Genomic DNA, 57,671 nt, shown 5'->3' on the forward strand with positions numbered 1-57,671 from the left:
ACCTTCGGGCGCCTGAACGCCGAAGCAGCTCGCCCACCTCGTGCCGAACGCTCCGCTATCTCGTTACTTCGCAAGCCCGGCAGAAGCGCGCATCCTTGCACACACAGCCGGCGCTCACATCCATGCGAGCGCCCTACGGGGCTCTTTGGCTGCGTAACGCTGCTTCGCTAAAGGCACGGGAGGTGGCATGGACCGCTCCGCACATCAGCCTCATGGGATCGGTCGGTGGCATTAGAGAATTGATTGGCCCCACGACGCAACGCGTGCAGCTGCCGCATCGAGTTCTTCCTCATCGGGTGCAAGCAGTGGGGAATAAGTCTTGAAATTATCTGCCCAAAACCTTACATCCGCTAATAGCCGAGGAAGGAAGGAAGAGCGGAAGTCGCAGAGCTGATTGGTAAGATTCGGTCAACGGTCAGACGGAAAAAAGGAGGTGATGGCTATGATGGTACGTCGTAACCTCTCTCCGGTGACCAGAGCGGATCTGCACAATCGGGCGGCGAATCGGGACATGACGGCACGTGACCCCTTTACGGCGCTGCAGTCCGAGATGATGCGCTTCTTTGATGATCTGCGCCGTGGAGCGGGGGATCCTTCTGCTGAGATCGGTCCTCGTGTTATGGCACCTAGCGTTGAAGTGCAGGAGGATGACAATAACCTCTACGTCGTAGCGGAGCTGCCCGGTATGACGGAAAACGACGTCGAACTGACTTTCAGCGACGGCGTACTCCGTATTGCGGGCGAGAAGCGTGCCGAGCATGAGGATAAGGACGAGGGTCGTCAGGTCCATATAACGGAGCGATCCTATGGGCGCTTCGAGCGGCAGATTCCGCTGAATCGCGCCATAGATGAGGATAATGTCAACGCCTCTTTCAAGGATGGCATCCTTACGGTGACCATGCCGAAGGCAGAGGAAGAGCAGCAGGCTCGCCGTATCGAAGTTCAGCGGGCCGCTTAAGGCCCGGCCCGGCTTGGTTGTCAGCTGAAGAGCTAGCGAGCAGAGTTATGCCGGGCTAGGGGATCTCCTCCCTCTGCCCTGTCTAATCGCTGGCTGCGGGCGGCTGCCGCCCGCTTTTTATATGTGAGGACGCGCAAAAGCGCGCCGGTGCGCTTTGCCGTTATGGGTAAAGCCGTCTCCGCCAGTAGCCTGGTTTTCTTGAATGGTGGGCAAAAGCGACGACTATTATAGCTTGGTCTCTTTCGGTGGTTACGAGTGAGAACGGGAATCTATGAAGGATGAGCTTCTCGCACCGGATTTTAATGCAAGATGATTCACACCATAACAACCGGTTCTTCCCGATATTGCCAGCGTTGAGGTTCTTAACCCTAATATTGAACCGAATGAGTTAACCGGCAAGTACATAATCCTCGATGTCCTGGCCCGCGATGGGCAAGGGCACTGCTACAATGTCGAGATACAAGTGCGCCGTTATGGAGCTTGGCACAAGCGCGGGCTCTTCTACCTAGCCCTTACACTCGTCTTGCAGCTTGGCGCTGGTGAGGACTACCAGCAACTGCGAGCCGCAGTAGGGCTGCAGCTGCTCGATTTTGACCTGTTTACGGCAAATCAGGCCGAGCTTGAGCAGGCGATGAAGCTATGGCGCACCCATATTCGGGTTAACATGTGGCCCCAAAATTCCGGCCTTGTGGTTAGCACATGATTAGACTTATCCCTGGATCGATTATATTTGGGCTTTGGCACAGACTAGCCAGTTCACCGATGCGGGGCAAATTCTGGCCAGAGTACAACATGACCCGATGAGATGGGTTGAAGGATACGCAGTGTGGAAGGCCACAGGGGCCTCCGACCAGGCGGATTTCGATTGAATCCGCGGGTACTGGCAGCAGTGTGGCGTGGATCCAGTTACCCTTAGGAGACGACTTGGGCTATTGCAATGCCAAGACGATTTCATCGGATGCGAGGGCTCGGGCTAACTACCCAATGCTCAAACCGACGAAGTTCTTGATCAAGTAATCATGAAGGGCTAGCGCTGCGACTGGGATTCTGCTATCTCCCATGGCCTATCCATGAGCGAGGGCTGGGAAGTTAGCCAACGCCAGGAGCTGTATAAGGCCCTTGGCTGTGCTGTATTCCGGTTGATGAGCTCAGGTAGTGAAGGGGTGCAGCTAACGTGCACGCAAGCGGTCAGTAAGTTGATACGGGCCATTGGTAGGCTACTTGAAGACGACGACGGAACGCTGGATCTTGAACTGCTGCATGTCAGTTCAGTATTTCCCAGGCGGAGCGCGAATGCCGAGGAGATGCTTAGTTTCTACGAAATCTTGCTTTGTCGGCGTTGGCGAGCGCTTGCGTCATCATCTGGAGCCTCTTATCGAGGCTTATCAGCATAGGCGTGGCCTTTAGCGGGGGTCTCATTAAGGCCGCCGTACGAACTAGGCTAGCTAACAGGCTGACAGATAGCGAGTAATAGATAGGCAGATACGAGTACTCAAACGTACCCTATAAATTGCTGTCTAACTGGTGACAGCGAAATTTGATCCAACTTAAATAGCATACATATTATCGCAATCGTCACTGGTGTAAATCACTGGGGAGTGGCCATAACCAAAGTACAACCACTGTCGAGCGCCCACCGTGCTACTCACAGCCGCTGCAGCGACGATTGCAAAAGCGCTCTAATCAAGCATGTGGTGTCTAACTAGTTCGTCAATGGCCTTCTAATATGAGGACAGCACATCATTTCAAGGTGTAGGGATTACAGAAAAGGGTATGCTGGCAATCCGCAACCTATATAAAGATCTTCTTGAGGCATCCGGGGAATCCTGCACTCACACTCAGCTAGCGCACAAAACCCATTACTTCAAAGTGCAAAGTGCCTCCAAAACTTCCCCGGTAGGCCACTTTAGGGCGGCCTACCGGGGTCACTTAAAGCCCCTAACTAAGTTTAGAAGCTAAAACCGAAGCCAAGGTTGGCATAAACGCCGTGTAGGTCGTCAGGATCATCAGGATCACCGAAATCATCCCAATCGCCGTGGGCGCTGCGATATGCAACCTTGGCAAACATCTCTGCATTCTCTGCTGCCTGGAGAGAGAACCTGCCGAAGATGTCGGCCACGGAAGCGGCATCTTCGTCCTCTTTACCCAACATTATGCCCACACTGGTGGCAAAATCCCCGCCACCTAAGAACATGTACTCTGCCAGCAGGCCCCTTATCATATTTTCAGATCCACCTTCGCCGGTGATTATCTCATGGTAGGCTCCCAAGCGAAACTGCTCATTGAGCTGAACGCCGAAATCGATGGTATTGGCGGATATATCACCGTCATCGGCATCAGAATCAAAGGCCGAATAGACAAAAGTGTGCCCATAGTTAAAGAAAAAAGTATCGTGGTCGGCACTTGCGGTTCCCGCAAACAGCGCAGCAGTTGCACAGACCGTCCCGGCTAGAACGCGTTGTTGGATCTTATTCATAATTTCCTCCGCTCTTCTTAAAGTCGCCATTTGCCATATAGGTTGACTGCAAAAGGCCCTACAAATGATTAAGCCTCAGTTTGACAATTCTTGCCAAGCGCAAAGAGACTAAAAGTGAATCCCGAATCCTATGCTGAAAAGTATGCCGTGCAGATCGGAAGCATCAGTACCGTCATCAAATTCTTGGGCAAAATCACTATCCGGTACTGTTCGGTATGCGAGCTTTGCGTTTATATTAGCCGACTCAGTAGCCATCAAGGCAACCCGCCCGTAGACGTCGGCTATCATACTTGTCTCATCGCCGGTACTCCCACTGCCAACCATAATCCCCAGATTGGTCATCAAATCACCGGTAGCCAAGGCCTCGTACTCAACACTTATACCCTGTATATCGGCGGTTGTATCGCCACCGGTCAACTGTTCGTGGTAAAGGCCAGCGCGCATGTCGTTAGTGATATATGTGCCAAACTCAAAGGTATTAGCCCTTAGGTCCTCATCAATCTCACTGTCAAATTCAGTGTAGACCGGGGTATGTCCATAGTTAAAAAAGAAGCTGTGGGCGCTTGCGCTGCCCGCTACCAGCAGACCGCTGGCGCACAGTGCGCTACCGAGATACCTAACCATCTTTTTTTTCATAATTCCTCCACATGAAACAAGACACTGTCAGCGCAACCAAAATAATCCTTCAGATCAGCCTAGATGAGTCTCCCGCGGGGAACAAAAAAGCTGCTCTGCTTGTCTTTCTGTAGTTAATGATATTCCCTAAATTACCCCCTGTACAGGGAGACAAATTGACGCATAACGGAACAACCGCGTAGCCGCCCTGAATAGAAAGGTCTATTCGCTCAGCCTACCCCCGGCGTTGCCACGCTCCGTAGTCAAACGCATCGACAAATCAACCGCGTGCAGGTGCTTAGTAATCGCCCCTACCGAGATGCGATCGACGCCGGTGTTGGCGAGGCGGCGAACCTGCTCGAGATCGACGCCGCCGGAGACCTCCAGTTGGACTCGCCCCGCGGCTTGCTCAACCGTTGCCGGCAGGTCGGCAAAATCGAAATTATCCAGCATGACCACATCGGCGCCAGCGGCAATGGCCGCCTCGAGCTGCTCCAAATTCTCGATCTCCACCGTAACCGGCGCGCCAGCGGCGCGGATGCGGGCCAGTTCGACCGCTGGCGTTAACCCGCCGCAGGCGATTATATGATTCTCCTTAATCAAATAGGCATCGAAAAGACCAAAGCGATGATTTACCACCCCGCCACAGCGGGTAGCGTACTTTTGCGCATAGCGCAGACCGGGGATAGTCTTGCGGGTATCGAGGATCTGCGTCGGTGTACCCGCTACGGCATCGGCGAAGAGCCGCGCAGTAGTCGCGGTACCGGAGAGGAACTGGAGGAAATTTAAGGCGGTGCGCTCACCGGTTAGCAGCGCGCGGGTCGGTCCATGAAGCCGACAGACCACCCCGCCGGGCTCAATCCACTCACCCTCGGCGACCTCCCAGCGCGTGCCGATACTCTTATCCAGCCGCCGAAAGACCTCCTCGACCCAGGGGCGGCCGCAGATAACCGCCGCCTCGCGGGCGATAATACTGCCCTGCGCCATCCTGCTCTCTGGCACCAAATCGGCAGTCAGATCCCCCTTGCCCACATCCTCCTCCAACGCCCTGTCGACATCGGCCTCGATAACGGCTCGCGACGGCTGGGGAACTGACTTCAACTCCGTGTCATTCATAAGAGAGTTAACTCCTCGCCTGATTGATATTCCTAGAAGTGCTGCCCGAACGGCAAACAAATTCTCATATTTATAGTATGCTCCACTAGCCAGCGACAGACCAAAAATTGCTAGACTAGGGCGTAAAGCAGTCCAACGGGAGCACTTGCAGTGCCAATGCCTGGAAAACAGCTTAAATACACCACCATTCTGGCAGCCTCAATACTGGCGGCCACCGTGATTCTGCCGCAGGGCGCCCTTGCGCAGCCGGATCCGGCCGAACTGGAGGCCGAAGAGCCCGAACCGGAGACCGACGCGCTGGAGGTCGAAGAGGGCAAGATCATGCATGTGCGCGATCAGATCTTCGTTCCCTTTCGCAGCGGCCCGACCAACCAGTACCGCATAATCCGCTTCCTGCCTACCGGCTCACAGCTGGAGACCAAGCGCCCCGATGATGAGGTGATCGAGCAATTCGGCGAGGAGGCTTTGGAGGAGTGGATCTACGGCACCCACGGCAACGATGAGGGCTGGGTCCAGGCCCAGTACATGGTCGAGGAGACGCCGGCGCGGATGCGTATCGGCGATGTTGAGGCCGATTTAGAGAGCGCTCACGATGAGATTGCAGCACTGGAAGATGAACTCGCCGATAAAGAGCAAGCCAAGGAGGAGCTGAACGAAGAGCTCGCCGAGGCCCGGCAGCAGATCGCCGATCTTGAGTCCGACCTAGAGGCCGCCAGTGATGGCTATCGCCTGGTCCAGGAGAACGACAAACTCAAAGAGCGGATAAACGTGCTGATTGAGCGGACAGAGAACCTAGAAGAGCGCAATCAGGAGCTGGCTGACCGTGCTAACCGCGACTGGTTCCTGGCCGGCTCAGGGGTCTTGGTCGGCGGTTTATTACTCGGGCTGATTCTTCCCCACTTAAGGCCGCGGCGTAAGGGCTGGGGTAGTTCGCTGTAACCTATGGGCCAAGAACTGCCCGATCTTAAGCAGCTTTTAGCTGAGCTTATTGCCACGCCGTCGGTGAGCAGCGTCGACCCGCAGCACGATCAGGGCAACCTGGCGGTGATCGAGCTGCTCGCCGGCTGGCTGGAGGAGCTTGGTTTCGACTGCCAAGTAACCAACCTCCCCGGACAGCCGCATAAGGCGAACCTAATTGCCGCCCTTGAGCCAGCCGCCGTTGATAGCGCCAGAGCCGACAATGCTAGCGATACTGGCCGCGGCGGCTTGGCCCTGTGCGGCCACACCGATACCGTACCCTGTAACCCCGAGCTCTGGCAGAGCGATCCGTTTACTCTGAGCGAGCGCGATGGCCGCCTTTACGGGCTGGGCACCACCGACATGAAAGGCTTTCTGGCGCTAGCCGTGGAGGCCGTCAAGGGGCTAGCGGCCGAGCAGCTCACCGCTCCGCTGGTGCTACTAGCCAGCGCCGATGAGGAGAGCGGCATGGCCGGGGCGCGGGCGCTGGAGCAGAGCTGGCCGACCCATATCCGCCCCCGCCAGGCGCTGATCGGTGAGCCGACCGCCAACCTGCCGGTGCACATGCACAAGGGCATGATGATGGAGGCGCTCCATATCGCCGGCCGTTCCGGCCACTCGAGCAACCCCGAACTCGGGCGCAATGCCCTGGAGCCGATGACCCGGGTGCTGCAGGAGCTGCTCGACTGGCGCGAAGAACTGCGCGCCCGTTATCGCGATGAGCGCTTCGCCGTCCCCTACCCGACCCTCAACCTCGGCCACATCCACGGCGGTGATAATCCCAACCGCATCTGTGGCTCTGCCGAGCTGCACATAGATTTGCGCCCGCTACCCGGCATGGCACCCGAGCAGCTTAGGGCCGAACTGCGCGACAGACTGCAGGGCGCGCTCGGCGACGCCGCCACGGACTTAACCATCCGCTCGCTCTCGGTCGGGCAACCACCGCTCGAGACACCGCGCTCAGCGCCGATCATCGAGCTCGCCGAACGGCTTACTGGCCATCCGGCTAAGGCGGTGGCCTTCGCCACCGAAGCGCCCTATCTGGCCGAACTGGGTATGGATGTCCTAGTCCTCGGCCCGGGCGATATCGAGTGCGCCCACCAACCCGATGAGTCGCTCGCCGTCGAGCGCTTGCAGCCGAGTATTGAGCTACTGCGCGGCTTTATCCGCCACTTCTGCATGGAGGAGGCACCGAACCATGCGGCTGGCTGATCTCAACCCCGAACACTTTGTTGACTGGTTGCGCCACGCCGCCCCCTACGTCAACGCCCATCGCGGGCGCACCTTCGTCATCAACTTCCCCGGCAGCACCCTACACGGCCCGGAGATCGAGGGCCTGATCCACGACCTGGCGGTTCTCGTCAGCCTCGGCGTGCGCCTGGTGCTAGTCCCGGGCGCCCGTCCGCAGGTCGAACGGCGGCTGCACCAGCGCGGCATCGACTCGCACTACGCCGGCGGCTCGGCGGCCAACGGCGGGCTGCGGGTCACCGACGCCGCAGCGCTGGAGTGCGTCAAGGACGCGGTCGCGGAGGTGCGCACCGAGCTTGAGGCCCGTCTGTCCATCGGCATCGCCCCCTCGCCGCTGGCCGGGCTGAACATGCGGGTCGTCTCCGGCAACACCATCACCGCCCGCCCGGTGGGAGTGCGCGATGGCATCGACCACCTCTACACCGGTGAGGTGCGCCGAGTCGATGTAGAGGCACTGCGTCAGCGCCTGGCCAATGACGACATCGCCCTGATCTCGCCGCTCGGCTACTCGCCAACCGGCGAGATATTCAACCTCTCCGCCGAGTCGGTGGCACTCGCAGCCGCCGAGCAGCTCGGCGCCGATAAGCTCATCCACCTCTCCACCCACGCCCCGGTAAAGGACGCCTCCGGTAACACCATCCGCGAGCTTACCCCCGCCGAGGCCCGGCAACGGCTGCACGATAACGCCGGCGAGCAGCCGCCCACCGCCCGGCGGCTGCTGCACAGTGCCGCGCAAGCCTGCGATGCCGGGGTAAAGCGGGTCCACCTGCTCGATCGCCGCCAAAATGGCGCGCTGCTCCTTGAACTCTTCACCCGCGATGGCGTCGGCACCCTCCTCGCCCCGCAACCGTTTGAGAGCCTGCGCACCGCGCAGCTTGACGATATCCCCGGCATCCTTAACCTGATCAGGCCGCTGGAGCAAAGCGGCGCCCTCGTCCACCGCACCCAAGAGCTGCTCGAGGAGCAGATCAGCGATTTCACGGTGGCCGAACGCGACGGGGCAATAATCGCCACCGGTGCCCTGATCCCTTGGCCTGCCGAGACTGCTGGCGAGATCGCCTGCCTAGCAGTCGACCCCGATTACCAGGGCGCCGGTCGCGCCGCGACGCTGCTCGCTGAGCTAGAGCGCCGCGCCCGGCAGCAGCGACTGGAACGACTCTTTGTCCTGACCACCCGGGCCGAGCACTGGTTTCGCGAGCGCGGTTTCAACCCCGCCGGCGCCGCCGCGCTGCCGGCGCAACGCCGCGAGCTATACGACACCACCCGCGGCTCAAAGGTCTTGATAAAGAACACGCTGGAAGAGTAACGGAGCAAAATAGAGTAATGCACAACTACCTGGAGCTGATGCGCGATATAATCGATAACGGCTCGGTCAAAGACGATCGGACCGGCACCGGCACCCTGAGCGTCTTCGGCCGGCAGATGCGCTTTGACCTGAGCGCCGGCTTTCCGCTACTGACCACCAAAAAGCTCCACCTGCGCGCCATCATCCATGAGCTGCTCTGGTTTCTTAGTGGTGACACCAACATCACCTATCTGAACCAAAACCGGGTCACGATCTGGGACAACTGGGCCACTGAAGACGGCGATCTCGGCCCGCTATACGGTGCGCAGTGGCGTAGCTGGCCGACCAAAGATGGCCGGACTATTGATCAGATAACCCAGCTCATCGAGGCGCTGCGCACCAACCCGAGTTCACGCCGGCATATCGTCAGCGCCTGGAATGTCGAATACTTACCGGATGAGTCGATCAGCGCCCAGGATAACGTCCGGCAGGGGCGCATGGCCCTCGCCCCGTGCCACACCCTGTTCCAGTTCTACGTCGCGGACAACCGCCTCTCCTGTCTGCTCATGGCCCGCAGCCAGGATTTTTTCCTCGGCACCCCTTTTAACATCGCCAGCTACGCCCTGCTCACCCACATGATCGCCCAACAGTGCGACCTGGAAGTCGGCGATTTCGTCTGGACCGGCGGCGATGTCCACCTCTACAGCAACCACTTAGAGCAGGCCCGAACGCAGCTCGCCCGCCAACCTCGCCCCCTGCCGCAGCTGCAGATACAACGCCGGCCGAAGTCGATCTTCGACTACCGCTACGAGGATTTCGCGATCACCGGCTACGACCCCCACCCCGCTATCAAGGCGCCCATCGCGGTCTAAGGGGGCGGTTTGGCAGTTTCACCAGCAGCAGCGCACCCGATAAACAGCGAGATCGTCCTAGTTGCCATCATGGGCCGCAACCGGGTCATCGGCGATGGCCACACTCAACCCTGGCATTTCAAGTGCGACCTGCGCCGCTTCAAAGAGATGACCCGCGGCCACCCGCTGATCCTCGGCCGGAAGACCTTCGCGGCCATCGGCTCTCGCCCACTGCCCGAGCGGACCCATATCGTCATGACCCGCGACCCCGGGTTAAGCGCACCTGCTGAACCGTCTACTATGTCGGGCGTCTACCCGGCCGCAACGCTCGAACAGGCCCTGGAGCTTGCCGCAGCCGCGCCCGGCGGCGAGACCATCTTTGTCATCGGCGGCGGCTCTATCTATGAACTGTTTCTGCCCCTTGCCCAGCGTATAGAGCTAACCGTGGTCGACGACGCGCCGCAAGGCAGTGTCATGTTCCCCGCTATCGACTCAAACTGGCAAGAAGAGACCCGCGACAGTGCAGAAGAGGACGGCTATCAACTCACCTTCCTCAGCCTGCGGCGCCAAGCCCCATAGGTTATCGCTTGCCCAACCGCCCTCCCTACTGTAAAAGGGCTCGGGTTATGGTGGGTGAAGGAAATCAACCCCAAAAAGAAGACTTATTTTACTTTTCTCAACCATGACGTAAGATTGCCGATAAAGGGAGTGCAATGCTTGACGGCGGTTTCGCCCAAAAGGCCGAGCCCAGAGCATACATGTTAACCATAAATATTATAATTGATATTGCTCTGCCCAGGAGGAGCTAATGAAAAAAAATACTCATATCAATAAGCTAGCCGCACTGCTAAGTGCAACAGCCCTCGCCGCACCGGTAGCTGTCCTCGCCGATAGCCACGATGAAAACGAAAGGGTAGAAGTCTACGGCTTCGTTAACCTATCGGTGGATTGGGAAGGTTACGACGGAACAGATGATTCAGAAGACGGCGACCTGGCCATGAATACCGGTTCCTCCCACTTCGGCTTCCGCGGCCAGGAGGAGCTAGATGGCGGACTGAAGGCCATCTATCAGGCCGAGCTAGAGTGGACCTATACTGGGGATACAAGGGGTACTCCAGGAGAACGGGACGATGAAGAATATACCTACTATGATGATGCTAATGATGAACAAACAGGATATATCTCTATAGGAGACAGCTTCATAACCCAAGTCCGCGACAGCTTTGTCGGCCTGGAAGGCGACTTCGGCCGCCTGACCCTCGGTCGGCAATCTTTATCCAACCAGTTTGTTTGGGATGGGCCAGGTGCAGATTGGATAGCGCAAGTGGGTACGCCAGGTGAAGCCCTAGGTTTCGGCACCTCTGGCCGCGCAAATAATGTCATCCGCTACACGAACGACTTCGGCGCCATTGGCACCGTATTAAGCTTGGTACCGGGGCATGGTGAAGACCCCGATGATCACGCTTACAATGCCCGCGCCACATTCAATGATGGGCCTCTATCAAGCGCATTTACACTGTGGCAAGTAACCGATAACGAGGGCGATGATTTCACCCTCATATCTCTAGCAGGCCGCTATGATTTAGACTTCATGGTCCTATCAGCCCAGTTCTCCGGGCAAAGCCATGATGCTGACGATAGCGACCATACGGGAGCCTCGTTTGGCTTTATGATGCCTATGGGTAATACAGGCCGCATTAAGGGCATAGTAAGTCAGTTTATGTCAGATGATGATGACGATGACTTCACCACTGTGGCAGCAGGATACGACCATATCTTTAGTGATCGCACCGAACTGCGCCTAGCGGTGGCCGCCACCATAAATGATGAAGAGAGAAGTAGTACGCCGCATACCCACGGCATGTACGGTCCATCATCCGGGGTAGACCCTGCGGCTGATGAGACACACACCACAGTCAGCGCCAACCTACGCCACTCCTTCTAAGCTGCTGGACAGGTTGAGCTAGCTTTAAGCTGTCTGCTCCATATAACCAACCACAAGCAGACAGCACTCGCCTCGGGCCCGCTAGGTCATCTAGCGGGTCCTTTTTTTATCGGGGCATTCGGCAATCGAAAGCCGCCAAAACTCCTGCTCCCACAAAAGTTGTAAATATACTAAATCTGAGATATTATTTAGACATTAATCATTTTTGTCTTATATCAATACAAGAGCAGCCAACCTATGCGCAAAAGACTCACAGCAATCGCCACCATTACCGCCTTGTGTTCACCACTTGCTCTACTCGCAGCCGACAAAGATAAAGAAGAAGAAGGCGTCGAATTCTACGGCCATGTCGGCTACGAACTGCAGTTCCTCGACGATGATATCAGTGAGGCCGACGGACTCGACTGGGGGGCATACCTCTCCCGCATCGGCCTGCGCAACAGCCACGCAATAAATGACCAACTTAAAGCCACCTACCAGGTAGAAAGCTTTATCCTCCACGGCCCGAGTGGCGACAATATAGGCTTTCGTAATACCTATGGCGGCCTGAAGAGCGAGAGCTTCGGCGAGGTCCGGGTCGGGCGCCACGACACCCCGTACAAACGAGCCAACCTGCCCTTCTTCGCCGGCGCCAACATGCTCTTCGATAACGCGCAAGGCTCCGGGACAGGACTGGGCCAGTGGAACACCGCGCTGGGCAAAGATACACCGCAGAATGGCGATTTTGAAACGATTGATCGCAACCGCGGCTTCATCGCCCAGCGCTTCCAGCGCTGGCACGGCACCCTGCACTACATCAGCCCGCAAGTCCACGGCCTAACCCTGGAGGCGGCAATGCGCCCGGTGCAGGAAAACGGCGGGGAAGACAACTGGGTCGATTACTCGGCCTCGCTCACCTACCGCCTCGGCGAGAGCTGGATGTTCAATACCGCCTATGAGAGCGAAGGCGCCATTGACGATGGCGGCAACGGCGGCAGTGGTGTATATCAAACATGGCTAGCCGGGGCACTCTTCACCGCTACCGACTGGCTAACAGTCGGCGCCCAGATCGAAAACCTGGACATCGACGTCAACAGCGATATTAATGGCGATCTGATGCGCCTAATGGTGCCGATCAAGCTGAGCTTCGGCGACTACTACGTCAACACCTTCCTTAAGTACGACGACTTTGATTATGAACACAAACCAGATGAAAATGTAACAGAAGACGACGACTGGTTCGACATCGGCATGCAGGCCGGCTACTACCTGGATCCGGAGCATAACACCCAGGTCTACGCCGCTGCCGGCAGCGCCGAGGACATAGAGGCCGTTAACTACGCCGTCGGTTTCCGCTACCAGTGGTAAGCCCCAAGGCTAGCGCGGACTGTCTATGACGTTATTGCGTTATGACTCGCCATGGACGGCGAGCGTAGCGCCTTCAGGACGCCTAATAAATCTCCCGGAGCCTATTGATCGCCCCCTGTGTTGAGGCCTTGGAGCCGTGGATGGCGCCATGAAACATCCAGAGATGGATTCACGGCGCCCGCCAAACGGGGCACCTAATCTCTCCGCGACAACAGCCTAATAATGAACCCCCGGCCGCGCCTCAACCTCAGCCGGCAGCTGATAACCGCCATCGAGCTGCGAGCCCCCTACACCAAACCAGACCATCGCCCCGGGACCAGAATCCAGATCACTCACCCGCACCCCAAAACCCCAAATATCAAAGCTTCCGCCCAGTTCAATAAACGGATAAGAGTCATCAACCCGCCCCGAAGGCATATCGATATCGGCACCACTATCGTCCCAGCTGCCCCTTTGCCACGCCTTATTAAGAGTCACCCAGCCGATCCCCATACCGACCGGCTGCCAAAAGCCGACCCCTAAAGACCCCTGCCAATTAAACAGGTCTAGCGTATCATCGCCGTCGTCTTGGCCACCTTGTCCAGCAGAGGAATACTCAACATCATACTGCTCCCGCCGATAGGCCAACTCACCACCAAAAACAAAGGGCATGGCACGGGCAAAGTAGTGCGCCGTAGCGCCGAGTTGGAAACTGGCATCGGTGCGCGAGATACCAGATATATCCGCGTCCTCAGCAGCGAAATCGGCAAAGCTAGCACTGCCATCCTCCACCGGCAGCGAGTAGTCGTCCCCCGGATCACCACCATAAAGGCCGAGGTTCACCCCCCAACGCCAACCAAAATAGTGCGGGAATCGATCCGGCGGCCTAGCATATTCACGCTTGATCCGCTCATCCTCACGCAGCACTATCTCCTCGACGATATCCTGATAACGCGGATTATCCCGAGTCACTCGGACCCGATAAGTGCCCGCCTCAGCGGGACGGCGGATCGACCGACTCTCGATCCCATAGCCCTCCAGCCGGATCAGGGCACCGCCTTCAGCACTCAGATCAAGCTCACCGAATCGCCGCTCAGTCAACCCGGCGCTGTAAAAGTACGCCGGGGTCGCCGAATCGATACGGATAGTCTCATCTCTCTCGCGGTAATCTACCGTACCCTCGATGCGTAACCGGTACTCCCTTCCCTGCTCAAGCTCTACCCGTGCCGGTGTCACGTACTCGCTGCCAGCGATCCGCATGACTGCGCCGGCCGGCTGGCTATGCAGGTAGAGCACCGCCACATCCTGTTCACGCCACTGACGCGGATAGAGTGTCTCAACCAAACGCTGCTCATCACTGAGCAGATTGCGATGGCGGCGCTCACGCCCCTCGACAACCACTTTGACGGCCGAAGTGAGGTCACCAACTCGGCGCTCGTCGGTCCAACCGCCACTATCGGTTACCAGACGATAACCATCTATGTTCAGCGTAAGGGATGGCTGAGGCCGCAGTGTCTGCCGATCGAGTACCGCAAAACGCACCCTGGTGCCATCGATGACCGGGACGACATGGATACGCTCAAGCGCCTCGCGCGCTGCTTCAGTAAAGTAGCTAGCAAAAGTAGTCTCACCATGCTGGGGGATATAAGCCCGTTCATCAGCCAACTCTAGCCGCTCAACAGTGGCTAAACCACTCAGGGCACGCTGGAAGCGCAAACCGGGGCGAGAGTCTGGGGTGGCTTCTATGAGCTCCAATTGTGCTAGTGCGGGGGCTTGTCGCCGGGCCCTGGAGCGCATCTGCTCCATTTGTTCATCGGCTACCCTGACGCTGACCAGCCAGCCGTCTGCGGAGCGTTTCTCGCTGACCACCTCGGCCCCTTCAATGACCGCATGGCTCAGCGAGCTTATACTGGATTGGAATTCGAGCTCTTCGGCCAGCTCGATATCGCTATCGTCGGCCTCACCGCGACGCTGCAGCAAGCGGTATACCTCCCGCTGCTCACCGCGGATGGCAGTAACCACAGCCCCGGCGATCTGATAATAGGCCTCTTGACGGGCTTGCTCAGGCCTTTCCGCTGCGCCGTAACCGTAAGTGTAGCCCGACTGCTCCTGCTCCTGGAGCTGTCCTCTTAGCTCATCGCCACCAGGCGGGCGGTCACCGTATCCGGCACACCCGATGAGTGCCGCAAGAGCAATAAGAAGCAACGCGAGGGAGGGCGACCATCTCCCCCATATTGTCACTGGAAAGCCCGGTGAGGCTTTCACATCGGATCTCAGTTATCGCGGTCGAGCATCCGCTCCCTGGCGTCATCCTTGCCGCGCTCCAGGTCACGGACCTCTTCATCACGGCGCTCACGCTCGAGCCTCTCCTGCTCAGCCTCCTGTGCCGCACGCTCAGAGGCATCGTTGGCACAGCCGCTAAGCATAGCCGCTGACAGGCCCAGCGTAGCCACTCCAAATACCGCCGCCATCAAGGTAATTGCTCTCATCTCTTCCCCCCGCCTTTACTCATCGCTTCATAGCCTCGAAGAATTCAGCGTTGGTCTTGTTATCCTTGAGCTTATCCAGGAGGAACTCGACCGCCGCCACTTCATCCATGTTATGCAACAATTTGCGCAAAATCCAGGTCTTTTGCAACTCTTCGGGGGTCATCAGCAACTCTTCACGGCGGGTACCGGAGCGGTTGAGGTGGATGGCCGGATAGATCCGCTTCTCGGCGATCTTCCGATCCATGTGCAGCTCCATATTCCCGGTGCCCTTAAACTCCTCGTAGATCACCTCATCCATGCGCGACCCGGTCTCGACCAAGGCAGTGGCGAGGATTGTCAAGCTGCCGCCCTCCTCGACATTGCGCGCGGCACCGAAGAAGCGCTTCGGCCGGTGCAGGGCGTTGGCATCGACGCCCCCGGTCAGCACCTTGCCGGATGACGGCACCACCGTGTTATAGGCACGGGCAAGACGGGTAATGGAGTCGAGCAGGATGACAACATCCATCTTATGCTCGACCAAGCGCTTGGCCTTTTCGATAACCATCTCGGCGACCTGCACATGGCGCGTAGCCGGCTCATCAAAGGTCGACGAGACCGTCTCGGCTTCGAGCACCGAACGCGCGAACTCGGTCACCTCCTCGGGGCGCTCATCGATCAGCAGAACGATTAGATAGCACTCTGGGAAGTTGGCGTTGATGCTCTGCGCAACATTCTGCAGCATCATGGTCTTACCGGCCTTGGGCGGGGAGACGATCAACCCCCGTTGCCCTTTGCCAATCGGCGCGACGAGATCTATGACCCGGGCGGTGAGGTCTTCGGTAGACCCATTGCCCCGCTCCATGCGCATTCGATTACGCGTAAACAGCGGGGTCAGGTTCTCGAACAGAACCTTGTTCTTGGCTGCCTCGGGCGGTTCATAGTTGATCTGGTCAACCTTAAGCAGCGCGAAATAGCGCTCACCATCTTTGGGAGGACGGATCTTGCCGGTGATGGTATCGCCGGTACGCAAGGCGAAGCGCCGGATCTGGCTAGGCGAGACGTATATATCGTCCGGCCCGGCCATATACGAGGCGTCCGCCGAGCGCAGGAAGCCGAAGCCGTCCTGGAGTATCTCCAGAACCCCGTCGCCATAAATGGAATCACCATTCTTGGCATGAGCCTTGAGAATGGCGAAGATGATGTCTTGCTTCCGCGAGCGGGCAGTGCCCTCTATGCCCATTTCTTGGGCAATCTCCAGAAGCTCAGTAGCAGGCTTTCTCTTTAAGTCGGTAAGATTCATGATTCGCTTTGAGTGCGGGGGAACACGAGCGCGCTTTTACCGGTAAAGGCCTAGACTAAGGCTTGCGCTCCGGATCAGCAGCCGGACTTCGAGGACAAGGTCTGGGAGCTGGCAGATGGTAGCGCAAATGAATTGTGGAGATAACCACACTGCGGTAAAAAAGCGCCTCTTCCGTTAAAGGTTACTGTCGATAAACGCGGTTAATTGTGACTTGGAAAGGGCACCGACTTTAGTGGCCTCAACATTGCCATTCTTGAACAACATGAGGGTCGGTATGCCGCGAATGCCGTACTTGGGGGGGGTCTCGGGGTTTTCGTCGATGTTTAGCTTGACTACTTTGAGCTTGCCCTTGTACTCACCAGCTATCTCCTCAAGTATCGGTGCGATCATCTTACAGGGGCCACACCACTCTGCCCAGTAATCTACTAACACCGGCTCGCTGGACTTGAGCACATCTTCATCAAAGCTTTGATCGCTTGCGTGGACGATAGCACCTTCGCTCACGATTTATAACCTCCAGGTTCTAATGCAGAACACAAATTACGATGGATTTTCCGTAGACCTCGGAATCCTGTATGGATTTCGGGCATAGCTCTTCGCTTCATGCCAGGTACTCGGATGCGGGACTATCGAGCCCTTACAGGAGGGCCGACGGGTTTAATTCGAGTTAGAAATTGACGTTAGTACGGAAAATAGCTGCCGGAAGCGCTAATGTCAACTATTATAACCTCTAACGGAGCCCAGCAGGCTATCCGGGTTGTTGCTAACGCTGCTCCCAGTTAAGAGCTGAGACTAATCGTTGCCAATCGTAGTCAACATCACCAACGGCAATAAAGTCCGGATTTAGCAGAGAATCTTTTTGGTTATAGCGCAGTTGTTGCAACCCTATATCCATTATGCGGCCGCCGGCGGCCTCGAGCACGCACTGCGCCGCGCCGGTATCCCATTCGCAGGTCGGCCCAAAGCGCGGATAGAGATCCGCTTCGCCCTGCGCTACTCGGCAGATCTTCAAGGAGCTGCCGACTGATAACTCATGGTACTCACCGAGGCGTTCCAGGATATTCTCGATCGCCGCCTCACGGTGGGAGCGGCTGACCACGACGGTCAACGGCGACTGCGCCCGGCGTGTGGCAATGGTCTGCATACCGTTACTATCGAAACGGTAGGCGCGCTCTCCCGCCGCTGCACTCCAGGTGGTCGCCAGATCTGGGGCGTGGACCACGCCGAGCACCGGACGGCCATTGTCGATGAGGGCTATATTGACCGTAAACTCGCCGTTGCGCTTGATAAACTCGCGAGTGCCATCGAGCGGATCAATAAGCCAGTAGTTGTTCCAGCTGCGCCGGGTGACGGCATCGATGTCGTCACCCTCTTCGCTGAGCTGCGGTATATCGGGCGTCAACCGCCGCAGGCCGGCAGCAATGGTCTCATGAGCGGCGCGATCGGCGCGCGTCAGGGGGGATTCATCGTCTTTCGCCTCGACGGCGAAATCACTACTACGATACACCTCGAGGATTCTCTCCCCAGCTGTCTCAGCGATCTCGCGCAGCGGCTCAAGCCAGGTATACCACTCTTGAAGCGCGGTCATAGGTTCTCCGTTAACGGGCGGCCAAATAATCGCGGGCCAAATAGAGCGCGGCGATGGAGCGTGCTTCGGTAAGCTCCTCTTCAGCGAGCAAGGCGGGAAGTTCGGCCAAGGGCCAGGGCACGACCTCTATCACCTCCGGCTCATCGCCGGGCAGGCGGTATTCGTAAAGCTCCTCTGCGAGCATGATCTGGGTGCGATGGCCGAAATAGCCCGGCGCCAATGTCAGATCACGCAAGTGGGTAATCCGCTTAGCACCGTAACCTACCTCTTCCATCATCTCTCGGTCTGCCGCCTGCTGCGGGTTCTCGCCCGGCTCTACCCGACCTTTAGGCAGACCTAGTTCGTAGCGCTCGGTACCTGCGGCGTACTCACGGATGAGCAGTACCCGCCTATCGTCTGTCACCGGCACAACGAGCACGGCACCGTTCGCCCCGCCACCGAGGCGCTCGTATTCGACTTCAACGCCGTTACTAAAGCGCAATCCCACCGCCTCGACCCGGAACAGGCGCGAACGGGCGACGATGTTGCGGTATGTAGTTTGCGGGTAGCGCTCAGTCATGCAGGCCGTCTGTAATTTGAAGTCGCTCGGACAGTCTCCGATTGTAACGCGACGGGGTGCCACATCTCTAGCGGCAGCCGGGGAATTCCTACCTTCTTTACGGAGTCTATAAGAGCTCCCCCGTAGCCATTTAGCTGTTCCGGTGTGGAGGACGCCGTGAATCCATCCCTGGAGGCTTCATGGCGCCATCCTTGGCGCCAAGACCTCCACACCGGAACAGCTAAATGGCTACGGGGAGCTCTTAGAGGCCTCCTTAGAGGCGTCTTTTCCTAATCTGGCGTATAGGGTTTGAGCAGTTTATCGAGACAACAGCGCAATGGTATGCGCCGCGATTACCCGCTCCTCGTCTGTAGGTATCACCCAGGCGCTAAGCTGGCTCTCGGGGGTAGTAATAAGCGGCCCATTATTTAGGTTAGCCGCTTGATCGAGCTCCATACCAAACCAGTGCAGGCCATTGACGATACGCTCGCGCACCTCGGCGGCATGCTCGCCGATCCCGGCGGTAAAGATCAGGGCATCGAGTCCACCGAGGGCGGCGGCGAGGCTGCCGATTTCGCGCAGGATGCGGTAACAGAACAGCTCTACCGCCTCTGTAGCCGCCGGCTCACTACTGCTGAGCAGCTGACGCATATCGGCGGAGATGCCGGAGACGCCAAGCAGGCCCGATTCGCGGTAGAGTAGCCGCTCGACCTGTTCCAGGCTCATGCCCTCCATGCGCTGCAGATGGAGTACAACCCCCGGGTCGATATTACCGCAGCGCTGGCCCATCGGCAGGCCATCGAGGGCGGTAAAACCCATGGTCGTGGCCACGCTACGCCCCTCATGCAGGGCACAGAGGCTGGCGCCGGCGCCAAGGTGAGCAACAACGGCCCGCCCGCGGGCGGCGCGCTGATCGTACTCGGGCAGCAGGGCCGCGATGCGCTCGTAGGAAAGCCCGTGGAAGCCGTAGCGGATCACCCCGCGCTGTTCGTATTCCCGCGGCAGGGCAAAGCGCTGAGCCACCGCCGGCTGAGTTCGATGGAATGCGGTATCGAAGCAGGCTACCTGGGGCAGCTCGGGGGCCACCCGGCGCACCGCCTCTACTGCCGCTAGATTGTGCGGCTGATGTAGCGGGGCTAGCGATTCGAGCTCGTGCAAATCGCCCAGTACCGCATCATCTATCAGCACCGGCGCGCTATAGTGGCGACCGCCATGGACTATGCGATGCCCCGCCCCGCGCAGGGTCAGTTCACCCAGACTGGAGCGGACGTGCTCAAGCACCGCACGCAGGGCGCTGTCGTGATCTACCCCGTGGCCAAGATCACTGCTTACCGGTGCCGACTGATGATCTTCCAGGTGTAGCCGCGACGCGGTGCCGGCCACCCCCACCCCTTCTACCTGGCCGCTTAAATACTCGGTTAAGTCTTGCTCGGTATGGGCATAGACCGCGAACTTTATGCTCGAGGAGCCGGCGTTGAGTACCAGGATAGCGTCATTCATAAGCTTATCTATGGATAGAATCCGTTACCTTTACAGGTGAGCCAAGCCCCGCCGCTTGCGTTCAGCGACCAGCACGGCAATAGCACAAGAGGCCAACCGGGCAATGACATCATCCGCCCGGCTGGTGAGCACGATCGGCACCCGGGCACCGAGGACGATGCCGGCGGCCTCGGCATCGGCCAGGTAGTAGAGCTGTTTGGCCATCATGTTGCCCGACTCGAGATCGGGGGCAATGAGGATATCCGGGTTCCCGGCCACCTGCGAGGTGATCCGTTTGGTCCGCGCCGCACTCTCCGAGATGGCGTTATCAAAGGCCAACGGGCCGTCGAGCAAGCCGCCGAAGATCTGCCCCCGGTCGGCCATCTTACACAGCGCGGCGGCATCGAGGGTCGAGGGGATATCCGGGTTGACCGACTCGGTCGCCGATAGTATTGCCACCCGCGGCTGCTCGACACCGAGGGCGTGGGCAAGCTCAATGGCGTTCTGGCATATATCGCGCTTTTGGGCCAGACTCGGCGAGATGTTGATCGCCGCATCTGAGATCAGCAGCGGGCGCGGGTAGCTCGGCACATCCATGGCGTAGACATGGCTGATGCGCCGCTCGGTGCGCAGCCCCTTTTGGCGGTTGACCACCGCCCCCATCAGCTCATCGGTGTGCAGCGAGCCTTTCATCAGACCTTCGACCTCACCGCGGCGGGCGAGATCGACAGCGGCCTCGGCCGCCTCATGCGAGTGCTCGACATCGATTATCGGCAGATCGCCGAGGTTGATGCCGGCCTCATCCGCAGCAGCGCGGATCTTGTATTCGGGACCGACTAGGGTCAGCTGCATTAAGCCGTGCTCGGATGCTTGAATGGCGCCGTGCAGGGAGAGGGCGTCGACCGGATGGACCACCGCCGCACTCATCGGCTCGACGTTATCGGCCATCCGCAAGAGCCGGCGCAGCTGCCGCCGACGACCGCGCGAGGTGCTCGCCACCATGGAGTCGGTCTCGCCATTGGCGATCTCCTCCGCCGGGGCGCTGACGGTTATCCGGCCACTGATGACCGGTTCGCCGTCTTCGCGGGTGGCCCGGGCATCGAGGATCACCCGCCGACCATCATCCTGCTTGTCGATCACCTCCAGGGTAACCGTTACCGTATCACCGAGGCCGATACTACCCTCATAGACCAGCTCCTGCGCCAACGGCACCGTGCCTGGACCAGGCAACTCGGTGCAGACAGCGTTAATAAGCATGGTTCCGGGCCACAGGCCCTCGCCGAGGATACGCATATCCTCGTGGTTGAGACGACTGGTGGTCTCTGCCCTATCGCCTATACTTATCTGAGAGTAGGGTCGGTTTTGTGCGCCGTTAGCCATAGTAGGTTATCTTCTCCTTACTCGGTTATTTCTGCAGCACATAGGTGCCGGGTGCATCGGCCAACGGCTGATAGGTACCCGAGCTCTGCCCCACGCTCGGCGGGGCGCCACGATTACTGGAGTGCTCGCGCAGCCACTGCTGCCAATCCGGCCACCAGGAACCCTGCTTCTGCTCAGCCTTATCCAGGAAAGAGTCGGGTGAGACGTAAGGGTCGGAAGCCTTGCGCGGCAGGATGCGGAAGGTGCGCCGCGGATGGCCCGGGGGGGTGACTATGCCGGCGTTGTGGCCACCGGTGGTCAAGGCGAAGGTGACATCCGCCCGCGGCAGGAAGCGGTTGATCTTGAAGACTGAGCGCCACGGGGCGATATGGTCTTTCTCGGTGCCAATTGCGAAGGTCGGCACTTGAATATCGCCGATGTGGATGGGCTGGCCGCCGACGTCGTAGCGATCCTCAACGAAGTCGTTGTTGAGAAAGAGCCAGCGCAGGTATTCGCTGTGCATGCGGTAGGGCAAGCGCGTCAGGTCGGCATTCCAGGCCATCAGGTCGATGACCTTACCGCGGTCACCCATCATGTAGTCGTGGATCAATCGGGAATAGATCAGGTCCTTGGAGCGCAGCAGCTGGAATGCGCCGGCCATCATGCTGCCATCGAGGTAGCCCTTCTCCCACATCATATCTTCGATGAAGGTCACCTGGCTTTCGTCGATGAATAGCTCCAACTCGCCGGGCTCGGTGAAATCTGCCTGCGCTGCCAGAAGGGTCATGGACGCTAGGCGCTCGTCGCCGTCGCGGGCCATGGTTGCGGCGGCGAGCATGAGCAAGGTGCCACCGAGGCAGTAACCGACGCCGTGAACCTTCTGCTCCGGCACGATGCTGGTAACCGCTTCCAGGGCTTCCATGACCCCCTCGCGGCGGTAGTTGCTCATGCCGAGGTCACGGTCTTCGGAGCCGGGATTTTTCCACGAGATGGTAAAGACGGTGTGGCCTTTGCTGACCAGGTATTCGACCATCGATTTGCCGGGCGAGAGGTCGAGGATGTAGTACTTCATGATCCACGCCGGCACGATCAGGATCGGCTCGGGGTGGACGGTCTTGGTGGTCGGCTCGTACTGGATCAGTTCCATGATGCGGTTGCGGTAGACTACCTTGCCGGGGGTAACAGCCAGGTTTTCGCCTACCTTCCAGTGCTCGCCGCCGACCGGCGGTTTTTTGGTCACATAGCGCTCGACATCCTCAACGGCGTTGGCCATGCCTCTAGCCAGGTTGGCGCCGCCTTCTTGGAGGGTGCGGGCGAGCACTTCGGGGTTGGTGGCTAGGTAGTTGGACGGCGAGTAGAGGTCGAGCATCTGCCGACCGATGAAGTTAACAACCTCTTCGTGGTGTTGGGTAACGCCGCGCACGCCAGTCGTGGCGTCGTGCCACCACTGCTGGGTCAGCAAAAAGCCTTGACTGAGCAGATCGTAAGGCCAGGTTTCCCACTCTTCGGCGGCGAAGCGGTCGTCGTTTGGCCAGGGCTGGATACAGGGTTGTTCGCAGGTTCCGGTCATGCGACTGATGGCGTAGCTTTGGAAGCTCATCAGGTTCCGTGCCGCTTGATCGGCAAGAGCGACCTGTTTGCCGGGGTGGGAGGCGAGGTGAACTGCCCAGTCGAAGGTGGCGAGGCTGATGGCGACGGGCGAGAGGCCTTGGCTGATGCGGCCGAGGCCGGCGTTGTAGAGCCGGTCCAGGGTGTAGGCTTGGCGGTCGCTTTCGTCGGGGTCGAGGACGTATGGGTGCATGGTGGTACCTCTTGGTTGTTGGTTTTGGCTGCTGGCGGTCTTTGGGAGAGTCTTTTTTTGGGGATGGCCGGCCCTGGAGATTTTCCCCAGAGCTGGCTGCCCTGGGATGCCATCTTCCCGGGGTTGGCTGGTCCTGGGAGACCTCCCCTGAGTTGGTCAGCCCTGGGAGATCTCCCCCGGGGTTGGCCAGCCCTGGGAGATCTCCCCCGGGGTTGGCCAGCCCTGGGAGATCTCCCCCGGGGTTGGCCAGCCCTGGGTATGCCAATATGGGGACGCTACAAGCCGTCCCTGGAAGCTCTCTGCTCGCCATCCATGGCGAGCAAAGCCCCATATTGGCATATCCCAGGTCCAGCCAACCCCTGAGCCGGAGGCCTTTCTAGGACTCCTTTTCTAGGACTCCTTTTTACCATCCCGGGCAAATAACCCCTTCCTGTGACCGTACCAGAGCCTATATTCGGCTGTTAGGTTTGAATCCCATCGCTCCCTGCAATATCAAATCCAAGCCTGGCAAAGACCTGTGTCATGATTATTACGGGATTATACTGCGCTGCACAATTCTAGTAAACAAGATGCGCGCATTTGGTGGCCTCTAAAACTTCGCCGGTGCCACCATCCGCCCCGGTGTGGAGATCTTATCGCCTGGAATGGCGCCATGAAACCTCCAAGGATAGACTAACGGCGCCCTCCTCACAGGGCAAAACCAGGCGCCGGGCGGATTTTTGAGTTTTTTCATAGGACGGCTAATAGGCTTAGAGGATTGGAATGGAATATGCAATTGATGCACGCGGTTTGACTAAGCACTATGCAGCAACCAAGGCGCTGGATGGGGTTGATCTGCGGGTCCCTGCGGGCACTGTGTTCGGTCTTTTAGGCCCCAACGGTGCAGGCAAGACTACCACAGTTCGGGCTCTTGCCAGTCTAGTAGAGTTGGATGCCGGCCAGGCTTGGGTTGGTGGTTTCGATGTCGTGCATGAGCCTCACCGGGTCAGGGAGATCATCGGGCTGACCGGTCAGTACGCCTCGGTCGATGAGAAGCTGACTGGGCGCGAGAACCTGATCCTAGTGGCGCGCTTGTTAGGCATGTCGCGCCGGGAGGCGCGCGAGCGCGCGCAGCAGATGCTAGATGAGTTCCATCTGGGGCAAGCGGCTGACCGAGCCGCGAAGACCTATTCGGGGGGTATGCGCAGGCGTCTCGACCTGGCAGTCAGCCTGGTTGGTCAGCCGCGAATTCTTTTCCTCGACGAGCCAACTACAGGCCTTGACCCGCGGGCGCGTATGGAGCTGTGGGAACGGATCAGGCGTCTGGTTGAGGCGGGCACAACGGTGCTGCTGACGACGCAGTATCTTGATGAAGCTGATGCCTTGGCTGATGAGATCGTGGTGATCAATGAGGGCCGGGTCATAGCGCATGGCACGCCGGAGCAGCTCAAGGAGCAGGTCGGCACACGGATGCTGGTTGTGGCTATCCGCGCCGGGGCAGACTTCGACCGGGCCGTGAGCGAGGTCACAGACCTGCTCGGTGTAGCACCTAGTATTGATGGGCGACGGCTGCGGGCACCGGCTGATGACCCGGACATTTTGCCCGCTCTGGTAAGACGCCTGGATAGCGCCGGTATCGGAGTCGATGAATTGGCGCTGCAGGGAGCCAATTTGGATGACGTCTTTCTGGCCTTGACTGGCGATAGCAACGAACCGATCAAGGAGGGGCTAAGTTGATAATATTTAGGCCGCTGCAGCAGACCCTTACTCTGGCGTGGCGCAGTCTGATCCAGATCCGCCACAACCCCTGGGAGTTGGGTGATTACAGCATTCAGCCGGTGCTGTTTTTGGTGCTGTTTACCTATGTCTTCGGTGGGGCGATAGCCGGCGGGGCGGATGATTACCTGAGTTTTCTGCTCCCCGGGGTTATAGTCATGAATCTGATGTTTGTGACTGTCTATGTTGGCCACGGGCTGAATACCGATCTTACCAAAGGTGTTTTCGACCGCTTTCGAGCCTTACCCTTACCGCGCTGGGCACCTCTTGCCGGGCGCATAGTGGCCGATTTGGTCAAGCAGGCGATGTGTATCCTGCTGCTTTTGGGGATAGGCTTTTTGCTCGGTTACCGGCTGGAGGGACCATGGTTCGGCGTGCCGGCGATGATGGTGCTTCTGCTTATTTTCGCCCTGGCCGCTTCGTGGATAATGGTGCTGGTGGGAGTGGTGTCGCGCGACCCGGAGCATGTCCAGCTGTTTGGTTTCACGGCACTATTTCCGGTGACCTTTGTCAGCAATGTCTTTGTACCGGTGGAGACTATGCCGGACTGGCTACAGGGTATTGTGGCGGTGAATCCTGTCTCGGTGGTCACTGATGCTGTTCGCGGACTGCTGGAGGGCGGCCCGGTAATGGCAACTGTCACGGGGGCGTTGATGTGGTCTGTGGCGTTAACCGTGATCTTTGCGCCTCTGTCAGTCTGGGCGCTTAATCGCAGGTTGGCACGGGGTGGAGGTTAAGGGCGGTTAACCGGAGGCATTAATCCGACCCGGTGTGGAGGTGCAGGCGCCACTAAGCCTCCAGGGGTAGCACGGCAACGACACCACAGCGGGCCAGATATTGACTCCGGGGAGGTTTGAAGCCGGAGCCCGCAGAGCGGGTCCCGGGTTCTAACCCTACTGGTCCGAGCAATCAATATCTTCGTAGATCTCTCCCTGGAACTCGAACTCGCATTTATCATCGCTTGTCTTGCGCAGATTCCCTGAGAAACTTGACCCTCCAACTTCGGTCTCTACCGACATGCTGTAACCATCAAGGTCCTCAACGTTGAATTCTATCTCTTCATCGCCGAGGTCTTTATGTCTAACTTTAGCCTTATAATTGCCATCATCGTCTTTCTCGAAGCTTATTGCATGGTCGTCGTCACCGTATTCAATTTCCTTACCATCTATGACATCGGTCAGTTTCTTACCGCGCTGCCATTTATCGGGATTTGCATTTTTACCCTCTTTAAGGAGACTATTATCCTCTCCGCGTGCAAACCCCTCAACATTCAAGGAAGGACCAAAGCACTTCTCTTTATTACTTCCACAGTCGTCGTCATCGTCAGCCTTAATGCCAATTTCCGCTAAAAACTTGGCAATCTCTTTAAACCCACTGTCATTATCACCATCCCAATCCGGTTCCTCTCGCAGAACCAGAGTAGCTGCTTCTATAGCTCGAGCACGGGCGGCTACGTTAGCTTCATCGAATGTAAAATCATCGTCATCATGCAGCACATGCCTAAATAAGCCGCCATCGAAGCCGTTATTACCATCTTCCTCACTTCCAATCAGCTTCCAAAGCCATTTCAGGTTGTCACGGGGACGTTTATCGTCACCTTGCCACTCCCATTCCAGTTTTTCTTCATTAGCATAACTAGCAGCTAGATCGAATGCGCTTTCAACTACGTCCTCTACAAAGCCACCAATTCCGTCACTATCCGGGCCACTTTGCCTAACCCAATTTTCAGCTAGTGCCTGGTAAACAAAACGACCCTTCTGGGTGTTCAATTCGTATTTATCATGTATTTCTTCCGCGATAACCTCTGCCAGTTTCTGGGCCCGAAACCCCGTACGAATAAGCAGCAAACGCTCCTTATCGGAATAGGAGTTATCATCGAAATCAAGATAGTCTCCTTCCACGTCGCTCTGAAGTAAGCTGTTTATATCGTCATGCTCATTATTCAGCCATTCGACAAAATCGGCTTTGCCATCACTACCCATATGACTCATCAGCGAGGTAAGTGGCGTGATGTAAACGCGGTCTAGCTCATCGCCCGGCGATACATCCTCAAAATGGCGGCTCATGGTTACTGGAATGCGCAGGCCATGCCACTGGTCGCGGCCTTGATGGACACGGAGGATGACGCGATCCATGCCGCCTACGGCGACATCTTTTAGTTCGAACTTGCCGTCTCGATCAGTTCTTGATCTGCTGATGCCCTCAACGTAATCGGTTTCAGAGCGGTCCAGATAGACCCTGCCACCGGCTACTGGTCCATCGATAGCGCGCCCTTCAAAAGATGCCGGGTCATCGCCGGTATCCTGATCAGAGGCATCGTCACAGCCGGTGACACCAAAAAGCAGCAGCGAAGCCACCAGGGCTGATCGCCAAGCGACGTTGGTACGGAAGGTTTTATGGTTAAAACGCGAGATCAAGTCCAACATTGAACATCACCGAACGTGGATAGTCTTGTTCATCATCATCACTCGTATGGGTTACATTTTCAAGCCCATATGCGATGTCAAGGCTAAAACTTCTAAAAAGAGTAAAACCGGTGGTGACATACGTCAATTCGCTTCCAGCCATGTTCTCCCGGTAGCCAAAGCGCCATTCCGGCAGCAAGCGCGCCTGCGGCACGGTTGATACGCTCACGGCAAACCACTGCTGCTCATCGCCTACTGGGTCTTTTACCGAATTGGTATCGTAGGAGGCAGCCAGGACCCAGCTTTGATCTTGGTTATATATTGCCCCCTCTAAGGACATCTGCGGATCAAGGGTCCAGGTCTCCTCAAGGTCTATGCGATCGCCAAATTGCTGAGCCATTGTGCAACGCTCTTGGGCGTCACCACTGAGCTCATGGCAGCATTGGCCGATCGCCCCGAACTCGAGCTCCGGCTGATTAAGGTTGCGCCCGACTATGCCGAAGCGGTAGTAATCCGAGTTCCAGAGCAAGCCTAAACCAGCGCCGATGTCGGTATCCTGTTTTTGGTTAGCGTCATACTCATCGGTTATGGTATCGCCTACATCGTCGGCATCCTGGAGCGGGATAACGATCTTGGATAGATCACTTTGGTAGTGGGTCAAAGAAAAACCAAGCAGCAGCTCGCTTCGCTCCCCCTGCCAGACGTTGTGGCCGTAACCAAAGGTTATCTCGCGCAGCACCGCACCCTTGATGTAGAGGGAGGTATCTGTCTCGATGCCAAAATCTCCACCATCTGCATAGGCATTCACCGGGGCGTCCAATATCCCCAAACGGGCCTGGCCGGTAAAGCGCACATCCAGCGAGATCCCGCCATCTCCCCACGGCAGCTGCATGCTCAGCGGGGTTATCGGAACGTGGCCAAAGGCCGATAGCTTGGCGTAGCCGTCCTCGCCGGCCTGGACAAGAAATTCGTTGGCCTTGTCCCGGGCATCCTCAGCATCAGCTATAGTATTGAAATCACCGTCCAAATCATCCTGCAGCTCATCCAACTCATCGATAAGATCATCAACAGGACCCAACTCCGCACCAGCCCCGACGCGCAGAATACTGGTCGAGAAGGCTGGACCGATCGGCGATGCGGCGGGGTTAATGCTGGTATCGCGGGCATGGGGGTGACTGACGTTGCCGAGGGTCAGGGAACTGCCTGAACTTAGGCCGGCAGTCGGTGACGCCGTCGCGGTTCCGGCTAGCGTCGCCCCACCTAGTGCCAACATGGCCCAGCCGGTTAACAGGGCGGTATTGGCAACACGGTCAAGCAGTGCCGGCTTACTATCCTGCTGTACATCCCGATCCCGCATCGGCATCACTCCTCATCATCCTCAGCGGCAGTGTCCCCGGTGTCGGCATCCTCGTCATCCGCCTCATCCGGGCCTGCCTCTTCCGGGGCAGGCTCCTCTACGGGGAAGTCAGCACCGACGATTATGCGCACATTTGCCCCGCGGGGGATCTCGGGATCGGCAGCGCTTACCTCAGGACTGCCTGGAAGGGTCTCGCCCAGAGTTGTTGCTGCAGTTACAAACCCCTCCCGATAATGGACCTCAGTAACATCGCGGGGCGGCTCGTCGACTCTTTCTACGCGCCGCACTATCCTGTGGCCCTGGCGTTCCAACTCCTCGATCAGCTGACTAGCCGGCGCACGCTCACCCGAGCGGTTAACAACTTCGATATGCAAGGCCCCGGAACGCCGCTCCAGACGCTCTATAGCATCCCGATTATCCGCCGTGCGGCTGCCCAGGAAGGATAAATTGGTGCGGAGACTCTCAGCCTCAGCGCTCAGTTCGTCACCCAATTCAGTCAAGCGTTCATCTTGCGATTCACTGTCGCGGCGCAGTGAGGCGGTACGGGCAAAGAGCTGCTCATCGTTCTGCGCCAAGCGGCGTTTTTCTGCCTCTAGCTGCTCGATGCGCGCAGTAAGGCTCTGCCGCGATTCCCGTGGTTCCGGGGTATAGACGAAGGTGAGCTGGATAGTATCGCTCGGTGCCGTTTCACGTTCTACCACTTCCTGGCCATATACTAGCCGCCAATCGCTATGCGGAGTCGGGCTCCAGCGCAGGCCGGGGCGCACATATAAGGCAAACTGATTCTGTACCTCTTCACCGCTCAAACCTATATGGGTCTCAAGCTCAGCGCTCAGGGCCAAACTCTGCCCCAGTCCTTGCTCAAGGCGAGTGGCATAACGCAGCCGATTAATAGCTTCATAGCCCTCCTGGTCTCGGTAAGCAACATCAGCCCTCTCCAAGCCCAGGAACCCATCAACTCGGGCAGCACTGTCACCTATCCGCTGTCCTATATGTAGGGCTAGTCCCGCCCCTTCACTGCCACTACCCAGCCAGGGCTCATCGGTTGGCAGTAACCGGCCATGGGCAGTGAGGGTTACATGACTATCGTTATCGGCATCAGCGGCGAGCGGAAAGCCAAAGGCGAACTCAACCCCGTGCAAATCCCTCTTATCATCAACCTGGCGCACCGGCAGGCCAATCTCTATGTCGTGCCCGGTGGATATGCCGTAGCGAAAGGCAGGATTCGCTATCAGTAAATCTTCATCACGCTCATCTTGTTCCCAGCTATGGCTAGAGAAGGTCAATCGATGCTCACTCGACCCATCGGGTAGCACCCCGCCCCCGCGGAAGTCGTAGGCATGCGCCCCTAGTGCTGCCCCACCCAGGATAATCGCTACCGATAGCCGCCATTTAGCCAGTTTTTCTCCCCCACCGAATAGTCCTAGCATAGTAGCCTTGTCTATATCTTTGCGCCTATCTTTTCCTAGCGGCATAAACCGCGTCAAGTTTAGCTGCTAGGCATAACTGAGTTTCATAAGCTCCCATGGGCCTCGCCGGCCCTTAGCAGCTCCATTGGGCTCGAGCGCCAATCACGCCGCGCCCCCAACCACCCCGCGGTAGCCACCAGGATCGCACCCGCTAAGAGGCCGAGCAGAACAACCAGCCACGGGAATGAGTAATCAAGCTCAAACAGCTCGCGCGCGGCGAAGTAACCACCGGCAGCAGCCCCAACCCCTGCCAAGGCCCCAGCCAGTGCGCCGGTGAAGGCCAATTCAGCCACTGCAGCCCGCCCCAGGCGGCGCCGCGAAGCCCCCAAAGCGCGCATCAGTGAGGCCTCAAAACGCCGCTCAGCGGCGGCGGTGCGCAGCGCCGCCAACAGCACTATCAGCCCGGCCAGCAGAGTCAAGGAGGCGATAATCTCCACTACCCGTACACCCTGATCGACAATCTCGCGCCCGGTGGCGATAATCGCCCCCACGTCGATCGGCGTCGCGCCCGGAAAACGTTGACTTAATTCCGCCAGCAGGCGATCTGACTCCTCTCCTAACCGAAAACTGGTTATGTACTCCGGGTGATCGGCATCGAGCAACCCGGGCGCTGCAATAACGAAAAAGTTTGGATTAAAGCTGATCCAGCTCACCTCGCGCAGCGAGGTGACAGTGCCTCTTACCGTTTCGCCATCAATGACAAAGCTCAGCTCATCGCCCACCTCGATACCCAGCTGCTCGGCATAGCTCTCCTCCACCGACCACTCCGCGCCCGGCTCATCGCCCCACCAGCTGCCTGCTATGACTTCGTTATCCGCAGGCAGCTCATCGGCCCAGGTAAGATTGGCATCGCGGGAGACCATCCGCCGTGTGCGGGGCGAATCGTAATCCTCGACGCTTATCTGCTCCCCGGATATGGCCTCCAACCGGCCGCGAACCATGGCAAATAAGTTGATATCGCGGCCGAGTTCGGCGGCTAGGTAGTCACGCAGTGGCTCAACCTCGTGCGGGGCAAGGTCGATCATGAAGGTATCGGCGGCATCCGCGGGGATACTATCCTGCCAGGTATCGAGCAGGTCGTCGTGGACGACGCTCAGGGTAAGCAGGGCCATCAGCCCGACCCCTACGGCTACTACTTGAGCCAGGGTTGCTGCCGGGCGCCGGGTTGGCCCACTGAGCCACCACAGCCGCCCAGCCGAGCGCCGGCGCAGCCATGCCGCCAGAAGGATCACCAGCCCGGCGGCTAAACCGAGCGCCATCAGGGTCAGCAGCAGCACCCCGGTTATGGTCAGCCCGAGTTGAAGATCACCGGCCTGGAGCAGCAATAGGCCTATGAGTACGGCGCCAGCTATTAGATAGGCCGTCATTGAACGGACTACTCCGGACCCGGCGCTGCGCCGCAGGACTCGCATCGGTGGCACATGGCGCAAGCGGATTACACTGGGTAGGGCAAAACCGGCCGCTGCCACCATACCCACGCCGATGCCGTATAACGCCGGCATCGGCCCAGGGGCGCCGAGGTTGGGTGGCAACGCCTCACTCAACAGGGCGAGCATCAGCGCCTGCAGGGCATAGCCGAGTGCCACCCCGAACAGGCCGGCCAACAGGGCCAATAGGCTGATAATGGTGCCTTGGCAGAGCAGGATAGTGCCTTGACGGGCGCCGAGGACGCGCATCATGGCGATGCGATCAAGCTGCGCTGCGGCATAGTGGCGGGCTGTTAAAAGCACCGCGGCGGCAGCCACGACTACGGTTATCAAAGCGGCGAGGCCGAGAAAACGCTCGGCCTGGGCGGTGATCGTCTCGACCGCCGGCTGCGCTTCGCTGCCGGTCAACACCTCTGCTTCCTGCGCCGGCCCCGAGGCATCATCTTTTAGCCAGGCAGCAAAGGCATCGAGAGCCTGTTGATCGCCGGCGAGCAAAAGGGCATGGCGCACTTGTGAGCCTTCGACAACGAGCCCGCTAGACTCCATGTCCGACCAACTAATCAACACCCGCGGCCCGAGGGCACCAAAGATCTGCGCCCGATCCGGCTCGGCCGTTATCAACCGCGAGATCGTCAAACTCTTATCGCCGAGTTCGAGTTCCTCGCCGGTTGCGGTGTCAAGCAGTGCCAGCAGCCGCGGTTCCACCCACGCCTCGCCGTCAGGCGGCGGCCCGGTGGTATCCTGCTCCTCTCCATCACGCTGGGCGCTGGTGAGCAGTTGACCGCGCAGCGGATAGCCCTGCTCGACCGCCTTGACCGCAACCAGCTGACTACGCTCGCCAAGCATGACCACGGTCGGAAACTCAACCATCCGCGCCGCTGCCAAGCCAAGTTCAGTAGCTTGCTCGCGCCACTCGGCGGGAACCGGCTGATTGGCTCGAACCACTCGGTCGGCTGCGACCAATTCGGCGGCGCGCTCTTCTGCTGCTGCCCCGGCGCGCTCAGTAACCCAGCCAACTGAGCTAACCGCTGCCACCGCGACAACTAGTGCGGCAACGAGGATGCCTAAGTGACCAGCGCGCAGGTCGACGACCAGCAGCCGCATGGCAAGCTGCACGCTAGCCTTGGCGGTTGTCCCCCGCTGCCGGTTGCCTGCCATTGAGCTAGCTCCGCTCACGCTGTACGTCCCGCAACGCCTCGTCAACGCTGGCAAGCTCGCTAAGAACGCCATCACGGAACGAGCAGATCCGCCGACAGCGCGAGGCGACCTGGGGATCGTGAGTGACCATAACCAGGGTGGTCGAGCGCTGCCTATTGAGATCGAAGAGCAGGTCTATGACCTCCCGGCCAGTCGCATCATCTAGATTACCGGTGGGCTCATCTGCCATCAGTAACTGCGGTCCGGTCACCAGCGCCCGCGCCAGGGCTACGCGCTGCTGCTCACCGCCGGAGAGGCGCTCGGGAGGGTGGCGTAAGCGATGGCCGAGGCCAACCCACTGCAGGGCCTCCTGGGCTGCTTGTGCATCGCTCCGCCCGGGGGCCAGATCAAGGGCCAAGCGGACGTTCTCCTCGGCGCTCAGCCCGCGCAGCAGATGAAAGGCCTGGAAGACAAAACCAAGTCGCCCGGCGCGCAGCGCTGCTCGAGCATCCTCATCAAGGGGGCTGATATCCTCGCCGCAGAGCCAGACCCTCCCGCTGGTGGGCCTCTCCAACCCGGCCAAGAGACCGAGCAGGGTCGATTTGCCGGAGCCTGAGGCGCCGAGGATGGCGACGCTATCGCCGGGGGCAACGCTGAGATTGAGATCAGCGAAGAGGGTCACCTCCCCATCGGGCCCGGCGAAGCTCATCCCCAGCGCCTCAGCGGCGAGTATCGGCGCAGTAGCTGCGCCCCGCTCAGCCGACCCAGAGCCGGCAGATGATGCTAGTATGGGATCCTGCATATGCTTTTATTTAGGGTGCTCGACTGATATGTGGTTGTGGCAATTCGCTAAGCGCTATTTTCAGCGCCTGAGTGAGGCCTCGGTAGAGGGATGCAGACTAGGGCGATCGCTAAAGGCCTCTCTGATCTCATTACTGGTTATTCTCTCACTCTCAGCCCCACTGAGCCTATCCGCCGATGACGACGTGATACTAGTCTTCGGCGACTCTCTCTCCACCGCCTACGGCTTCGAGCGCGACAAGGCGTGGCCAGCACTGCTCGATCAACAGCTTGCCGAGCACGGCCTAGACTACCGCGTGGTCAACACCAGCCGCAGCGGCGAAACCACCGGCGGCGGCCTGCGCCGCCTGCCCGATACGCTCGAGGAGCATGAGCCGGCCATTACCCTAATCCAACTCGGCGGTAATGATGGCTTACGCGGCCAGCCGCCGCAACGCATAAAGAGTAACCTCAGAGAAATGATTACGCTTGCCGAGCAGGCCGACAGCGAGGTGGTACTGATCGGCATCCGCATTCCGCCGAACTACGGTAGGGCCTATGCGGAGCGTTTCGAGCAAATCTACCCGGCGCTGGCCGAGGAGCACGATATTGAATTGATCCCATTCTTGCTCGAAGGGATCTGGGATAAGGAGGGGATGATGCAGGATGACGGCATCCACCCTAGCGCCGCGGCACAACCGAAGATCCTTGAACTAGTATGGGATATGCTGGAGGACTCGGTTAAGTAGGGTATCTCCGGTCAGAAGATAATCCCCCCTAAGGAGCTTTTTGCGATCGCCCTAGGCTGATAATAAAAAATACCCCCCGGTGCACTCATCTGCCCCGGTGTGGAGGACGCCGTGAATCCATCCCTGGAGGCTTCATGGCGCCATCCCTGGCGCCAAGACCTCCACACCGGGGCAGATGAGTGGCCCCGGGGAGAGCCTTAGAGGATTCCCCCAGGATGCCCCAATAATTCTTACCAGCTACTGCCCCTGCGCCTCGCCACCGAACCACTCGAGCAGCCGCGGGAAGAGCCCCCGCAACTCCAAGGCCATCAGCACGAAATCGCCATCCAGACGCTCGGCCTCGCTTTGCGCCTCACGGTCGCCGGCCTGCTCACGAATCACGTCAAGAAACTTTATCCGCCGCACGGACAGATCACTGTCCAGGACACAATTCATTCGCTCAGCCCAGGTTAATGCTAGGCGTCGCACCCGCTTACCTGCATCGATATGGGCGCGGATCTCGCCCGAGGTAAGATCCTGACGCTTGACCCGCACCTCACAGCCTTCGGAGTTGGGATCCTCCAACACCGCCTCTTCACCAAGCTCGATATCGCCCGGGGTTTGCTGCTGTGCCAACCAGCGGGTCATGATCGTGGCTGGTGAATCCTGGCTCTGTGGGGCGATAATGCTCAGCTCAGGCCAGGCATCGCGCAGCTGCTCGAGAAACCCCTCAGCCTGTTTTTCTGAGCCGGCATCGATCGCCAGAAAGCCCTCCTGGGTGTCTATATAACCCCAGGTCCGCTTGTGGCGGCTGAAGGCGCGCGGCAGCAGATCAGTAACCACCTCATCGCGAATACGATCGCGCTCGCGCTTGCGCACCTTACGCTGATCCGCTGCCTCCAGAGCGCTGACCCGCTCATCCAGGGCCTCGCGGATTACCGCCGCGGGCAATAGCTTGCTCTCCTCCTGCAGACAGAAGAGCAGACACCCAGCACCAGCATGGACCAGCGGCGCGCCCGAACCCAGCGGCGGGACAAAGCCACTACGACTCGACTCCAACGAACCGCACGGGGTGAACGCCGCCGCTGCCAGCTGCTGATCGGCAGCCTCGGCATCATAGGCGAGGCGATCGCGCAGCCGATAGAGCATAAGATTACGAAACCACATGGTTAGCTATCCCGCCCGGTTCAGTTATCAAGGTGCGGGGCAAGGCGGCTGCGCAGAGCCATAGCCCGCTGTGCGGCGTCATCGCGGTCGGTCGCACCAACGACTGTGATATGGCCCATCTTGCGTCCCGGGCGCGCATCACGCTTGCCATAAAGGTGCAATGTCGCCGCTGGATCGCTGAAGGCCTCCGCCCAAGGCGGCGGGCCAGCCGCCCAAACGTCACCAAGCAGGTTAACCATTGCCGCTGGGGCGAGAATCTCGGTGCTGCCCAGGGGCATGCCGCACACGGCGCGCAACTGCTGATCGAACTGCGAGGTGGCGGCCCCCTCAATGGTCAGATGGCCAGAGTTGTGCGGACGCGGCGCGATCTCGTTGACAAGTAGCTGCCCGGCACTATCAATAAACAGCTCCACGCAATAGGTACCAACAATATCCAGACCCTCACCCACTGTTCGGGCAATCTCCACCGCTTGGTCAACTAGGGCCGGGTCGATTTGCGCCTCGGCTATCGACAGATCAAGCACGTGGTCGCGGTGGCGATTCTCTATCACCCCATAGTGGGCAAACTCGCCGGTCATACTGCGCGCCGCCACCACCGAGACCTCCATGGCCAAATCTATGCGCGACTCAACCACAGCGGAATCGGTTCCCAGCACCGTCCAGGCTGTAGCGATATCATCGCCCTGCTCTATAACCACCTGCCCTTTACCATCGTAGCCTAGCCCGGCGCTCTTGATTACCGCCGGGACACCGATACGCTGCAGCGCTTCCCGAGCCTGCTCGCAGCTATTAACCGTCTCGAATTCGACCGTCGGTAGTCCGTGCTGGCGCAGGAAGTCTTTCTCCAGGGAGCGGTTCTGAGTAATGCGCAGAGCTTCGGGCGAGGGGCGCACGTGGGTAACTTCGGCCGCTGCCTCGACGGCATCCAGCGGGATATTTTCGAACTCGTAGGTGAGCACAGCCACACCTTTAGCAAAGGTCTGGACTATGTTCGGCAGCAGGTCGGTACCATAAGAACGATCAGAGACTTGTCCGGCAGGACTGCCGCGCTCGGTTGCCATCACCTGCACCTGATAGCCCGACCTGCGCGCTGCCAGAGCTAGCATGCGGCCGAGCTGACCACCGCCGAGGATGCCGATGTTGGCTCCGGGGAGTATAGCGGAAGCGTTCACGTGAGCTCCTCGTTGTAAACGCGCTGCGCCTGCTGTTCTCGATAGGAGTCTAGCTCTTTAGCCAGGGCTGGCTCCGCCCCGGCCAACAGCGCTACCGCAAACAGCGCAGCATTGCGGGCACCCGCTTCGCCAATGGCGAATGTTGCCACCGGCACACCTGCGGGCATTTGGACTATGGAGAGTAATGAATCGAGGCCACTGAGCGCCTTTGACTGTACCGGCACGCCGAGCACAGGGACAGTGGTGCTAGCGGCGAGCATGCCGGGCAGATGGGCCGCTCCGCCGGCACCGGCGATAATCGCCTGAAGCCCGCGCCCGCGAGCCTGCTCGGCGTAATCGGTGAGCAGTTGCGGGGTACGATGGGCGGAGACAACCCGGCACTCATGGGCTACATCGAAGTGACTGAGCACTTCTGCCGCCCCACGCATGGTCTCCCAATCGGAACGGCTCCCCATTACGACGCCGACCAGCGGTTGCGTGTCGGTCATAGCTACTTGGCCTCGCAAAAAAGTCGGATACTAACACGAAGATGATGAGGATAGCAGCGGGGAAAATCTGCAGCAGGAGGTTAGGATTTTATATTGAGCAGGGTGCCGAGGGTATCATCAACCGCCCTGACAACCCTCACACCGGCATAACCCTGCTGCTCGTAGGCGAACGACTTGACCGTCGCCGTTTCCATCTCTTCCGAACGCTCATCTGCACGGGAGGCCTCGCGGGCTACCTGAGCTGCGGTCCGCGTAAGCCCCTCGTCGGCACGATGGATTATCTGCATCCCCGGCTGATTGAATGTTGTAATATCCATGGATACACCCCGCCTAGGTTGCAGGATCCATACTCGGATACTACCTCAATCAATCATCATACAAAACCCCTTCGCGCACATACGACCCAGGAGCATCCTCAATCGGCTTGTACTTGGTTGAGCCTACCTTGCGGGCCTTGACTTCGGCGCCACCGTGTTCCGCCAACCACTCGCCCCAGTCGTTCCACCACGAGCCCTCGTGAGGAGTGGCCCCAGACAGCCACTGCTCTTGGTCGACGGTCTTATCGGTATTGGTCCAGTAGCCGTACTTATTCTTGTGCGGTGGATTGATCACCCCGGCTATGTGCCCGGAGCCGCCCAGCACATACTTGGTCGGCCCGGACAGCAGACGCGGTCCGCGGATGGTGCTTTTCCACGGCGCGATATGATCCTCGCGCGCCGACATAAAGTAGGCGGGGATCTCAATGCGCGCCAAGTCGATCGGCTCACCAGCCAGCTCGATGCCACCCGGCTCCTTGAGCAGGTTGCGCTGATACATATTGCGCAAATAGAAGCTGTGCATCTTTGCTGGCATGTTGGTCGAATCAGAGTTCCAGTAGAGCAGATCGAAAGGAAACGGCTCGTCGCCTTTGAGGTAATTGTTGACGAAGAACGACCAAATCAAGTCATTGGCACGCAGCATGTTGAAGGTGGTAGACATCTGCCGACCATCCAGATAACCCTTTATGTCCATCCGCCGCTCGAGGGTTTCGAGCTGATCGTCATCTATGAATACCTCCAACTCACCGGGATACTCAAAATCGAGCAGACAGGTCAGGAAGGTAGCCGCCTTGACCCGCTGATCGCCTTTCGCGGCCAGATAAGCCAGGGTGCAGGCAGTCAGTGTCCCACCCAGACAGTAGCCGACGACGTTTATCTCATTACTGCCGGTAATCGACTCGACCAAGTCGAGGGCCTCTATGGGCCCTTCCAGCATATAGTTCTCAAAGCGTTTCTCGGCCAGGCTCTCGTCGGGATTTTTCCAGGAGATAATAAAGACTGTATGGCCCTGGTTAACCAGCCAGGAAACCATTGATTTATCTTGGCTGAGGTCCATGATGTAGTACTTATTGATCCAAGCGGGCACCAATAACAGCGGCCGTGCATGGACCTTTTCAGTATTCGGCTGATATTGAATCAACTGCATCAGTTCGTTCTGATAAACGACCTTGCCTGGGGTAGTGGCGAGGTTTTTACCGACCTCGAAGGCATCGTAGTCGGTCATCTTGATATCCAGCCGACCGCGTCCCCGCTTCAGATCGTCGAGCAGGTTGTTCAGCCCTTGGAGAAGGTTCTGGCCGCCGGTCTCTGCCGTCTTTTCCAGCACTTCCGGATTGGTGACGGCGAAGTTGGAGGGCGCCATGGCATCGATAAAGGCGCGGGTGTAGAAGTCGACCTTCTTCTTGGTCTTGTCGTCCAGCCCCTCAACTTCACTGACCACAGTATGCAGATAGTCTGATGTCAGCAGATAAGTCTGCTTGATATAATCGAAGACTGGATGGTCTTCCCAGTGCTGGTGTTTAAAACGCCTATCACCTTTATCCGGCTGCGCTACCGGGTCTGGGTTTGCCCCCCACATACGCAGGGTCATATTCTGCATCAAGCTCATGTAATCGGCCCAAAAGGCCATCTGCGCTTCGACGAGCCGAGCAGGATCAGCCATCATGCGAGTGCTCAGCTGTTGAAAGAGCTGCCCCATCTGAGCTGCATCTTCCATCGGAACATGCTGTGCGGACTGCTCCTGGCGCAGGAATTCACTGACCACCTCCTGACTTTTGGCGGTGATCTCCTGCAAAGTGCGCGTCATTTCTTCATAATCAGGAGCGGATGGCTGATTTGAGCTCTGCTCAGTCATTGCTTTACCTCAACTAGGCAAATCGTAGTGATTGTAACCGTGGAAAATAATGTATCTCGCCGACGCAGACGATAGCAGGATAGACACTGGCTTGCTAGGCGTACGGGCAGCAAGCGCCGAAAAAAGAGATTTGGCAGCTCAATGGGCGGGTCAGCTCGGGGCGCGGTTACTGACTGGCAGGCCCGACGATCACGGCGTTGCGCTAATCGCCGATCAACCTGCAGGGCTTGAGCTAATAACCACACAGGGGCGCCCTAAGCCGGTAACGGTCGACTTTACCGCAGCGCAAATCTTACGCCGGCTCAAGGGCATTGCAGTGCGCCGTGACCCTTTAGTTAAGGCAATCGGGCTGCATCGGCGCCGTGATCTGACGGTAGTCGACGCCACCGCCGGGCTAGGCCGCGACGGACTGGTGCTGGCGTGGCTAGGGGCTGAGGTAAGGTGGATCGAATCCAGCCCCACTCTAGCATTGATGCTCAATCAGGCCATCGAACTGGCCCGGGATTCGGCCCTTGGGGGGCAGGAAAGGCTAAGGGAAGCGGTTGATCGCCTAAAACTACTCTTCGGCCAGGCTGAATGTATCTTGCCCAGCCTCAGTCAGGCAGACGTCGTCTACCTCGACCCAATGTATCCACTCTCAAGCATGCGCGGCGGCGTCGGCAAAGAGGCCCAGACACTCCAGGCACTGATCGGCAAACCTAGCCCTAGCGACGAGGAGTTGCTGATCCGGCGAGCACTATCATGCGCGAAGCAGCGGGTAGCCGTTAAACGCCCACTCCGAGCCTCGCCCCTCGCCGGACACCGACCGATCCGGCATATAGCAGGGAAATCCATAAGATTCGACATCTACGAATAAGCACCTGCTATACGCCGCGAGCAACGGCCTATAACAAAGCCGTGGCAGTTTAGCGCTTGGAGAACTGGGTCGCGCGACGGGCCTTGTGGAGACCGATCTTCTTCCGCTCAACCATTCGCGCATCGCGAGTGACAAAGCCAGCGCGACGCAGCGGCGATTTCAGGTCCTCATCATAGTTGACCAGCGCACGAGCAATGCCGTGGCGAACCGCGCCAGCCTGACCACTGGAGCCGCCCCCGCGAACCGTCACCTTAATGTCGAATTTGTCTGTGGCATCGACGTGTTCCAGCGGCTGGCGGACTATCATCCGACCGGTCTCACGACCGAAGTATTCATCGAGGGGGCGCCCGTTGACGGTTATGCTGCCACTACCCGGGGTTAGGAAAACCCGTGCCTTGGAAGTCTTGCGGCGCCCAGTTCCGTAGTACTGCTGATTAGCCATTTCTGCTCTATCCTGATTCAGCTCAAATCTCGAGCGGTTGCGGCTGCTGAGCGTGATGCTGGTGCTCGCTGCCGGCGTAGACTTTAAGTTTCTTGGTCATCGCCCTACCCAGACGGTTCTTCGGCATCATGCCGCGCACTGCCTTTTCTACGATGCGCTCGGGATGCTGCTCACGCATCTCGCTTACAGTCCTGCGCTTCATGCCACCTGGGTACCCGGTGTGCCAAAAATAATGCTTGTCACTCTCTTTGCGACCGGTCAGTCTGACCTTGTCGGCATTAACTACCACAATGTAATCGCCGGTATCGACGTGAGGCGTATAAACCGCTTTGTGTTTACCGCGCAGGCGATAGGCTATCTCGCTGGCCAGACGCCCGAGTGTCTTATCGGTGGCGTCAACCAAATACCAGTCGCGCTGCACCTCTGCTGGTTTGGCGCTATATGTCTTCATTGCTAAGATCTCTCCCTTGAAGAGCGGGAATGTTAAACAACTCGGGCAATTTTATCAACAGCCGCACCCCGCCTGGTCACCATACAGTGATCAGCGGCGACCGGCGGGGAGGGTCTAGCTGAAGTGTACAACTAGACTTCCTGGTTGGCTGGCAGATTGCGCCCGGCAAATATCTCCATCATCTCGCGGCGCAGATTGCGACGAATCTGCTCGCGCTCTTCATCGCCGAGATCGGCGCTAGACTCACCGAATAGATAGTTGTCGAGATCAAACTCGCGCAGGATCATCTTGGTATGGAAGATGTTTTCCTGATAAACGTTAACGTCGAGAGTCTGATAGCGCTCCTTGGTATCCTCGGAGAGGTAGTTTTGGATCGAGTTGATCTCATGATCGATGAAGTGTTTACCACCTTCGATGTCCCGGGTAAAGCCGCGGACCCGATAATCCATGGTGACTATATCGGAATCGAAGGAGTGAATTAAGTAATTAAGCGCCGTCAACGGCGATATGACTCCACAAGTGGATACATCGATATCGGCACGAAAAGTGCTCACCCCTTTGTCAGGGTGCATCTCTGGGTAGGTATGCACCGTGATGTGGGACTTATCAAGGTGAGCGACCACATCTCCAGGTAGCGGCCCCGGTCGTGCCTCGGCACACTCTTCGGCCTCTTCGGCACTTACCGGACCTTCGGAGATAAGAATAGTAACGCTGGCACCCTGCGGATCGTAATCCTGGCGGGCAACATTGAGCACATTCGCCCCGATAATCTCAGCGACATTAGTCAGGATCTCGGTCAGGCGCTCAGCGTTGTACTCTTCATCAATATACTCAATATAATCACGCCGCTGTGCCTCAGTCTTGGCATAGCAGACGTCATATATATTGAAGCTCAGCGATTTGGTAAGGTTGTTGAACCCGTGTAGACGGATCCGGCTATAATCCACCAACGCCTATACCCTCTCTTTTTCGTCTGGTGGATGGCAATTGCTCCCCGGCGATGCGAAACGACCGCCACGGGAGGTGCAAATTATGCACATTTTGCGCAGAGTTGCTACCACCCTAACTGAAATATTTCTCGACCGGAACTTGTTCAGGCCTGAGGATCAGTCTTACTGCCTGAACATTTTCAATTATAACAATTATTTGGGATCTTTTGCAGTAGGGAACATTTAACACCCCCCGGCCACTCAACTGACCCGGCATGGTGGTCTTGGCGCCGGGGATGGCGCCAGGAAACCTCCAGGGATGGATTAACGGCGCCCTCCACACCGCGACCATTGAGTAGTGGGCCGGGGAGGTTTTAGAGGCGCCCAGTAGACAAATCGGCGAATAGCTCGACTAGCTTTTGGCCAGGGCTAGGTGCGCTCATGAATGCCTCGCCGACCAGGAAGCTATGCACTCCCGCAGCGCGTATCCGGGCCACATCGGAGCTAGTGTGGATACCACTTTCGGTTACAGTTAAGGCCGACTCCGGCACCCGAGGCGCCAAGCCTTCTGTGGTCGCAAGGTCGGTGGTAAAGGTGTGCAGATCACGATTATTGATGCCGATAAGGCCGGGGCCAAAGGCAGCTACCCTCTCCAGCTCCTCAGCATCGTGCACCTCTATCAATACATCGAGCCCCAACTCCAGGGCCAGGGCATGCAACTCGGCCAGCTGTGCATCACCGAGAGCCGCAGCAATCAGCAAGATGCAGTCGGCACCCAATACCCGTGCCTCATAGACCTGGTAGGTATCAATGGTGAAATCCTTGCGCAGTACCGGCAGCTGCACGGCGTTGCGGGCGGCCTGAAGGTGGCTGTCATCGCCACCAAAGAAATCTTTGTCGGTTAAAACCGAAAGGCAGGCAGCGCCCGAGTTCGCGTAGTCGCTAGCAATAGCATCCGGGTCGTAGTCGGCGCGGATAACCCCCTTGCTCGGCGAGGCACGCTTTAGCTCGGCGATCACCGCCGGTTGCCCGGCATCCAGCCGCTCGGCTAGCGCCTCCCAAAAACCACGAGTAGGCGGCAAATCTTCCACCTGAGCGGCAAGCTCACGCAGCGAACGTCGCTCGGCCCGCTCAATTACTTCCTCGGCCTTACGGCGCAGAATCCGCCGCAGGATATCCGGCGTTGCCGACAACTCATCACTCATCCAGCCAACTCCCGGGTTTTTTCCACAAAGCTGTGCAGTTTTGCGGCAGCCGCACCAGAACCCATCAGATCTTTGGCGTGATCAACCCCAGCCTGCAAACTGTCGACTCCCCCGGCGGCATATATGGCTGCACCTGAATTTAGGGCGATTAGTTCAGCTGCCGCGCTACTCTCACCTGAGAAGGCGGAGGTGATTAGCCGCAGACTATCCTCGGCGCCGGCAACCTGGACTTCACTGAGCGGAGCCTCACGTATCCCCAGCTCTTGCGGGGTAATCTTATATTCACGAATATCGCCGTCGACGAGCTCGGCAACAAGACTCGGCGAGGCTATGCTCAGCTCATCCAAGCCATCTTCTGCATGAACCACCAAGACCCTTTCACTGCCCAGCTCACGCAGCACTTCGGCAATCGGTCGCACCCACTGCGGGGCATAGACGCCGAGCAGCTGACGCCGCGCACCGGCCGGATTGGTCAGTGGCCCGAGGACGTTAAACAGGGTTCTGACCCCCATCTCCCGGCGCGGCCCCACAGCGTGCTTCATCGCCCCGTGGTGGAGAGGGGCGAACATAAAGGCCACGCCGACCTGCTCAATGCAGCGTGACAGGGCAGCACAATCGAGATCCAGGCTGGCTCCGGCCGCCTCGAGAACATCGGCGCTGCCGCTGCGCCCGGAGACCGAACGATTGCCGTGCTTGGCAACCGGCACACCCGCCGCCGCGGCGACAAAGGCAGCGGCAGTCGACACATTCAAGGTACCGCTAGCATCACCGCCGGTCCCGCATGTATCGAGAACGCCCTCTAAACCAACCTCTACTCGCTCGGCAAGCTCGCGCATAACCGCCGCCGCCGCAGCTATCTCGGCTACGGTCTCACCCTTCATGCGCAAGCCGATGAGAAAGCCGCCGATCTGTGCCGGCGTTGCCCCGCCGCTCATGATAGTGCCCATTACCTCTGTCATCTCGGCACTGCTCAGATCCTGCCTTTCGGTTACGCGGCGAATAGCGGATTGCATGTCCATAGCTAGAACCCTTTGTTGAGGAAGTTGGCCAGTAGCTCATGGCCATTAGCGGTCAATATCGACTCAGGATGGAACTGCACGCCTTCGACCGGCAGCTCGCGATGGCGCACGCCCATAATCTCGTCTATCGAACCTTGAGGGCCTTCGGTCCAGGCCGTCACCTCTAGTACTTCCGGCAGCGTATCACGCTCCACCACCAAGGAGTGGTAGCGTGTCGCTTCCAATGGCTCAGGCAGCCCGCGAAAGACTCCTTGACCGCGGTGACGCACCGGTGAGGTCTTGCCGTGCATTACCTGGCGGGCTCGCACTACCTTACCGCCGAAGACCTGGCCAATGGTTTGATGGCCGAGACAAACCCCCAAGATCGGCACCTCGGCGGCCATCTCGTGAACCAGCTCCAGCGAGACGCCGGCCTCGTTAGGGGTGCAAGGCCCGGGTGATATTACTATGCGCTCCGGGCGCAGACGACGAACCTCGCTAACATTGACTTCATCGTTACGCACCACCTCGACCCGTGCCCCTAACTCACCTAGATACTGCACCAAGTTCCAGGTGAACGAGTCGTAATTGTCTATCATCAGGATCATAGACCTTCCTCGGCCATTTCAACGGCCCGCATCAGCGCCCTACCTTTGTTCAGGGTCTCCTTCCATTCGAGTTCGGCGAGGGAGTCGATTACCACCCCACCGCCGGCCTGAACATATACGCGCTCATCCTTGACTAGCGCAGTACGAATGGCAATTGCAGTGTCCATGTTGCCCGACCAGGAGAGATAACCCACTGCACCAGCATAGACCCCGCGCTTGGCCGGCTCGACCTCGTCGATGATCTCCATGGCCCGAATCTTGGGCGCCCCGCTGACAGTGCCAGCCGGGAAGGTGGCGCGCAGGACATCCATCGCCCCCAGCCCAGGTCGTAACCGGCCGACAACATTGGATACGATATGCATAACCTGCGAGTAACGCTCCACCACCATCCGTTCGGTCAGGCGTACGGTCCCGGTTTCGGCAACACGGCCAACATCATTACGCCCTAGGTCGATAAGCATTACGTGCTCGGCTATCTCTTTAGGGTCGGAGACCAGTTCCTCCTCGAGTTCACGGTCGCGCTGCTCGGTCGCCCCCCGCTTGCGGGTACCGGCGATGGGCCGGACCGTGACTTCACCCTCTTCCAGGCGCACTAATATCTCCGGGGATGAGCCGACAATCTGAAAATTGCCGCAATCGAGAAAATACATATAAGGCGATGGATTGGTGCAGCGCAGGGCACGGTAAAGATCTAGCGGCTCGGCGTGAAAGGGTTTGGAGATACGCTGCGAGGGCACTACCTGCATCACATCACCAGCGGCAATATAGTCGCGAATCTTCTCGACCGCCTGTTCGTAACCGAGCTCAGTAAAATTCGACTGCGCTTCGCTGCGTGTCGTGCCGCCATGGCCTTGAGCCTGTTTGCGCTGGCGCGGGAGCGGCTTATCAAGCTGGTGGGATAACTCCTCAAGGCGCCCAAGTGCTGACTCGTACGCAGCCTCTTGGCGGGGATCGCAATGTACGACCAGATAGAGGCGTCCAGCAAGGTTGTCGAATACGACCACCTCATCGGCCTCAACCAGGTATATATCCGGTAGACCCAGCTCATCAGGGGGCTGCGAGTTGGCTAGCCGCGGCTCGACATAGCGAACCGTATCGTAACCAAAGTAACCCACCAACCCGCCAAGGAAGCGGGGCATTTGCGGAAATCCGGAGGGCGGAGCGGCACGATGCCGATACTGTAATTCCTCGATCCAGGCGAGCGGATCGGCTGCCTCGGTTTGCTCAATAAGCTCACCATCACGGCGCAACTCGATTTGGCGGCCATAGACACAAACTTCGTTACGAGCAGGCAGGCCAATTATCGAATAGCGCCCCCATTTCTCTCCCCCCTCGACAGACTCGAGCAGGAATGAACGCGGACCGCTAGCCAGCTTCAAATAGGTTGATAATGGCGTCTCGAAATCAGCTAGTACTTCCCGAATCAGCGGTATGCGAGTGTAGCCCGCCTCGGCCAGGCTATTAAATTCGTTCTCTTTCATCTCCTCAGACCGCCTCCCGCATCAGTTCCGGCAACTCGCGCAGGTTATCCAGCACCATATCCGCACCGAGCTGCTCTACTGCAATCCCGCGCCGATAGCCGTAGGAAACACAAATCACTGGCACACCCGCCGCGCGTGCTGCAGCCACATCAGTGGCCGAATCACCGACCATAACCGTTTGGTCGATGTCTACGCCTAACCTGCTTGCAGCCAGATGGAGAGGTTGCGGATCAGGCTTGCGGGCTGGGGCGCAATCACCTCCGACAACTACCTTGATCGCTTGGCCTAAGCCCATATGCTCAATGATAGGCTGGGCGAAACGGTACGGCTTGTTGGTCACCACCGCTACTGCCACGCCCATGCCATGTAACGCCCGAACCGCCTCTATGGCCCCTGGGTAGGGCTGACTATCAACATAGAGACGCTCAGCATAAAGCTCATAGAAGCGCTCCAGGGCAGAGTCCCACTCCTGGGCCGGGGGGTCATCATCCATCGTTGCGGTCAGCGCACGCGCTATCAGGCGTCTAGCACCATTGCCGACCCAGTTGCGCAGCGCAGCCAACTCAACAGGATCGGAGCCGCGCTCACGGAGCATAGAATTGACTGCAAAACACAAGTCTGGGGCGCTATCTACTAGCGTCCCATCTAGGTCGAATAGAAACGCTTGAGGCTGGATTTTGAACATGGATCCTTGCTTGACTCAAAAGCCGTCAGCTTACCCGCTGCGCGCCGGGCACCGCAAGGCTCCATGAGCAGTGCTAACCAGGATAGGCAGGAAATACTCGGCTAGCAAAGCTCTTGCACCGCCCCATCTCAGGCGAGGAGCGGCTTATCGTAGGCTATTGGCAGTTCTGAGACATCCTCAAAGGTGATCTCTTCCCAGGCGTGCTGATTTTCCAGCAGCTTGCGCAGCAAGCGATTGTTGAGAGCATGCCCGGATTTGTGGCCGTGGAAAGAACCGATTAGGCTGCTGCCAAGGAGGTAGAGGTCGCCTATCGCATCGAGGATCTTGTGCTTGACGAATTCATCGCGATAGCGCAAACCGTCCTCGTTGAGCACTCGATATTCATCAACCACTATGGCGTTATCAAGACTACCGCCCAGGGCCAGACGTGAGGCACGCAGTGCCTCGATCTCCTTCATGAAACCAAAGGTCCGTGCCCTGCTAACCTCTTTGACGAAGGATGTTGAAGAGAAATCGACTACCGCCCGAGCAAACTCCCTGAGGAAGACCGGGTGGTCGAAGTCGATAGTGAAACTGACCTTAAAGCCCTCAAAGGGCTCGAAGGCGACCCACTTATCGCCATCCACCACCTGCACAGGCTCGAGGATGCGCACGAAACGCTTAGGGGCATCCTGCTCCTTCAACCCTGCTGAACGGATCAGGAAGACGAAAGGAGCCGCGCTGCCGTCCATGATAGGCACTTCCGCAGCGGAGAGATCGACATAGCAGTTATCGATGCCTAAGCCGGCGAGTGCGGAGAGCAGGTGCTCGACGGTGGCGATCCTTACCCCGTCCTGGACCAGGCATGTCGACAACCGTGTATCACCCACTGCTGCTGCAGTCGCCCTCACCTCAAAGTCGAGGTCGGTGCGGCGAAACACTATGCCCGTATTGGCCGGCGCCGGACGCAGGACGAGATAAACTTTCTCACCTGTATGCAGTCCCACACCGGTCGCACGTATGCTGTTTTTGAGTGTACGTTGTCGCATCATGCCTGCTAGGCCCCCCGCTCATGTTGCAAGATCAGCCCCGCCGCTAGCGGGGCAACTAGCCCCGTCCGGATTTACCGGGCGGAACCCGCCTCATTATGCTTATCGGCAAGAGGCTTTGTAATTTTAGTGTAAAATTACCTCAAATGTATACTGCATTGCACAATTTTCTTCTCTCAATCCGCTTGGCGACGCAAAAATGCTGGAATATCAAGATATTCCATATCGCTTTCGGGATCAGCGTCGGTTCCTTTTTCATTGGCAGCCTTCTGCCTTATGACGGTTGGGCGGTCAAGCTGAGCGTAATCAACCTCACCACTCGGCTTACGAGTAGAGGACGCATCCCTCGCCGCCGGTTCGGCAACCGTCCGCGGCACACTGCCGAGGCCGGTCGCGACGACCGTTACCCGCAGCTCGTTTTCGAGTTCGGGGTCGATCACAGCACCGACAACAACCGTTGCCTCATCTGCAGCATATTCCCGTACGGCATTACCGACCTCATCAAATTCGCCGATCGAGAGGTTATAGCCGCCGGTTACATTGACCAGAATGCCGTTGGCGCCGGCTAGGTTGAAGTCTTCCAAGAGCGGACAAGCGATGGCCCGATCCGCCGCTTCTCGTGCACGGCCTTCACCCGAGGCCACACCGTTGCCCATTACCGCCATACCCATCTGGGTCATTACTGTGCGCACGTCGGCGAAGTCAACATTAATGAGGCCGGGCCGGGTTATTAGCTCAGCAATCCCCCTAACCGCACCAAGTAGCACATCATTGGCCGACTTGAAGGCATCCAGCAGGGTCAGATTTTTACCCAATACCGGCAGCAGGCGCTCATTCGGAATGGTTATAAGTGAGTCGACATTCTGCTCCAGCTCTTTGATGCCCTCCTCGGCAATGCTCATGCGTTTACCGCCCTCAAAGGGGAACGGCTTGGTCACCACAGCCACTGCCAAAACGCCCATTTCGCGAGCCACTTCGGCCACTACCGGAGCGGCCCCTGTGCCAGTACCGCCACCCATTCCGGCGGTAATAAAGACCATATCACCCCCTTGCATTACCTCCTGGATACGGCCACGCGACTCTTCTGCCGCATCTCGGCCAGTCTGCGGATCGGCACCTGCTCCTAACCCCTTGGTTATCCCCGAACCGAGCTGCACGGTTGAACCCGCCGAGGTGTTGGCAAGGGCTTGGGCATCGGTATTGGCGTAGATGAAATCGACTCCACTGATATCCGCCGTGACCATGTGCTGAACAGCGTTGCCGCCGCCACCACCTACGCCTATGACCTTGATTACCGCATTTTGATTCTCTGTATCCATCAGTTCAAACATGGTTGCTTCTCCTCAATCTTAACGTATATATAGAATTTTTCAAATTTCAATATGTCTGTTCTTGGCTGCCCGCTATAAATTGCCTTTAAACCAGCTCTTCATCCGACCCCATAACGCACTGCCTGTTGCCTCGCTGGAAAATAGCTGGGATATCTCTGACCCGCGATTACGCGCCCCGAACGCAAGTAACCCCACTCCTGTTGAGTAAACGGGGTTGCGCACCACGTCGGAGAGACCGGTTACATGCTTGGGCACGCCGATACGTACCGGCAAATGGAAGACCTCTTCGGCCAAATCGCTTACCCCTTCCATTTTCGAACTGCCACCGGTCAGCACTATGCCCGCAGGGATCAGGTCTTCGAAGCCGCTCTTGCGCAGTTCCGCCTGCACGAGGGCTAGCAGCTCTTCGTAGCGCGGCTCTACTACCGAGGCCAAAGATTGCCGCGATAAACGCCGCGGTGGCCGATCGCCGACGGAAGGCACCTCGATGCTCTCTTCCGGGTTGGCGAGCTGGGACAGCGCGCAGGCGTATTTGACCTTGATATCCTCGGCATGATGGGTAGGAGTCCGCAGCGCCACCGCTATGTCGTTGGTAACCTGATGGCCCGCTATAGGGATAACCGCAGTGTGGCGGATAGCTCCGCCAGTAAAGATAGCGATATCGGTCGTACCGCCGCCGATATCTACCAGGCAAACACCTAGCTCCTTCTCATCGTCACTTAGCACCGCGTGGCTAGCCGCTAACTGTTGCAAGACTATGTCGTCCACCTCCAGCGCACAGCGATGCACACACTTGGTGATATTCTCAGCAGCTGAAACCGCGCCAGTAACCATGTGAACGCGCGCCTCCAGGCGGACACCGGACATACCGAGCGGCTCACGGATCCCCTCCTGACTGTCGATGACAAATTCCTGCGGGATAACGTGGATAATCTGCTGATCTGCCGGTATGGCCACCGCCTTAGCGCCATCAAGAACACGCTCCAGATCAGCGTGACGAACTTCCTTATCACGTATTGCCACCATGCCGTGCGAGTTGAGGCTACGAATATGGCTACCGGAGATGCCCACGAAGACCGAATGGATCTCACACCCAGCCATCAGCTCTGCCTCTTCCACTGCACGCTGAATTGATTGCACAGTGGAGTCTATATTTACTACTACCCCCTTTTTCAGGCCATGCGATGGGTGGCTCCCCACGCCTATCACCTCAATAGAGCCATCATCTTTTGTCTCACCGACTATGGCTACTACTTTTGAAGTGCCTATATCGAGCCCTACCAGGAGGTTGTCTTCTGTTTTCCTGACCATGTTTAGCTCCGAGCTCAGTCTGATTCTTCCGCAGCGGCCCAGGCCACCGCAAAACCATTGGGATAGCGCAAGTCCACCCGCTTCATGCGCCCGTCTTTGCGTGCCTGAAGCTCTGGCACAACGGCTACAAAACGTGACGCCCTTTGCATCGGCTCCTGCCTGCCCAGGGCAACCTTAACCCCGTCATCGAGATGAGCCGCCCACGCCCCTCGCGCAGAAAGGCTCAACGCTTGCAGATCCATGCCATGTTCTTCAAACAGCGGCCGCATATCCTTGAAGTTCCTGGCTACATCCTGGGCCCTGCTCTCAGGACCGGTTAAGCGTGGCAATTGCTCCGGATAGGTCTCTTCAGCAGGACTAAAAACCGCGCCGGAGTAATCGAGCAGAGCCTGCTCATTCCAAATACCCAAGGCTTGGCGCTCTTGGATATGAAGCTTTAAGGTGGCCGGCCAGTCGCGCCTTACCTGCGCCTCTTCAACCCAGGGCAGACGCTCCAGGGAGTCACGAATAGCTACCGTGTCGACACCCAGCAGACTTGGATGCAAGCGGCCCGCCAGTGAGCCACGCAACTGCTCGCCAGTAACCTTCTCCGGGGCTTCGGCCATAGCGACCCTCTCCAGCGGTAAAATTCTGCCCTCGTTAATCATCCAGGCCACCGCATATACACCAGCAATCAGCAAGACAGCCAAAAATATGGGCCCCAACCAACCACTGCCAACGCCAAAAAATCCTGCCGGACCGCCCTCTCGCTCTGCCGACTGACCAGCAGGTACACGCTTGCGCGACTGCCCCCGAGAGTGGGACTTACGCTGCTGCTTCTGTTTACCGAGCAAATCCGTCCAATCAGCACCTGAACTCATAAGGCCTCCCCGAGGATGGCCACCACCAACTCATCAAAACCGATACCCGCCTGAGCGGCAGCAATCGGAACTAGAGAGTGATCGGTCATTCCTGGAATGGTATTAACCTCAAGCAACCACCACTTACCGTCATCATCACGCAAGACGTCGACCCTACCCCAGCCATTACAACCGAGTGCTGCAAATGCTTTCTGGCACATCTCGCCCAACTCATGCTCGGCCTCTTCATCTAGCCCACTGGGACAAAAGTGGCCGGTGGTTGGATCTTCGTATTTGGCGGTAAAATCGAAGAACTCATGTGAAGTCTCCAGCCTGATCGACGGCAGCGCCCTATCGCCGAGTAGGGCGACGGTGTATTCAGTACCATTGATCCACTGCTCGACAAGGACCTGCTGATCGTACTTAGCCGCCTCATGCCACGCCGGAGCGAGCTGATTGATATCGACAACCTTGGTCATGCCGATGCTCGACCCCTCATGGGCTGGCTTTACTATTACCGGCAAGTCTATGTGACAAGGCTGATCAGCACTTGCCATAAGCTGCCCCGCAGGGCTGGGCAGAGCGCAGCCCTGCCATAACCGCTTGCAGCGCCATTTATCCATAGCCAAAGCAGAACCGAGCAGACCGCTGCCGGTGTACGGCACACCAAGGCTCTCTAGGGCTCCCTGGATGACACCGTCTTCTCCACCCCGGCCATGCAACACTATGAAGGCGCACGAGTAATCGCGCAGTGCTTCTATCTGCTCATCGCGCGGATCAAAGCCTTGGGCAGCAAACCCCTGGCGCTGCAACGCCGCGAGAACTGCTTTACCACTTTGCAGTGATATCTCCCGTTCGGCGGAATCACCACCCATCAACACAGCTACAGGGCCGACATCCGCCGGGCATGGCAGCTTCAATCCGCTCATCAGGTTGCCTCCCCGACGACATGCACCTCGGGCTCAAGGTAGACGCCAAACTCGCTCGCCACCTTGTCTCGGACCCAAGCCATTAGCGCCTCGATATCCGCTGCTTTGCCGCCTTCGTTAACTATGAAGTTAGCGTGGCGCTCAGAGACCCTTGCCCTGCCAACGCTGGCCCCCTTACAGCCCGCCGCTTCAATCAAGCGCCCGGCGGAGTCTCCCGGCGGGTTACGGAAGACCGATCCCGCAGTTGGCTCACCGAGCGGTTGAGTCAATTTGCGCCGACGCATGATCTCTTTAATGCGGCTAGCCAGCAGTTCCGGATCTCCGCTGCTGAGCCGCCAGGTGGCGGCAACGAAGAACTCACCTTCACATCCAGCTACTCGCCGATAACCGATGTCGAATGAATCCTTCCGCCTTACCCGGACAACTCCCTGCTTATCAATTGTCTCTACCCTATCAATTGCGGCCCAGGTCTCATCACCTACGGCACCGGCATTCATGGCTAGAGCACCCCCGACTGTGCCAGGGATACCGACCATAAACTCCAAACCGGTCAAGCCACGGCGCTGGACGATTCGACCCAGGCGGGCGCAGGGCACGCCGACTTCTGCACGAACCATCTGATCTTCTATACTCAACCCATTGAGGCCGCCGTGAGTTAGGACAACCGTACCCTCTATGCCGCCATCACGGACGAGCATGTTGCTGCCCAGGCCAAACCAGAAGAGCTGCTCATCAGCTGGCAAAGTTGCTACAAACCGAGCCAAATCTGCCCCATCTCGCGGACAATAAAGTCGCTGTGCCGGCCCTCCGACGCGCCATGTGGTATAGCGTGACATAGGCTCCTGATAGCGCATCTCACCCGGACGAATTCTGCCTCTATCCATTACTGCGCTCATCCCTCACCTCCACGACCCACCAACCTTGCTTTGATCTTCTGCGGCATAGTGCCAATACTGCCCGCCCCGAGGGTCATAACTACGTCATCGGGGCTCAGCAGGCCGGCCAGCAAGTCGGGAACCTCATCGAGTGTCGGCGCGAATATCGGCTTAACTGCACCCCTATCGCGCACTGCAGTCGCTAGCGAGCGGCCGTCCGCGCCGGCGCGCTGCGGCTCGCCTGCGGCGTAGACCTCGGTAAGGATCAACACATCTGTCTTAGCCAGAACCCGCGCAAAGTCATCGAACAAGTCGCGGGTGCGGCTATAGCGATGGGGCTGAAAGATCACAACCAGCCTGCCGTCAGGCCAAGCATCGCGAGCCGCCTGCAGGGTCGCTTCTATCTCGCGCGGGTGGTGCGCATAATCATCAACCAGGACTGCACGACCAGCATCCAACTGCAGCTCACCGTGATGCTGGAAGCGCCGACCTATGCCCTGGAAGTCTCTCAGCGCGGCACATATAGCCTGCTTACCGACCCCTAATTCCCGGGCCAAGGCAATTGCCGCAAGGGCGTTGAGAACGTTATGGCGGCCGGGCAAATTAAGCTCAACCGCGAAGCTCGAGCCATCGGGTTCATGAACTGTAAATCCAGTTCGCCTGCCATTCGGGGCGACCTGGTCGGCCCTGAAATCAGCCTGGGTATTAAAGCCGTAGGTTAGGATTGGCCGACCCAGATCCTCACACAGGGACATTACCTCTGGATCATCAAGGCACATCACAGCCAGGCCATAAAATGGCAAGTGGTGGAGAAAATCGACAAATGTCCGCTTCAGGGCAGCGAAATCACCACCATAAGTGCCCAAATGGTCTGCATCTATGTTGGTAACGACGGCCATCACCGGCTTTAGATAAAGAAACGATGCGTCACTCTCGTCAGCCTCAGCAAGCAAGTAGGAACCATCGCCCAAACGCGCGTGCGCCCCGGCACTGATCAGTCGTCCGCCGATTACAAAGGTCGGGTCGAGGCCACCTTCTGCTAGACAGCTTGCCAGCAGTGATGTTGTGGTTGTTTTACCGTGAGTGCCGGCAACCGCAATTCCCTGGCGAAAACGCATCAGCTCAGCAAGCATTTCCGCCCTTGGAACCACCGGTAGGCGCTTGCGCCTGGCCTCTTTGACTTCGGGGTTGTCATCGCCGACGGCGGTTGAGACAACAACCGCATCGGCCTTTTCTACCGCTTGAGGGTCGTGGCCGATATTGATCTTGACGCCCAGCCCCTGCAGCCGTTCGACTATTGAGTTGACACGCAGATCAGATCCAGTTATCTCGAACCCGAGGTTGTGCAACACCTCGGCAATACCCCCCATGCCCGCACCACCGACTCCGACAAAGTGCAGACTACGTACTCGGCCAAAGCCGTGTGGGCCGTTAGCCGTGCCACCAAAACGGTGCCCTTGGGGGATCGGGGTAGTGCTCATTTACACTCCTCCAGACAAATCTGCGCCACCCGCTCAGCGGCATCGGATACCGCTACACTGCGCGCCGCTTCGCCCATTTTTTGCAGCTGCAAGCGCTGCCGATCACCGAGTAACTGGGGTAGCAAAGTTGCTAACTGGCCGTTTTCGATAGCCGCTTGCGGCAACACCCTGGCGCCACCAGCCTGACCAAGCAATTCGGCGTTGTAACGCTGATGGTCATCGACCGCCCATGGCAAGGGAATCAGCACTGCTGGTGAACCCGCGGCAGCCAACTCGGCGACGGTCAAGGCACCCGAGCGGGCGACAACCAGGTCTGCCCACTCGTATGCCCCGGCCATGTCCTCGACAAAAGGGACCACTTCGACCTCTATGCCGGCCTGGCGATAGCCCTCCTGGGCCTCGTGCATGGTCTTTTCACCTGATTGGTGGACAATGCGCGGCATAGGTAAATCTGCCGGCCATTTAGCCATGGCTGCCGGAACTGCACGATTAAGCGCCTGCGCCCCTTGACTACCGCCAAGTATCAGTAACCGCGGCGGCCCCTGACGACGGGCGTAACGCTGTTCCGGTGGCACCAAACGGGTTATTTCGCTATGCACCGGATTGCCGACGTATTCGCCCCTGCCGCTCATGACGTTGGGAAATCCGGTGAGCACTCGCTTGCACATTGGCGCCAGCATACGGTTAGCCAACCCTGCGATGGCATTCTGCTCATGGATCACTAGAGGAGTCCGCCGCAAAGCAGCTGCAACGCCAACCGGACCGGCAATATAGGCCCCCATTCCGAGGACAACATCGGGTTTGTGCTTGGCAAGTATTCTTGTTGCGCTGTATACCGAACGCGTCAGCCGCCACGGCATGACCAGTTTGGCTCCCAACCCCTTGCCGCGCAGTGCCCGCGTATGCAACCACTCAACCGGCAACTGCCGCGGCGGCACTACTTGGCCCTCCAGGCCATAGCGAGTGCCGATCCAAACTACATTACAGCCCCGGTTGCGCAGCACTTCTGCAACAGCCAAGCCGGGATAGACATGGCCCCCGGTACCTCCAGCTGCTATGGCCACGGTTGGGTTACTCAACGGGATTCCTCCTCTGGACGACGTCCTTCTGCCCTTGCTTGGTTTAGCTCATAGCCGGAGCGCAGCAGTAAGCCCACAAACGCACCGGTAACCAGCGCACTGCTGCCGCCGTAGCTGAAAAACGGCAAAGTGAGACCTTTGGTGGGCAACAGACCTGTCGCCACACCCATGTTAATGAATGCCTGCACACCGATTGCCAGCCCCGCCGACCAGGCTATGTAGCCGGCCAAAGGCAGGCGGTGGCGGTGACAATCCCAGCCTAGACGCAGCGCTCGCCAGGTTATGAAGGCAAATACCCCCACTACCAGTAGCACTCCTACCAAACCGGTCTCTTCGGCAATCACAGAAAAAACGAAATCGGTATGCGCTTCAGGCAGATAGAACAGTTTTTGAACACTGCCGCCAAGACCGGCCCCCAACCATTCCCCACGCCCTATAGCGATCAATGACTGGGTCAACTGGAAACCGGTGTGGAATGGATCCGACCACGGATCCATAAAGGCAGTTACTCGTTGCCAGCGATACGGGGTATAGACCACTAATACAGCAGCCACAGCCAGGAGCCCACTGACCAGCACCACGAATCGCCATAACGGCGCGCCAGCCAAGAATAGCAGCCCCATAACCAGCGCCATTAACAGTAAGGCAGTGCCGAAATCTGGCTGCATTAAAAGCAAAAATGCGCATAGCCCGGCGATCACCACTGGCACTAAAAAGGCCAGCATTGAGCTTTGTAGTTGCTCTTGGCGACGCACCAAATAGCCAGCCAAATATAGCGATATCAACAGCTTGACCGGCTCAGCAACCTGTAAGTTAAACACCCCTAGGGGTATCCACCGAACAGCTCCATTAACCTCCCTGCCTACTCCCGGAATAAGCACTAGCAACAGGGGTATGAAGGCCAGCAAAAGCAACCAGGGCCCGGCCCTAAGCCAGTTCTCCAGCGGGATCTGGACAAAGGCAATGGCAACACCACAACCAAGTAGGACAAAGAATGCTTGGCGTTTAAAGTAAAATAGCGAGTCCCCCGTCGCCTGCTCAGCGATGGATACCGATGCCGAGGCCACCATTACTAGCCCAAGCAAGGTTGTGGCAACCAAAACCCAGAGCAGATGCTGATCAAGGCCTGCCGAAAGCGGCAGGTTAGACCCGTTGTGGCTTTTTAGCGCTGCATCAGCCATGATTCGCCACCTCGCCAAGCACTGCCTCGCGAAAAACCTCGCCGCGCTGCTCATAGCCACTGAAAGAATCGAAGCTAGCACACGCCGGGGCAAGCAGCACACAATCACCCGGCTGGGCTAATTCAACCGCTGAGCTGACCGCTTCACTTAGATCAGCCACCCTGACCGCTGGAACGCGCCCAGCCAATGCTGCCTCAATCACTGGGGCATCCTCGCCGAAGATGATTAGCGCACGCGCTTTCTCGACACAGGCATGAGCCAGAGGGCGGAAGTCGGCTCCCTTAGCTTGGCCGCCAGCTATCAAAACTACCTGTCTGTCGACCCCAGCAAGTGCCGCCAATGCTGCTCCGACATTGGTTGCTTTCGAGTCATTGATCCACTCGACGCCTTGCCACTCACCTACCCTTTCCATGCGGTGCGGCAGGCCGGCAAAACTGCGCAATCCGCTAAGCTGCGCCTCGCGCGGTAAACCGCACGCATCCGCAAGCGCCATAGCGGCAAGGGCATTGGCACAATTGGCCCGCCCGGCAAGGGCCAGGTCACTGACGGCAATTACTTGTTGATCACCGACAGTCAGATATTCCCCCTCTTCAGT

At 58.2% G+C, this 57,671-nt stretch carries 54 protein-coding genes (1 of these 54 running past the window's edge); 14 read left to right on the forward strand and 40 right to left on the reverse strand.

Annotated features, from left to right (window positions below; all coding sequences use genetic code 11):
* Positions 1 to 442: 442 nt before the first annotated feature.
* The 3 genes from HH1059_RS08860 (at position 443) to HH1059_RS08870 (ending at position 2,352) form a co-directional block, all read left to right on the forward strand.
* Entirely contained in the window at positions 443 to 958 is a 516-nt protein-coding gene (locus tag HH1059_RS08860) for an Hsp20/alpha crystallin family protein (protein ID WP_197710722.1), read from the forward strand.
* A 343-nt stretch (positions 959 to 1,301) separates the two neighbouring features.
* Positions 1,302 to 1,661 (forward strand): PD-(D/E)XK nuclease family transposase, encoded by a 360-nt coding sequence (locus tag HH1059_RS08865; RefSeq protein WP_420809701.1) that lies wholly within the window; start codon positions 1,302 to 1,304, stop codon positions 1,659 to 1,661.
* Between the two features lie 367 nt (positions 1,662 to 2,028).
* On the forward strand, positions 2,029 to 2,352 hold the full coding sequence (locus tag HH1059_RS08870; protein ID WP_109962891.1) for a hypothetical protein: 324 nt from the start codon (positions 2,029 to 2,031) through the stop codon (positions 2,350 to 2,352).
* Positions 2,353 to 2,906: 554 nt separating this feature from the next.
* Here HH1059_RS08870 and HH1059_RS08875 read toward each other — a convergent pair.
* The 3 genes from HH1059_RS08875 to nadC all read right to left on the reverse strand — a co-directional run bounded on the left by HH1059_RS08875 (position 2,907) and on the right by nadC (position 5,165).
* Entirely contained in the window at positions 2,907 to 3,434 is a 528-nt protein-coding gene (locus HH1059_RS08875; protein ID WP_096409820.1) for a hypothetical protein, read from the reverse strand.
* Between the two features lie 108 nt (positions 3,435 to 3,542).
* A complete protein-coding gene (locus HH1059_RS08880) occupies positions 3,543 to 4,070 on the reverse strand; it encodes a hypothetical protein (protein ID WP_096409821.1) in 528 nt (175 codons plus the stop codon).
* Positions 4,071 to 4,271: 201 nt separating this feature from the next.
* Entirely contained in the window at positions 4,272 to 5,165 is an 894-nt protein-coding gene (gene nadC, locus HH1059_RS08885) for a carboxylating nicotinate-nucleotide diphosphorylase (protein WP_096409822.1), read from the reverse strand.
* A gap of 156 nt (positions 5,166 to 5,321) precedes the next feature.
* On the opposite strand from nadC, the gene HH1059_RS08890 reads away from it, so the two are divergent.
* The 7 genes from HH1059_RS08890 (at position 5,322) to HH1059_RS13430 (ending at position 12,798) form a co-directional block, all read left to right on the forward strand.
* Positions 5,322 to 6,104, forward strand: coding sequence for a TIGR04211 family SH3 domain-containing protein (locus tag HH1059_RS08890; RefSeq protein ID WP_096409823.1), 783 nt, complete (start codon positions 5,322 to 5,324; stop codon positions 6,102 to 6,104).
* 3 nt (positions 6,105 to 6,107) lie between these two features.
* Positions 6,108 to 7,334: an acetylornithine deacetylase gene (argE, locus tag HH1059_RS08895; RefSeq protein WP_096409824.1), complete on the forward strand. Its 1,227-nt coding sequence runs from the start codon at positions 6,108 to 6,110 to the stop codon at positions 7,332 to 7,334.
* Entirely contained in the window at positions 7,321 to 8,676 is a 1,356-nt protein-coding gene (gene argA, locus HH1059_RS08900; protein ID WP_096409825.1) for an amino-acid N-acetyltransferase, read from the forward strand. Before argE ends, argA begins: the two co-directional genes overlap by 14 nt.
* A 17-nt stretch (positions 8,677 to 8,693) precedes the next feature.
* Complete coding sequence (gene thyA, locus HH1059_RS08905) at positions 8,694 to 9,527, forward strand: thymidylate synthase (protein WP_096409826.1); 834 nt, start codon at positions 8,694 to 8,696, stop codon at positions 9,525 to 9,527.
* A gap of 9 nt (positions 9,528 to 9,536) precedes the next feature.
* Positions 9,537 to 10,085, forward strand: a complete 549-nt coding sequence (locus HH1059_RS08910) for a dihydrofolate reductase (protein ID WP_231901922.1) — start codon at positions 9,537 to 9,539, stop codon at positions 10,083 to 10,085.
* A gap of 229 nt (positions 10,086 to 10,314) precedes the next feature.
* The gene (locus HH1059_RS08915) at positions 10,315 to 11,451 is read left to right on the forward strand and encodes a porin (RefSeq protein ID WP_096409827.1); all 1,137 of its coding nucleotides are present in this window, start codon (positions 10,315 to 10,317) and stop codon (positions 11,449 to 11,451) included.
* A 237-nt stretch (positions 11,452 to 11,688) separates the two neighbouring features.
* Positions 11,689 to 12,798: a porin gene (locus tag HH1059_RS13430; protein ID WP_096409828.1), complete on the forward strand. Its 1,110-nt coding sequence runs from the start codon at positions 11,689 to 11,691 to the stop codon at positions 12,796 to 12,798.
* 216 nt (positions 12,799 to 13,014) lie between these two features.
* On the opposite strand, the gene HH1059_RS08930 is transcribed toward HH1059_RS13430, so the two are convergent.
* The 9 genes from HH1059_RS08930 to HH1059_RS08970 all read right to left on the reverse strand — a co-directional run bounded on the left by HH1059_RS08930 (position 13,015) and on the right by HH1059_RS08970 (position 23,310).
* Entirely contained in the window at positions 13,015 to 14,982 is a 1,968-nt protein-coding gene (locus HH1059_RS08930) for a hypothetical protein (protein WP_096409829.1), read from the reverse strand.
* Positions 14,983 to 15,050: 68 nt separating this feature from the next.
* Positions 15,051 to 15,266: a hypothetical protein gene (locus HH1059_RS08935; protein WP_096409830.1), complete on the reverse strand. Its 216-nt coding sequence runs from the start codon at positions 15,264 to 15,266 to the stop codon at positions 15,051 to 15,053.
* Positions 15,267 to 15,285: 19 nt separating this feature from the next.
* Positions 15,286 to 16,545, reverse strand: a complete 1,260-nt coding sequence (gene rho / locus HH1059_RS08940; protein ID WP_096409831.1) for a transcription termination factor Rho — start codon at positions 16,543 to 16,545, stop codon at positions 15,286 to 15,288.
* 174 nt (positions 16,546 to 16,719) lie between these two features.
* Complete coding sequence (gene trxA / locus HH1059_RS08945; protein ID WP_096409832.1) at positions 16,720 to 17,049, reverse strand: thioredoxin TrxA; 330 nt, start codon at positions 17,047 to 17,049, stop codon at positions 16,720 to 16,722.
* 259 nt (positions 17,050 to 17,308) lie between these two features.
* Entirely contained in the window at positions 17,309 to 18,133 is an 825-nt protein-coding gene (gene cysQ, locus HH1059_RS08950) for a 3'(2'),5'-bisphosphate nucleotidase CysQ (RefSeq protein ID WP_096409833.1), read from the reverse strand.
* A 10-nt stretch (positions 18,134 to 18,143) separates the two neighbouring features.
* Positions 18,144 to 18,692, reverse strand: coding sequence for an ADP compounds hydrolase NudE (gene nudE / locus HH1059_RS08955; RefSeq protein WP_096409834.1), 549 nt, complete (start codon positions 18,690 to 18,692; stop codon positions 18,144 to 18,146).
* 297 nt (positions 18,693 to 18,989) lie between these two features.
* Positions 18,990 to 20,171: an acetate/propionate family kinase gene (locus HH1059_RS08960; RefSeq protein ID WP_096409835.1), complete on the reverse strand. Its 1,182-nt coding sequence runs from the start codon at positions 20,169 to 20,171 to the stop codon at positions 18,990 to 18,992.
* 30 nt (positions 20,172 to 20,201) lie between these two features.
* On the reverse strand, positions 20,202 to 21,530 hold the full coding sequence (locus HH1059_RS08965; protein WP_096409836.1) for a bifunctional enoyl-CoA hydratase/phosphate acetyltransferase: 1,329 nt from the start codon (positions 21,528 to 21,530) through the stop codon (positions 20,202 to 20,204).
* A 25-nt stretch (positions 21,531 to 21,555) separates the two neighbouring features.
* On the reverse strand, positions 21,556 to 23,310 hold the full coding sequence (locus tag HH1059_RS08970; RefSeq protein ID WP_096409837.1) for a PHA/PHB synthase family protein: 1,755 nt from the start codon (positions 23,308 to 23,310) through the stop codon (positions 21,556 to 21,558).
* A 762-nt stretch (positions 23,311 to 24,072) separates the two neighbouring features.
* On the opposite strand from HH1059_RS08970, the gene HH1059_RS08975 reads away from it, so the two are divergent.
* Entirely contained in the window at positions 24,073 to 25,026 is a 954-nt protein-coding gene (locus HH1059_RS08975; protein WP_096409838.1) for an ATP-binding cassette domain-containing protein, read from the forward strand.
* A gap of 2 nt (positions 25,027 to 25,028) precedes the next feature.
* Positions 25,029 to 25,802, forward strand: coding sequence for an ABC transporter permease (locus tag HH1059_RS08980; protein WP_096410395.1), 774 nt, complete (start codon positions 25,029 to 25,031; stop codon positions 25,800 to 25,802).
* Between the two features lie 156 nt (positions 25,803 to 25,958).
* Here HH1059_RS08980 and HH1059_RS08985 read toward each other — a convergent pair whose 3' ends face one another.
* From HH1059_RS08985 to HH1059_RS09005, 5 genes are read right to left on the reverse strand one after another with little or no spacing between them, the layout of a single operon-like run.
* Entirely contained in the window at positions 25,959 to 27,491 is a 1,533-nt protein-coding gene (locus HH1059_RS08985; protein ID WP_096409839.1) for a hypothetical protein, read from the reverse strand.
* Entirely contained in the window at positions 27,466 to 28,827 is a 1,362-nt protein-coding gene (locus HH1059_RS08990) for a conjugal transfer protein TraF (RefSeq protein WP_162549470.1), read from the reverse strand. Before HH1059_RS08990 ends, HH1059_RS08985 begins: the two co-directional genes overlap by 26 nt.
* 5 nt (positions 28,828 to 28,832) lie before the next feature.
* Complete coding sequence (locus HH1059_RS08995; RefSeq protein WP_096409841.1) at positions 28,833 to 30,302, reverse strand: LytR C-terminal domain-containing protein; 1,470 nt, start codon at positions 30,300 to 30,302, stop codon at positions 28,833 to 28,835.
* 38 nt (positions 30,303 to 30,340) lie between these two features.
* Positions 30,341 to 32,881 carry an ABC transporter permease gene (locus HH1059_RS09000; protein ID WP_096409842.1) on the reverse strand — a complete coding sequence of 847 codons (2,541 nt, stop codon included), beginning with the start codon at positions 32,879 to 32,881 and terminating at the stop codon, positions 30,341 to 30,343.
* A 4-nt stretch (positions 32,882 to 32,885) separates the two neighbouring features.
* Entirely contained in the window at positions 32,886 to 33,662 is a 777-nt protein-coding gene (locus HH1059_RS09005) for an ABC transporter ATP-binding protein (protein ID WP_096409843.1), read from the reverse strand.
* Positions 33,663 to 33,690: 28 nt separating this feature from the next.
* Here HH1059_RS09005 and HH1059_RS09010 point away from each other — a divergent pair, with 28 nt between their 5' ends.
* Positions 33,691 to 34,389, forward strand: a complete 699-nt coding sequence (locus tag HH1059_RS09010; protein WP_096409844.1) for an arylesterase — start codon at positions 33,691 to 33,693, stop codon at positions 34,387 to 34,389.
* Positions 34,390 to 34,626: 237 nt separating this feature from the next.
* Here the strand turns inward: HH1059_RS09010 and HH1059_RS09015 are convergent, their stop codons facing one another.
* The 5 genes from HH1059_RS09015 to HH1059_RS09035 form a co-directional block, all read right to left on the reverse strand.
* On the reverse strand, positions 34,627 to 35,535 hold the full coding sequence (locus HH1059_RS09015; protein WP_096409845.1) for a recombination-associated protein RdgC: 909 nt from the start codon (positions 35,533 to 35,535) through the stop codon (positions 34,627 to 34,629).
* 20 nt (positions 35,536 to 35,555) lie between these two features.
* Positions 35,556 to 36,707: a 5-(carboxyamino)imidazole ribonucleotide synthase gene (locus HH1059_RS09020; RefSeq protein ID WP_096409846.1), complete on the reverse strand. Its 1,152-nt coding sequence runs from the start codon at positions 36,705 to 36,707 to the stop codon at positions 35,556 to 35,558.
* A complete protein-coding gene (gene purE, locus HH1059_RS09025) occupies positions 36,704 to 37,195 on the reverse strand; it encodes a 5-(carboxyamino)imidazole ribonucleotide mutase (RefSeq protein ID WP_096409847.1) in 492 nt (163 codons plus the stop codon). The genes HH1059_RS09020 and purE overlap by 4 nt, the downstream gene beginning before the upstream one ends.
* 80 nt (positions 37,196 to 37,275) lie before the next feature.
* The gene (locus tag HH1059_RS09030) at positions 37,276 to 37,512 is read right to left on the reverse strand and encodes a hypothetical protein (RefSeq protein WP_096409848.1); all 237 of its coding nucleotides are present in this window, start codon (positions 37,510 to 37,512) and stop codon (positions 37,276 to 37,278) included.
* A gap of 49 nt (positions 37,513 to 37,561) precedes the next feature.
* Positions 37,562 to 39,367, reverse strand: coding sequence for a PHA/PHB synthase family protein (locus tag HH1059_RS09035; protein WP_096409849.1), 1,806 nt, complete (start codon positions 39,365 to 39,367; stop codon positions 37,562 to 37,564).
* A 49-nt stretch (positions 39,368 to 39,416) separates the two neighbouring features.
* On the opposite strand from HH1059_RS09035, the gene HH1059_RS09040 reads away from it, so the two are divergent.
* The gene (locus tag HH1059_RS09040) at positions 39,417 to 40,223 is read left to right on the forward strand and encodes a class I SAM-dependent methyltransferase (RefSeq protein WP_096409850.1); all 807 of its coding nucleotides are present in this window, start codon (positions 39,417 to 39,419) and stop codon (positions 40,221 to 40,223) included.
* Positions 40,224 to 40,272: 49 nt separating this feature from the next.
* Here the strand turns inward: HH1059_RS09040 and rpsI are convergent, their stop codons facing one another.
* The 18 genes from rpsI to murD all read right to left on the reverse strand — a co-directional run.
* Complete coding sequence (gene rpsI / locus HH1059_RS09045) at positions 40,273 to 40,665, reverse strand: 30S ribosomal protein S9 (protein WP_096409851.1); 393 nt, start codon at positions 40,663 to 40,665, stop codon at positions 40,273 to 40,275.
* A gap of 22 nt (positions 40,666 to 40,687) precedes the next feature.
* Positions 40,688 to 41,116, reverse strand: coding sequence for a 50S ribosomal protein L13 (gene rplM / locus HH1059_RS09050; protein ID WP_096409852.1), 429 nt, complete (start codon positions 41,114 to 41,116; stop codon positions 40,688 to 40,690).
* Between the two features lie 131 nt (positions 41,117 to 41,247).
* Positions 41,248 to 42,066, reverse strand: a complete 819-nt coding sequence (gene speD, locus HH1059_RS09055) for an adenosylmethionine decarboxylase (protein WP_096409853.1) — start codon at positions 42,064 to 42,066, stop codon at positions 41,248 to 41,250.
* Between the two features lie 353 nt (positions 42,067 to 42,419).
* A complete protein-coding gene (trpC, locus tag HH1059_RS09060; RefSeq protein WP_170113005.1) occupies positions 42,420 to 43,250 on the reverse strand; it encodes an indole-3-glycerol phosphate synthase TrpC in 831 nt (276 codons plus the stop codon).
* Entirely contained in the window at positions 43,247 to 44,269 is a 1,023-nt protein-coding gene (trpD, locus tag HH1059_RS09065) for an anthranilate phosphoribosyltransferase (protein WP_096409854.1), read from the reverse strand. Before trpD ends, trpC begins: the two co-directional genes overlap by 4 nt.
* 2 nt (positions 44,270 to 44,271) lie before the next feature.
* Positions 44,272 to 44,856: an anthranilate synthase component II gene (locus HH1059_RS09070; protein ID WP_096409855.1), complete on the reverse strand. Its 585-nt coding sequence runs from the start codon at positions 44,854 to 44,856 to the stop codon at positions 44,272 to 44,274.
* Positions 44,853 to 46,337 carry an anthranilate synthase component I gene (gene trpE, locus HH1059_RS09075; protein WP_096409856.1) on the reverse strand — a complete coding sequence of 495 codons (1,485 nt, stop codon included), beginning with the start codon at positions 46,335 to 46,337 and terminating at the stop codon, positions 44,853 to 44,855. The genes HH1059_RS09070 and trpE overlap by 4 nt, the downstream gene beginning before the upstream one ends.
* Positions 46,338 to 46,341: 4 nt before the next feature.
* On the reverse strand, positions 46,342 to 47,022 hold the full coding sequence (locus tag HH1059_RS09080) for a phosphoglycolate phosphatase (protein ID WP_096409857.1): 681 nt from the start codon (positions 47,020 to 47,022) through the stop codon (positions 46,342 to 46,344).
* 128 nt (positions 47,023 to 47,150) lie between these two features.
* A complete protein-coding gene (gene lpxC, locus HH1059_RS09085) occupies positions 47,151 to 48,053 on the reverse strand; it encodes a UDP-3-O-acyl-N-acetylglucosamine deacetylase (protein WP_096409858.1) in 903 nt (300 codons plus the stop codon).
* A gap of 173 nt (positions 48,054 to 48,226) precedes the next feature.
* Positions 48,227 to 49,381 carry a cell division protein FtsZ gene (gene ftsZ, locus HH1059_RS09090; protein WP_096409859.1) on the reverse strand — a complete coding sequence of 385 codons (1,155 nt, stop codon included), beginning with the start codon at positions 49,379 to 49,381 and terminating at the stop codon, positions 48,227 to 48,229.
* Between the two features lie 72 nt (positions 49,382 to 49,453).
* Positions 49,454 to 50,692: a cell division protein FtsA gene (gene ftsA, locus HH1059_RS09095; RefSeq protein ID WP_096409860.1), complete on the reverse strand. Its 1,239-nt coding sequence runs from the start codon at positions 50,690 to 50,692 to the stop codon at positions 49,454 to 49,456.
* A 14-nt stretch (positions 50,693 to 50,706) separates the two neighbouring features.
* Complete coding sequence (locus tag HH1059_RS09100; protein ID WP_096409861.1) at positions 50,707 to 51,552, reverse strand: cell division protein FtsQ/DivIB; 846 nt, start codon at positions 51,550 to 51,552, stop codon at positions 50,707 to 50,709.
* Complete coding sequence (locus HH1059_RS09105; protein WP_096409862.1) at positions 51,549 to 52,460, reverse strand: D-alanine--D-alanine ligase; 912 nt, start codon at positions 52,458 to 52,460, stop codon at positions 51,549 to 51,551. The genes HH1059_RS09100 and HH1059_RS09105 overlap by 4 nt, the downstream gene beginning before the upstream one ends.
* The gene (gene murB, locus HH1059_RS09110) at positions 52,460 to 53,356 is read right to left on the reverse strand and encodes a UDP-N-acetylmuramate dehydrogenase (RefSeq protein WP_096409863.1); all 897 of its coding nucleotides are present in this window, start codon (positions 53,354 to 53,356) and stop codon (positions 52,460 to 52,462) included. Before murB ends, HH1059_RS09105 begins: the two co-directional genes overlap by 1 nt.
* Positions 53,353 to 54,816, reverse strand: coding sequence for a UDP-N-acetylmuramate--L-alanine ligase (gene murC, locus HH1059_RS09115; RefSeq protein WP_096409864.1), 1,464 nt, complete (start codon positions 54,814 to 54,816; stop codon positions 53,353 to 53,355). Before murC ends, murB begins: the two co-directional genes overlap by 4 nt.
* Positions 54,813 to 55,895 (reverse strand): undecaprenyldiphospho-muramoylpentapeptide beta-N-acetylglucosaminyltransferase, encoded by a 1,083-nt coding sequence (gene murG / locus HH1059_RS09120; RefSeq protein WP_096409865.1) that lies wholly within the window; start codon positions 55,893 to 55,895, stop codon positions 54,813 to 54,815. Before murG ends, murC begins: the two co-directional genes overlap by 4 nt.
* Entirely contained in the window at positions 55,892 to 57,076 is a 1,185-nt protein-coding gene (ftsW, locus tag HH1059_RS09125) for a putative lipid II flippase FtsW (protein WP_096409866.1), read from the reverse strand. The genes murG and ftsW overlap by 4 nt, the downstream gene beginning before the upstream one ends.
* A protein-coding gene (murD, locus tag HH1059_RS09130) for a UDP-N-acetylmuramoyl-L-alanine--D-glutamate ligase (protein WP_231901923.1) crosses the window boundary here: on the reverse strand, positions 57,069 to 57,671 show its 3' end. Its footprint extends 843 nt past the window's final position; only the last 603 of its 1,446 coding nucleotides appear in the window; its start codon lies beyond the right edge, outside the window; the stop codon is at positions 57,069 to 57,071. The genes ftsW and murD overlap by 8 nt, the downstream gene beginning before the upstream one ends.

Source organism: Halorhodospira halochloris, assembly GCF_002356555.2.
Classification (GTDB): Bacteria; Pseudomonadota; Gammaproteobacteria; order Nitrococcales; family Halorhodospiraceae; genus Halorhodospira; species Halorhodospira halochloris.

What these genes read in the sequence shown, in the direction of transcription:
- HH1059_RS08860 (WP_197710722.1), top strand. Translation starts at nt 443, where the DNA reads ATGATGGTACGTCGTAACCTCTCTCCGGTGACCAGAGCGGATCTGCAC.
- HH1059_RS08870 (WP_109962891.1), top strand. Translation starts at nt 2,029, where the DNA reads ATGAGCGAGGGCTGGGAAGTTAGCCAACGCCAGGAGCTGTATAAGGCC.
- HH1059_RS08875 (WP_096409820.1), bottom strand. Translation starts at nt 3,434, where the DNA reads ATGAATAAGATCCAACAACGCGTTCTAGCCGGGACGGTCTGTGCAACT.
- HH1059_RS08880 (WP_096409821.1), bottom strand. Translation starts at nt 4,070, where the DNA reads ATGAAAAAAAAGATGGTTAGGTATCTCGGTAGCGCACTGTGCGCCAGC.
- nadC (WP_096409822.1), bottom strand. Translation starts at nt 5,165, where the DNA reads ATGAATGACACGGAGTTGAAGTCAGTTCCCCAGCCGTCGCGAGCCGTT.
- HH1059_RS08890 (WP_096409823.1), top strand. Translation starts at nt 5,322, where the DNA reads ATGCCTGGAAAACAGCTTAAATACACCACCATTCTGGCAGCCTCAATA.
- argE (WP_096409824.1), top strand. Translation starts at nt 6,108, where the DNA reads ATGGGCCAAGAACTGCCCGATCTTAAGCAGCTTTTAGCTGAGCTTATT.
- argA (WP_096409825.1), top strand. Translation starts at nt 7,321, where the DNA reads ATGCGGCTGGCTGATCTCAACCCCGAACACTTTGTTGACTGGTTGCGC.
- thyA (WP_096409826.1), top strand. Translation starts at nt 8,694, where the DNA reads ATGCACAACTACCTGGAGCTGATGCGCGATATAATCGATAACGGCTCG.
- HH1059_RS08915 (WP_096409827.1), top strand. Translation starts at nt 10,315, where the DNA reads ATGAAAAAAAATACTCATATCAATAAGCTAGCCGCACTGCTAAGTGCA.
- HH1059_RS13430 (WP_096409828.1), top strand. Translation starts at nt 11,689, where the DNA reads ATGCGCAAAAGACTCACAGCAATCGCCACCATTACCGCCTTGTGTTCA.
- HH1059_RS08935 (WP_096409830.1), bottom strand. Translation starts at nt 15,266, where the DNA reads ATGAGAGCAATTACCTTGATGGCGGCGGTATTTGGAGTGGCTACGCTG.
- rho (WP_096409831.1), bottom strand. Translation starts at nt 16,545, where the DNA reads ATGAATCTTACCGACTTAAAGAGAAAGCCTGCTACTGAGCTTCTGGAG.
- cysQ (WP_096409833.1), bottom strand. Translation starts at nt 18,133, where the DNA reads ATGACCGCGCTTCAAGAGTGGTATACCTGGCTTGAGCCGCTGCGCGAG.
- nudE (WP_096409834.1), bottom strand. Translation starts at nt 18,692, where the DNA reads ATGACTGAGCGCTACCCGCAAACTACATACCGCAACATCGTCGCCCGT.
- HH1059_RS08960 (WP_096409835.1), bottom strand. Translation starts at nt 20,171, where the DNA reads ATGAATGACGCTATCCTGGTACTCAACGCCGGCTCCTCGAGCATAAAG.
- HH1059_RS08965 (WP_096409836.1), bottom strand. Translation starts at nt 21,530, where the DNA reads ATGGCTAACGGCGCACAAAACCGACCCTACTCTCAGATAAGTATAGGC.
- HH1059_RS08970 (WP_096409837.1), bottom strand. Translation starts at nt 23,310, where the DNA reads ATGCACCCATACGTCCTCGACCCCGACGAAAGCGACCGCCAAGCCTAC.
- HH1059_RS08975 (WP_096409838.1), top strand. Translation starts at nt 24,073, where the DNA reads ATGGAATATGCAATTGATGCACGCGGTTTGACTAAGCACTATGCAGCA.
- HH1059_RS08985 (WP_096409839.1), bottom strand. Translation starts at nt 27,491, where the DNA reads ATGTTGGACTTGATCTCGCGTTTTAACCATAAAACCTTCCGTACCAAC.
- HH1059_RS08990 (WP_162549470.1), bottom strand. Translation starts at nt 28,827, where the DNA reads ATGCGGGATCGGGATGTACAGCAGGATAGTAAGCCGGCACTGCTTGAC.
- HH1059_RS08995 (WP_096409841.1), bottom strand. Translation starts at nt 30,302, where the DNA reads ATGCCGCTAGGAAAAGATAGGCGCAAAGATATAGACAAGGCTACTATG.
- HH1059_RS09000 (WP_096409842.1), bottom strand. Translation starts at nt 32,881, where the DNA reads ATGGCAGGCAACCGGCAGCGGGGGACAACCGCCAAGGCTAGCGTGCAG.
- HH1059_RS09005 (WP_096409843.1), bottom strand. Translation starts at nt 33,662, where the DNA reads ATGCAGGATCCCATACTAGCATCATCTGCCGGCTCTGGGTCGGCTGAG.
- HH1059_RS09010 (WP_096409844.1), top strand. Translation starts at nt 33,691, where the DNA reads ATGTGGTTGTGGCAATTCGCTAAGCGCTATTTTCAGCGCCTGAGTGAG.
- HH1059_RS09015 (WP_096409845.1), bottom strand. Translation starts at nt 35,535, where the DNA reads ATGTGGTTTCGTAATCTTATGCTCTATCGGCTGCGCGATCGCCTCGCC.
- purE (WP_096409847.1), bottom strand. Translation starts at nt 37,195, where the DNA reads ATGACCGACACGCAACCGCTGGTCGGCGTCGTAATGGGGAGCCGTTCC.
- HH1059_RS09030 (WP_096409848.1), bottom strand. Translation starts at nt 37,512, where the DNA reads ATGGATATTACAACATTCAATCAGCCGGGGATGCAGATAATCCATCGT.
- HH1059_RS09035 (WP_096409849.1), bottom strand. Translation starts at nt 39,367, where the DNA reads ATGACTGAGCAGAGCTCAAATCAGCCATCCGCTCCTGATTATGAAGAA.
- HH1059_RS09040 (WP_096409850.1), top strand. Translation starts at nt 39,417, where the DNA reads ATGTATCTCGCCGACGCAGACGATAGCAGGATAGACACTGGCTTGCTA.
- rpsI (WP_096409851.1), bottom strand. Translation starts at nt 40,665, where the DNA reads ATGGCTAATCAGCAGTACTACGGAACTGGGCGCCGCAAGACTTCCAAG.
- rplM (WP_096409852.1), bottom strand. Translation starts at nt 41,116, where the DNA reads ATGAAGACATATAGCGCCAAACCAGCAGAGGTGCAGCGCGACTGGTAT.
- trpC (WP_170113005.1), bottom strand. Translation starts at nt 43,250, where the DNA reads ATGAGTGATGAGTTGTCGGCAACGCCGGATATCCTGCGGCGGATTCTG.
- trpD (WP_096409854.1), bottom strand. Translation starts at nt 44,269, where the DNA reads ATGGACATGCAATCCGCTATTCGCCGCGTAACCGAAAGGCAGGATCTG.
- HH1059_RS09070 (WP_096409855.1), bottom strand. Translation starts at nt 44,856, where the DNA reads ATGATCCTGATGATAGACAATTACGACTCGTTCACCTGGAACTTGGTG.
- trpE (WP_096409856.1), bottom strand. Translation starts at nt 46,337, where the DNA reads ATGAAAGAGAACGAATTTAATAGCCTGGCCGAGGCGGGCTACACTCGC.
- HH1059_RS09080 (WP_096409857.1), bottom strand. Translation starts at nt 47,022, where the DNA reads ATGTTCAAAATCCAGCCTCAAGCGTTTCTATTCGACCTAGATGGGACG.
- lpxC (WP_096409858.1), bottom strand. Translation starts at nt 48,053, where the DNA reads ATGATGCGACAACGTACACTCAAAAACAGCATACGTGCGACCGGTGTG.
- ftsZ (WP_096409859.1), bottom strand. Translation starts at nt 49,381, where the DNA reads ATGTTTGAACTGATGGATACAGAGAATCAAAATGCGGTAATCAAGGTC.
- ftsA (WP_096409860.1), bottom strand. Translation starts at nt 50,692, where the DNA reads ATGGTCAGGAAAACAGAAGACAACCTCCTGGTAGGGCTCGATATAGGC.
- HH1059_RS09100 (WP_096409861.1), bottom strand. Translation starts at nt 51,552, where the DNA reads ATGAGTTCAGGTGCTGATTGGACGGATTTGCTCGGTAAACAGAAGCAG.
- HH1059_RS09105 (WP_096409862.1), bottom strand. Translation starts at nt 52,460, where the DNA reads ATGAGCGGATTGAAGCTGCCATGCCCGGCGGATGTCGGCCCTGTAGCT.
- murB (WP_096409863.1), bottom strand. Translation starts at nt 53,356, where the DNA reads ATGAGCGCAGTAATGGATAGAGGCAGAATTCGTCCGGGTGAGATGCGC.
- murC (WP_096409864.1), bottom strand. Translation starts at nt 54,816, where the DNA reads ATGAGCACTACCCCGATCCCCCAAGGGCACCGTTTTGGTGGCACGGCT.
- ftsW (WP_096409866.1), bottom strand. Translation starts at nt 57,076, where the DNA reads ATGGCTGATGCAGCGCTAAAAAGCCACAACGGGTCTAACCTGCCGCTT.